Annotated in this window: 51 protein-coding genes, 3 tRNA genes and 1 pseudogene (1 of these 55 running past the window's edge); 42 read left to right on the top strand and 13 right to left on the bottom strand. The window is 39.6% G+C overall.

Annotation, left to right across the window (positions count from 1 at the left end; translation table 11 throughout):
- Nucleotides 1-582: 582 nt before the first annotated feature.
- Both UMU13_RS07730 and UMU13_RS07725 read left to right on the top strand, forming a co-directional pair.
- Nucleotides 583-825 carry a hypothetical protein gene (locus UMU13_RS07730; RefSeq protein ID WP_013886970.1) on the top strand — a complete coding sequence of 81 codons (243 nt, stop codon included), beginning with the start codon at nt 583-585 and terminating at the stop codon, nt 823-825.
- Nucleotides 822-1,028, top strand: coding sequence for a DUF2283 domain-containing protein (locus tag UMU13_RS07725; protein ID WP_328218248.1), 207 nt, complete (start codon nt 822-824; stop codon nt 1,026-1,028). The genes UMU13_RS07730 and UMU13_RS07725 overlap by 4 nt, the downstream gene beginning before the upstream one ends.
- Before the next feature lie 507 nt (nt 1,029-1,535).
- Here the strand turns inward: UMU13_RS07725 and UMU13_RS07720 are convergent.
- Nucleotides 1,536-1,625, bottom strand: a tRNA-Ser gene (locus UMU13_RS07720).
- Between the two features lie 147 nt (nt 1,626-1,772).
- Between UMU13_RS07720 and UMU13_RS07715 the strand changes: the two genes are divergently transcribed.
- The 3 genes from UMU13_RS07715 to UMU13_RS07705 are packed head-to-tail and all read left to right on the top strand — an operon-like array spanning nt 1,773 to nt 2,854.
- Nucleotides 1,773-2,282, top strand: a complete 510-nt coding sequence (locus UMU13_RS07715) for a SprT family zinc-dependent metalloprotease (RefSeq protein ID WP_328218247.1) — start codon at nt 1,773-1,775, stop codon at nt 2,280-2,282.
- Nucleotides 2,275-2,622 (top strand): hypothetical protein, encoded by a 348-nt coding sequence (locus UMU13_RS07710; RefSeq protein WP_013886967.1) that lies wholly within the window; start codon nt 2,275-2,277, stop codon nt 2,620-2,622. Before UMU13_RS07715 ends, UMU13_RS07710 begins: the two co-directional genes overlap by 8 nt.
- 16 nt (nt 2,623-2,638) lie before the next feature.
- Nucleotides 2,639-2,854 (top strand): transcriptional coactivator p15/PC4 family protein, encoded by a 216-nt coding sequence (locus tag UMU13_RS07705; RefSeq protein ID WP_303701687.1) that lies wholly within the window; start codon nt 2,639-2,641, stop codon nt 2,852-2,854.
- A 161-nt stretch (nt 2,855-3,015) separates the two neighbouring features.
- On the opposite strand, the gene UMU13_RS07700 is transcribed toward UMU13_RS07705, so the two are convergent.
- From UMU13_RS07700 to UMU13_RS07670, 7 genes are all read right to left on the bottom strand, one after another.
- Complete coding sequence (locus UMU13_RS07700) at nt 3,016-3,669, bottom strand: YkgJ family cysteine cluster protein (RefSeq protein ID WP_328218246.1); 654 nt, start codon at nt 3,667-3,669, stop codon at nt 3,016-3,018.
- Between the two features lie 527 nt (nt 3,670-4,196).
- Nucleotides 4,197-4,270, bottom strand: a tRNA-Met gene (locus tag UMU13_RS07695).
- Between the two features lie 47 nt (nt 4,271-4,317).
- Nucleotides 4,318-4,394, bottom strand: a tRNA-Met gene (locus UMU13_RS07690).
- 30 nt (nt 4,395-4,424) lie between these two features.
- Nucleotides 4,425-5,399 (bottom strand): 2-hydroxyacid dehydrogenase, encoded by a 975-nt coding sequence (locus tag UMU13_RS07685; protein WP_328218245.1) that lies wholly within the window; start codon nt 5,397-5,399, stop codon nt 4,425-4,427.
- Entirely contained in the window at nt 5,396-5,899 is a 504-nt protein-coding gene (def, locus tag UMU13_RS07680) for a peptide deformylase (protein ID WP_328218244.1), read from the bottom strand. The genes UMU13_RS07685 and def overlap by 4 nt, the downstream gene beginning before the upstream one ends.
- Before the next feature lie 2 nt (nt 5,900-5,901).
- Complete coding sequence (locus tag UMU13_RS07675) at nt 5,902-6,444, bottom strand: glycine cleavage system protein R (protein ID WP_328218243.1); 543 nt, start codon at nt 6,442-6,444, stop codon at nt 5,902-5,904.
- Nucleotides 6,445-6,473: 29 nt separating this feature from the next.
- A complete protein-coding gene (locus tag UMU13_RS07670; RefSeq protein ID WP_328218242.1) occupies nt 6,474-6,611 on the bottom strand; it encodes a hypothetical protein in 138 nt (45 codons plus the stop codon).
- A 27-nt stretch (nt 6,612-6,638) separates the two neighbouring features.
- Here UMU13_RS07670 and UMU13_RS07665 point away from each other — a divergent pair, with 27 nt between their 5' ends.
- Nucleotides 6,639-9,038 (top strand): ATP-dependent Clp protease ATP-binding subunit, encoded by a 2,400-nt coding sequence (locus UMU13_RS07665; RefSeq protein ID WP_328218241.1) that lies wholly within the window; start codon nt 6,639-6,641, stop codon nt 9,036-9,038.
- Entirely contained in the window at nt 9,016-10,356 is a 1,341-nt protein-coding gene (locus UMU13_RS07660) for a 2-dehydropantoate 2-reductase (RefSeq protein WP_328218240.1), read from the top strand. The genes UMU13_RS07665 and UMU13_RS07660 overlap by 23 nt, the downstream gene beginning before the upstream one ends.
- Nucleotides 10,357-10,581: 225 nt before the next feature.
- Here UMU13_RS07660 and UMU13_RS07655 read toward each other — a convergent pair whose 3' ends face one another.
- From UMU13_RS07655 to phoU, 3 genes are read right to left on the bottom strand one after another with little or no spacing between them, the layout of a single operon-like run.
- The gene (locus UMU13_RS07655; RefSeq protein ID WP_328218238.1) at nt 10,582-12,303 is read right to left on the bottom strand and encodes a sensor histidine kinase; all 1,722 of its coding nucleotides are present in this window, start codon (nt 12,301-12,303) and stop codon (nt 10,582-10,584) included.
- A 3-nt stretch (nt 12,304-12,306) separates the two neighbouring features.
- Nucleotides 12,307-12,978 carry a response regulator gene (locus UMU13_RS07650; RefSeq protein WP_328218236.1) on the bottom strand — a complete coding sequence of 224 codons (672 nt, stop codon included), beginning with the start codon at nt 12,976-12,978 and terminating at the stop codon, nt 12,307-12,309.
- Nucleotides 12,971-13,666, bottom strand: a complete 696-nt coding sequence (phoU, locus tag UMU13_RS07645; RefSeq protein ID WP_013886955.1) for a phosphate signaling complex protein PhoU — start codon at nt 13,664-13,666, stop codon at nt 12,971-12,973. Before phoU ends, UMU13_RS07650 begins: the two co-directional genes overlap by 8 nt.
- 247 nt (nt 13,667-13,913) lie before the next feature.
- Here phoU and UMU13_RS07640 point away from each other — a divergent pair, with 247 nt between their 5' ends.
- Nucleotides 13,914-14,873 (top strand): peptidylprolyl isomerase, encoded by a 960-nt coding sequence (locus UMU13_RS07640; protein WP_328218235.1) that lies wholly within the window; start codon nt 13,914-13,916, stop codon nt 14,871-14,873.
- 145 nt (nt 14,874-15,018) lie between these two features.
- On the opposite strand, the gene rbr is transcribed toward UMU13_RS07640, so the two are convergent.
- Entirely contained in the window at nt 15,019-15,615 is a 597-nt protein-coding gene (gene rbr, locus UMU13_RS07635) for a rubrerythrin (protein ID WP_328218234.1), read from the bottom strand.
- 153 nt (nt 15,616-15,768) lie between these two features.
- Here rbr and wrbA point away from each other — a divergent pair, with 153 nt between their 5' ends.
- Nucleotides 15,769-16,383 carry an NAD(P)H:quinone oxidoreductase gene (gene wrbA, locus UMU13_RS07630; protein WP_328218233.1) on the top strand — a complete coding sequence of 205 codons (615 nt, stop codon included), beginning with the start codon at nt 15,769-15,771 and terminating at the stop codon, nt 16,381-16,383.
- Nucleotides 16,384-16,421: 38 nt separating this feature from the next.
- Here the strand turns inward: wrbA and UMU13_RS07625 are convergent, their stop codons facing one another.
- Nucleotides 16,422-16,922, bottom strand: a complete 501-nt coding sequence (locus tag UMU13_RS07625) for a GerMN domain-containing protein (RefSeq protein WP_328218232.1) — start codon at nt 16,920-16,922, stop codon at nt 16,422-16,424.
- Between the two features lie 375 nt (nt 16,923-17,297).
- On the opposite strand from UMU13_RS07625, the gene pheA reads away from it, so the two are divergent.
- From pheA to UMU13_RS07460, 33 genes and pseudogenes are all read left to right on the top strand, one after another.
- Nucleotides 17,298-18,368, top strand: coding sequence for a prephenate dehydratase (pheA, locus tag UMU13_RS07620; RefSeq protein ID WP_328218231.1), 1,071 nt, complete (start codon nt 17,298-17,300; stop codon nt 18,366-18,368).
- Nucleotides 18,365-19,462, top strand: coding sequence for a histidinol-phosphate transaminase (gene hisC, locus UMU13_RS07615; protein WP_328218230.1), 1,098 nt, complete (start codon nt 18,365-18,367; stop codon nt 19,460-19,462). Before pheA ends, hisC begins: the two co-directional genes overlap by 4 nt.
- A gap of 2 nt (nt 19,463-19,464) precedes the next feature.
- On the top strand, nt 19,465-20,484 hold the full coding sequence (aroF, locus tag UMU13_RS07610; protein WP_013886948.1) for a 3-deoxy-7-phosphoheptulonate synthase: 1,020 nt from the start codon (nt 19,465-19,467) through the stop codon (nt 20,482-20,484).
- Nucleotides 20,484-21,314, top strand: a complete 831-nt coding sequence (locus UMU13_RS07605) for a prephenate dehydrogenase (protein WP_328218228.1) — start codon at nt 20,484-20,486, stop codon at nt 21,312-21,314. Before aroF ends, UMU13_RS07605 begins: the two co-directional genes overlap by 1 nt.
- Nucleotides 21,301-22,590, top strand: a complete 1,290-nt coding sequence (aroA, locus tag UMU13_RS07600) for a 3-phosphoshikimate 1-carboxyvinyltransferase (RefSeq protein WP_328218226.1) — start codon at nt 21,301-21,303, stop codon at nt 22,588-22,590. Before UMU13_RS07605 ends, aroA begins: the two co-directional genes overlap by 14 nt.
- The gene (cmk, locus tag UMU13_RS07595) at nt 22,587-23,270 is read left to right on the top strand and encodes a (d)CMP kinase (RefSeq protein WP_442902142.1); all 684 of its coding nucleotides are present in this window, start codon (nt 22,587-22,589) and stop codon (nt 23,268-23,270) included. The genes aroA and cmk overlap by 4 nt, the downstream gene beginning before the upstream one ends.
- A complete protein-coding gene (ispH, locus tag UMU13_RS07590) occupies nt 23,267-24,121 on the top strand; it encodes a 4-hydroxy-3-methylbut-2-enyl diphosphate reductase (RefSeq protein WP_328218223.1) in 855 nt (284 codons plus the stop codon). Before cmk ends, ispH begins: the two co-directional genes overlap by 4 nt.
- Nucleotides 24,099-25,823, top strand: a complete 1,725-nt coding sequence (locus tag UMU13_RS07585; protein ID WP_328218222.1) for a S1 RNA-binding domain-containing protein — start codon at nt 24,099-24,101, stop codon at nt 25,821-25,823. Before ispH ends, UMU13_RS07585 begins: the two co-directional genes overlap by 23 nt.
- A 6-nt stretch (nt 25,824-25,829) precedes the next feature.
- On the top strand, nt 25,830-26,804 hold the full coding sequence (locus tag UMU13_RS07580) for a sodium:calcium antiporter (protein ID WP_328218220.1): 975 nt from the start codon (nt 25,830-25,832) through the stop codon (nt 26,802-26,804).
- A 12-nt stretch (nt 26,805-26,816) separates the two neighbouring features.
- On the top strand, nt 26,817-27,689 hold the full coding sequence (sppA, locus tag UMU13_RS07575) for a signal peptide peptidase SppA (RefSeq protein ID WP_328218218.1): 873 nt from the start codon (nt 26,817-26,819) through the stop codon (nt 27,687-27,689).
- 73 nt (nt 27,690-27,762) lie between these two features.
- The gene (locus UMU13_RS07570) at nt 27,763-29,286 is read left to right on the top strand and encodes a YifB family Mg chelatase-like AAA ATPase (protein ID WP_328218217.1); all 1,524 of its coding nucleotides are present in this window, start codon (nt 27,763-27,765) and stop codon (nt 29,284-29,286) included.
- 726 nt (nt 29,287-30,012) lie between these two features.
- Entirely contained in the window at nt 30,013-31,776 is a 1,764-nt protein-coding gene (locus UMU13_RS07565; protein WP_328218216.1) for an Lcl domain-containing protein, read from the top strand.
- 603 nt (nt 31,777-32,379) lie between these two features.
- Nucleotides 32,380-32,655: a type II toxin-antitoxin system Phd/YefM family antitoxin gene (locus UMU13_RS07560; RefSeq protein ID WP_328218214.1), complete on the top strand. Its 276-nt coding sequence runs from the start codon at nt 32,380-32,382 to the stop codon at nt 32,653-32,655.
- A complete protein-coding gene (locus UMU13_RS07555) occupies nt 32,655-32,978 on the top strand; it encodes a type II toxin-antitoxin system RelE/ParE family toxin (protein ID WP_328218213.1) in 324 nt (107 codons plus the stop codon). Before UMU13_RS07560 ends, UMU13_RS07555 begins: the two co-directional genes overlap by 1 nt.
- A 247-nt stretch (nt 32,979-33,225) precedes the next feature.
- Nucleotides 33,226-33,414 (top strand): annotated as a pseudogene (locus UMU13_RS07550) (type II toxin-antitoxin system YoeB family toxin); the annotation flags it as partial.
- A 689-nt stretch (nt 33,415-34,103) separates the two neighbouring features.
- A complete protein-coding gene (gene rph / locus UMU13_RS07545; RefSeq protein ID WP_328218211.1) occupies nt 34,104-34,820 on the top strand; it encodes a ribonuclease PH in 717 nt (238 codons plus the stop codon).
- Between the two features lies 1 nt (nt 34,821).
- Nucleotides 34,822-35,424 carry an XTP/dITP diphosphatase gene (locus tag UMU13_RS07540; RefSeq protein WP_328218209.1) on the top strand — a complete coding sequence of 201 codons (603 nt, stop codon included), beginning with the start codon at nt 34,822-34,824 and terminating at the stop codon, nt 35,422-35,424.
- The gene (locus UMU13_RS07535; RefSeq protein WP_328218208.1) at nt 35,414-37,126 is read left to right on the top strand and encodes a transglycosylase domain-containing protein; all 1,713 of its coding nucleotides are present in this window, start codon (nt 35,414-35,416) and stop codon (nt 37,124-37,126) included. Before UMU13_RS07540 ends, UMU13_RS07535 begins: the two co-directional genes overlap by 11 nt.
- A gap of 20 nt (nt 37,127-37,146) precedes the next feature.
- Nucleotides 37,147-37,650, top strand: a complete 504-nt coding sequence (locus tag UMU13_RS07530) for a shikimate kinase (RefSeq protein ID WP_328218207.1) — start codon at nt 37,147-37,149, stop codon at nt 37,648-37,650.
- Complete coding sequence (gene aroB, locus UMU13_RS07525) at nt 37,643-38,689, top strand: 3-dehydroquinate synthase (protein ID WP_328218206.1); 1,047 nt, start codon at nt 37,643-37,645, stop codon at nt 38,687-38,689. Before UMU13_RS07530 ends, aroB begins: the two co-directional genes overlap by 8 nt.
- 55 nt (nt 38,690-38,744) lie before the next feature.
- On the top strand, nt 38,745-39,740 hold the full coding sequence (locus tag UMU13_RS07520) for a tetratricopeptide repeat protein (RefSeq protein ID WP_328218205.1): 996 nt from the start codon (nt 38,745-38,747) through the stop codon (nt 39,738-39,740).
- On the top strand, nt 39,733-40,089 hold the full coding sequence (locus UMU13_RS07515; RefSeq protein WP_273266382.1) for a roadblock/LC7 domain-containing protein: 357 nt from the start codon (nt 39,733-39,735) through the stop codon (nt 40,087-40,089). The genes UMU13_RS07520 and UMU13_RS07515 overlap by 8 nt, the downstream gene beginning before the upstream one ends.
- Nucleotides 40,090-40,521, top strand: a complete 432-nt coding sequence (aroQ, locus tag UMU13_RS07510; protein WP_328218203.1) for a type II 3-dehydroquinate dehydratase — start codon at nt 40,090-40,092, stop codon at nt 40,519-40,521.
- 19 nt (nt 40,522-40,540) lie between these two features.
- Entirely contained in the window at nt 40,541-41,593 is a 1,053-nt protein-coding gene (locus UMU13_RS07505; RefSeq protein ID WP_328218202.1) for a M24 family metallopeptidase, read from the top strand.
- 8 nt (nt 41,594-41,601) lie between these two features.
- Nucleotides 41,602-42,174 carry an elongation factor P gene (efp, locus tag UMU13_RS07500; RefSeq protein ID WP_328218201.1) on the top strand — a complete coding sequence of 191 codons (573 nt, stop codon included), beginning with the start codon at nt 41,602-41,604 and terminating at the stop codon, nt 42,172-42,174.
- A gap of 9 nt (nt 42,175-42,183) precedes the next feature.
- Complete coding sequence (accB, locus tag UMU13_RS07495; RefSeq protein ID WP_328218200.1) at nt 42,184-42,648, top strand: acetyl-CoA carboxylase biotin carboxyl carrier protein; 465 nt, start codon at nt 42,184-42,186, stop codon at nt 42,646-42,648.
- 19 nt (nt 42,649-42,667) lie between these two features.
- The gene (accC, locus tag UMU13_RS07490; protein ID WP_328218198.1) at nt 42,668-44,008 is read left to right on the top strand and encodes an acetyl-CoA carboxylase biotin carboxylase subunit; all 1,341 of its coding nucleotides are present in this window, start codon (nt 42,668-42,670) and stop codon (nt 44,006-44,008) included.
- Nucleotides 44,009-44,015: 7 nt separating this feature from the next.
- Nucleotides 44,016-45,650, top strand: coding sequence for a tetratricopeptide repeat protein (locus tag UMU13_RS07485; protein WP_328218197.1), 1,635 nt, complete (start codon nt 44,016-44,018; stop codon nt 45,648-45,650).
- Entirely contained in the window at nt 45,628-46,245 is a 618-nt protein-coding gene (locus tag UMU13_RS07480; RefSeq protein ID WP_328218196.1) for a hypothetical protein, read from the top strand. The genes UMU13_RS07485 and UMU13_RS07480 overlap by 23 nt, the downstream gene beginning before the upstream one ends.
- A gap of 39 nt (nt 46,246-46,284) precedes the next feature.
- Nucleotides 46,285-47,130, top strand: coding sequence for a 4-(cytidine 5'-diphospho)-2-C-methyl-D-erythritol kinase (gene ispE / locus UMU13_RS07475; protein ID WP_328218195.1), 846 nt, complete (start codon nt 46,285-46,287; stop codon nt 47,128-47,130).
- A gap of 11 nt (nt 47,131-47,141) precedes the next feature.
- Entirely contained in the window at nt 47,142-48,098 is a 957-nt protein-coding gene (locus UMU13_RS07470; RefSeq protein ID WP_328218194.1) for a ribose-phosphate pyrophosphokinase, read from the top strand.
- The gene (gene pth / locus UMU13_RS07465) at nt 48,099-48,689 is read left to right on the top strand and encodes an aminoacyl-tRNA hydrolase (protein ID WP_328218193.1); all 591 of its coding nucleotides are present in this window, start codon (nt 48,099-48,101) and stop codon (nt 48,687-48,689) included.
- Between the two features lie 3 nt (nt 48,690-48,692).
- Nucleotides 48,693-50,632: the 5' portion of a sodium-translocating pyrophosphatase gene (locus UMU13_RS07460; RefSeq protein WP_328218191.1), read on the top strand. Its footprint extends 79 nt past the window's final position; only the first 1,940 of its 2,019 coding nucleotides appear in the window; its start codon is at nt 48,693-48,695; its stop codon lies beyond the right edge, outside the window.

Here is a 50,632-nt window from a genome sequence, read left to right as displayed (position 1 = left end):
ATAAAATAACGAAAAAGGAACGGAGAGCGCACAAAATTCCCATTGATCTGCCGCACAATTTATATTCCATCCGGCGGCTGAATAGTATTTGAGTTGTTTTATGTTTGATTGGCAGGAGATCGCTCGGCTTCGCTCGGGATGACAAAAATCTGTCATCTCGACCGGAACGGAGTGGAGCGGAGAGATCTCTATTGTTGTTTGACAATAAGTACCCCCTCTTGCATCTCCCCCTAAACCAGGGGGAGATATCTGTTAGGATGGAGTAAGAAAGCTAAGTTATTTTGCAAGAGAGACCTCTCCGCTTCGGTCGAGGTGACAAGAGTGTTGGTTACCGAAGTGGTGATAGCTGATGAGGAAAAATCTCGGATATCGGTTGTCAAAAGTACCCCCTCTGCATCTTCCCCTAAGTCAGGGGGAGAGACCATTTCCGAACACTTATAGATTTAAGTGCTCGGGCAGGATGGGGTAATTATGTTGGCTCAATTATTCAAAGCTCTATTGTAGCTGTTTGATGATTAGATCACTCTGCCCCAGTTGAGATGAATATTGCAAAAAAAACAAAATTAAAATAGAATTTGACAAATGAAAACTACAAAATATTTTAATTATACAAGGGAAAGAACCGATAGATCAAAGATCAAGATTGAGTGGATAGAACATGTTATTACCAATCCGGAGAAATCTGAAATCCAATCTGACGGTAGAATCCGCAAATGGGCAAAAATACCTGAGGTGAATAAATATTTGAGAGTTATCATTTTGGAAGATGGTGAAACAGTACATAATGCTTTTTTTGACAGGAACTATAAGGAGAATGAGAAATGAAAGTAAAATATTTTAATGATACGGATACTGCTCTCATAGAATTTGCTGACCGTGAAGTTTTTGAAACAAGGGAAATTAGCGAAAATATATACATTGATGTTGATGCTGAAGGGAATATAGTTAACATGACAATAGAGCATGCTAAATCAAATGCTGCTCTTTGGGAATTTTCATATGAAGAAATGAATAAACAAACTGCTTAAAATTGAAAATTTAAAAAAATAAAGCATCATTATTTTTCACTAAGTAGGCTTTCCAATATTGTGCACATTTTTTATACAATCTCTTTGAGAAACCATAAGATTTAGTAGATTTAACACCTTTTTTGCAGCTGTGATTTCAGATAAATAATTTTTATAATGTCGGACAAACACTTTTATTAAACACAGCGGACATCAAATTATAATGTGTTCCACTAGCATCGGTCAATGACCGATTGGCAGCTATGTAAATAGCTAAATTTGACGAAGTCAATCAATTTGTGTATACAATATATTTACCAGTCCTTTGGCTGGTGCTAGTGGCAAGACAGCTTGGTCACTCCAGCCATCAGATGATATTCAAGACATACGGCAGGATAATCAAACAGATTAACGGAGAGAAGAACGAACTGGACAAATTTATATACGCATAAAAAACCGTTTAGAACAATTTTAGAACAATGGATTTTGCCGAAAAACTAAGTTGTTGGTAATACAGAAGAAAGAAAACGGAGAGGGAGGGATTCGAACCCCCGGCCCGAGCAAGTCGGGCGCCGCATTTCGAGTGCGGTGCATTCGGCCGGACTCTGCCACCTCTCCATTTTGTGATGCGATAACCTATATTTATTACATTTCGTTGTCAAGTTTCTATCTATTTAGTCAAATGGAGCTTTTCCAGAATTGGATTGTGTTTTTTAATTTTCGGTGTTAAATTTTCGCTTTTAGAATTAATTTTTGGTATCGGATATGGATATACGAAAAAAGCTGTATCAGTTAGAAAACATAAGTGACGAATTTTTTGGCTTTCATCCGGATTGTAAGGTAATTGTGGATTTAAGAGGTCAGTCTGCGGGTAAAGCGGATGCTCAAAATAAAGTTATCCGGTTGAACAGAGATTTTCTTTATCATTACCCGGAGAAAATGGTTAATGAAGTTTTACCCCATGAATATGCACATATTTTATCCTATGAAATTGACAATAAATGTGGCATCAGAAATAAGCCGCATGGTTCCACCTGGAAAAAGGTTATGAGCGTTTTCGGTTTAGCACCAAAGAGAACCCACGACTTTGATATTAAAAAAACTTATGTTAGAAATATGAAATATTTTTTATATGTCTGCGGATGCAGCAAGCATCATCTTAGTGCCATAAGGCATAACAGAAGTGAAAGAAGCCGAGGAAAATTTTTTTACAGCTGCCGGATTTGCGGCAAAAGATTGAAATACGTTGAACCTTTGAGGACTGAAAATGAATGAGATTCTTATATTTCTGATTTTTATCGTTATTTTAATATTGTTTTTTCTTTTTCTGGCTTTCAGTCTTTTTTGGGGAGCTATTGTTATGGTTATCACTGCCGTTGTGGGTTTCTTTACTGCTCCATTTGACAAAGAGGATGATCTCAAGATTATCCGTCCTCAAAATAAGTCTGCTATAATATGTATTGATTCCGATACTAAAAATTTATACCGATTTGAACTGGGCGAATATATAATTGAAATGAACAAGTCCAGCGGTGATAAATATATCATTACCAATAATGACAAACGTTTTAAGATAAGTGAGTGTTTTTATGCCGATAATGAAAAATACTTGTGATTAATAAGGAGGAGTGATGTCTGTAATTGGTGAAGTTCAGAAAAATAATACGGAAAAGTTTGTGGTTGAGGCAAAGGAGTACAAGGGCAAGAACTTTGTTGATGTACGAATTTACTATCTCGACAAAGAGAGTGACGACTGGAAACCCACCAAAAAGGGGATAACACTTACGAAATACACCTATGAGCCTTTACTGAAACTAATTACGGAAGCTTATCAAAAAATTCAGTAAAGAGACTTCCATAAGTAAGGAAGCGCGGCTTCAGCTTGTGCGAAAATGGGTATACGTGCCAAAATTGTTTTGAAAAAACATTATTGTAGGCATGGCGTCGCTAAAGCGCCACTTCCAAAAGCGTAAAAAGAGATATTTTTTAAAGCTCTCACAAATAGGTATCAGATTTGTTCTGAATTCAGTGATTTCTTGACAGCCTGAGTGATTTCGACACTTTTGCCCGGAAGGTTTCTGGAAGAAAGAAAATCTGAAACAGCAAGAAAAAGATTTTTGTATAAATCTTTAATGAAACTGTTCATTAGTACGGTGTTTTCATCTCCCATGGCCACACTTTCCAAAGCCTGTTTACATTTTGAAGCGCTGGTGGAAGTGACTGAGCGGCATAATATCGGTCTTACAGGATAAATACTGCAGCTTTCTTCGTCAGACAGGAAGATACAGGGTTTCCTGCAAACAATTCTCTCTTCATCATCGAGATTTTTTATCTGAAATCCGTAGCTGTCTATCTTTTGCTTAATAATATTTAACTGCTGATCGCTGAAGTTGGATTTTATGAAATGGTAAATATTATCCGATTCAGGAGGCAAAACAGGTATGTTGAGTATACAGCAGTACCCACAGCCTTTTTTGCAGTCTATATTTTCAAGAAATGCCTCCTCCCTGTTTTCCATAATTATTTTTTCCGCTTCAGGCAGCAGGTGTTGAAATCTCACTTCGGAAGGGCTGGATATTGTCTTTGAGTTTTCCAGATTTAAAAGTTTCAAAAAATGATTGTACAGTTCCTTCTCATCAACAGGCATAACAAATAATATCACAAGTTTATTATTAAGTTAACAGAGAATTTTTTTGGCACCCTCCCATTTTTTAGAGCTATGACAATACGCAGATATTGTTAGTACATAGATAGAGATCCCTCGGCTTCGCTCGGGATGACATAAATTGTTGTCATTTCGAACAAAGTGAGAAATCTCTGCCATATAAAACGACATAACGAATAAATATACAACTGTGTTTAATATTGGGATATCTTTATGAGCGAAAACCCCGATATTAAGATAAAGTATTGTCAAATAGCATAAGTACAAAAATTTTGGGAGGTTGCTAAAGAATTTTTTTTTGATCTCTCAATTTAAGAGATATGGCAGATAGGGAAGTAGTGAGATAGTGAGGAAGGGAAGTGGAGAGGTAAAGGTTGAGGAAGTTGATGTAACGAACGTTTAAAGTCTCGATTTTGAAAAAACAATTATTAAACCTATAACATTCTTTTTTTAAATATGAAAAACTCACTAAGCCGCCACTTTTTTGAAATCAAAAATTTTGAGAATTTTAAGAGAAAAAAGAGTGGCGGCACAGGGAATTGAACCCCGGACGCTACGGATATGAGCCGTATGCTCTAACCAACTGAGCTATGCCGCCGTATTCTGCTATATTAAAAAACCGGCCTTGCAGCCGGATTATAGGCTTGGTTGCGGGGGCCGGAATCGAACCAGCGACCTTCGGGTTATGAGCCCGACGAGCTACCAGACTGCTCTACCCCGCGTCAGCGAGTGCTAAATATACCGAAAATAATTTATTTGTCAACAATAAAATTTTTATTAACAGCATTCCAGGGCACATTATTTTTTTCCAAAACTTCTTTTACGGATTGTACGCACAGTTTAGCCATTTCCTTACGTGCAGTTACTGTTGCGCTACCTATGTGAGGCAGTAAAATAACATTGTCCATACTGAGAAGTTTTTTGTTTACCGAGGGTTCGAATTCATACACATCAAGACCTGCGTATGTGATTTCGCCGTTTTCCAGTGCTTCGGCAAGGTCTGATTCTCTTACAATTTCACCTCTTCCAAGATTGATAAAGACGGATGAGCTTTTCATTTTTTCGAATTCGTTTTTTGTAAACCGGTGTTTTGTGGATGTATTCAGAGGAGCAGTCACAACGAGGAAATCGGATTTTTCCAGCAGATGTTCAAAAGTCACATATTGAGCATCAATCAGATTCTCTTCATGTCTTTTTCTGCTTCTTGAGTTGTATATTATATTCATTTTGAAATTTCGCGCAAAATTCCCCAAAGTCTGGCCGATTTTGCCGAATCCGTATATGCCAAGTGTTTTGTTTTGTAAACCGTGTCCCAAAAAAAGTGTCGGCTCCCATCCTTTAAATTTGCCCTGCCGGACAAATTTGTCAGCTTCAACAATTCTTCGTGCGGCGGAAATCATAAGGGCAAACCCCAACTCGGCAGTGGCTTCTGTTAAAACATGGGGAGTATTGCATACTACGATATTTTTCTCCGAACAGTAATCTGTGTCAATATTGTTAAAACCAACGGCGTAGTTCGCCACAACTTTTAGATTTCCTGCATTTTCAAGCACCCTGGCATCGATTTTGTCCGAAAGCATGGAAATAACTGCATCAGCATCGTATAATTCCCTTTGCAATTCATCTTCGCTTAGAGGCTCAGAGGATTTGTTGTAGATTAGGTCATAGTTTTTGAAAGAGTCCTCTATGTCGAAGGGGAGTTTTTTCGTAACGATTATTTTTTTCATCTGTACTTTTTCCTTCTGAAAAGATCGGTACGTTTGGAAATAATTCTGTCCACAAAAAGTATTCCGTCCAAATGGTCAATCTCATGCTGCAGCAGTACAGCTTCGAAGTCTTCGGTTTCGATAACCCTGTCTTCGAAATTTTCATCCTGATACTGCACCATAACTTTTCGTGCACGGTTGACATTGCCCGTATAGTCCGGAACGCTCATGCACCCTTCTCTGAACTGCATTATCCCTTCCCATTTGACCACTTCCGGATTTATTAAAACAAGTTTTCCGTGATTGTAGCTGCATTTTTTATTTTTTGATGCATCAATTGCAATTATACGGTGGAGCGCACCTATCTGAGGGGCTGCAATACCTACGGAATGAGATGTGGCATCCATAGTGTCCGTGAGATCTTTTATTACATTTCTGATTTCATCGGTCAGTTCGGTGACTTTTTCACTGAATTCTTTTAACCTTTCATCGGGATAGACCAAAATCTCTTTTACAGCCATCGTTAAAACTCGTATGTCTCAATTTGTCTTATGTGAATATCCGTGCCCATCTGATCCGACAACGCTTTTAAAGGCATAGTCCATTCCTCTTCCTGATAATTTTCAGGAACAAGAATCTCAAGTACCATTATATAGATAGGCTTATTTTCTTTGCCCGCAACCTTTGTCTGTAAATCTATTACATTAATATTTTTACTTCTCAAATAATCTGTTACCTTGTATACAATCCCGGGCTTGTCGGATCCGTAAACGGAAACTACATAAGATAATCCTTCTGCAATTGTGGCATCAGAGCCGTTCATTTTCCGCACGCTGATTGAAATATCCTTCAGTTTGTCGAACATGCCCTTTATCTCTTCCTCGGTATAATCCTGCCTTGTGGCTACAATGAGAATCATTGAAAAGAAGCCTCTGAGCAGTGTTGAGCTGGAGTCCTCAAGGTTAAACCCGTTATCATACAGTACTTTGGAAACATCTGCCACTATGCCGTATCTGTCTTTGCTTACAAATGTTAAAGCAAAGTATTTTTTTTCTTTATCCGTCATTTTAACACCCCGCATTATGCTTCTTTTATTTATGAAGCGGTACGATTAAGTACCACATCCAGTGCAAAATTCAATAACAAATTAAGCATCGATTTGAGCCTGTAAGTAAGATGAAGATTGATTTTTACTGTACTTGACATCGCTATATTATAGTTTATTATAATCATAAATGAACAAAATAAAAGGTATATAAAATGTTTGAACTTTTTACAGATAAGGCAAGACGTGTAATTTTGTATTCAAGAGAGGAAGCTGAAAAGCTTCTCCAGCCTTATATAGATACCGAACATCTTCTTATCGGGATTCTTAAGGAAAGTACCGGTGTGTCCGCTGAAATTTTTAACAGAAGGGGCATCAATGTGATGCTTCTTATTTCAGATATTAAAAATATGACCGAAGAAGGTAAAAACCTTATGATAAAGGGTAGCCTTCCGTTCAGCCCTAACGCCAAAAAGGTTTTGGAATATTCCATTGAGGAAGCCAGAATCCTCAAACATAAAAATATAAATCCTGAGCATATTCTGCTGGGTATTTTAAAATTGAAAAAAGGCAAAGCTTCTGTAGTGTTGAAAAAGCTGGGTTTTGATTTGATTTCCATGAGGGATGAGGTAAGGTATTTATCCAAAGAGGAAAATACATCTACGAAGGTTGCCACACCAACACTTGATGAATTCGGCAAGGATTTGACGATACTGGCTTCTCAGTATCAACTTGATCCCGTAATAGGAAGAAATAAGGAAATTGACAGGCTGATTCAAATTCTCTGCAGAAGGATAAAAAACAATGCCGTTTTACTTGGTGAACCGGGAGTTGGGAAAACCGCAATCGTTGAAGGTCTGGCCCAGCGTATGGTTTCTGAGTCTATCCCTGAGATTTTAAAAGATAAAAGGCTCATTTCACTGGATGTGGGGACATTGGTTGCCGGCACAAAATACCGCGGACAGTTTGAAGAACGGATGAAAAATATTCTAAAAGAGATTGAGAGTGCTGAAAATATAGTTGTTTTTATAGATGAGATTCACACAATAGTCGGAGCGGGTGCAGCAGAAGGTTCTGTTGATGCATCCAATATGCTTAAGCCGGCATTGGCAAGGGGCACGCTCCAATGCATAGGGGCAACAACACTTAGTGAATACAGAAAACATATGGAAAAAGACGGTGCTCTTGAGCGCCGTTTCCAATCGATTATTGTGGATCCGCCCGACAGCGGAGAAACTTTTGAAATCCTGAAAGGTTTGAAACGCCAATACGAAGATTTTCATAAGGTTTTTATACCGGACGATGTCCTAAAGGAAACGGTTTATCTGACTGACAGATATGTGACAGATAAATTTCAGCCGGATAAAAGTATTGATGTGATAGACGAAACGGCTTCAAGAGTAAAACTCGGGCACAGCTTAATGCCGGATGATTTGCAGGAGCTGAAAAGTCAGATTGATTCATTAAAGCAAAAGAGGAAAAAATATATTGATACTGACAATTTCAACCAGATAGAAAGGTATTCATCCGAGATCGAACGTTACGGAGAGCTTTATCAGATGAAAGTTGAGGAATGGGAACAGACGGTGGATGACAACTGGCCAAGCCTTACTGTTGATAATGTGGCTGAAGTGGTCTCAATGATGACTGGAATTCCTGTCCAGAAACTGACAGAAGAGGATACACGCAAAGCTACAAACATCGACAAGGAACTGAAAAATTATCTGATAGGCCAGGATGAGGCGGTGGATACCGTTTCCAGGTCGATAAAAAGAAGTTTTGCCGGAATAAATAATCCGGAGCAGCCGATCGGTTCCTTTATTTTTTTAGGTCCCACCGGCGTCGGCAAAACGGAATTGGCAAAACGGATAGCTGAATCACTTTTCGGCAGTTCCAACGCAATGATCAGAATAGATATGAGTGAGTTTATGGAAAAATTCAATGTTTCCAGACTAATCGGTGCCCCTCCGGGGTATATCGGCTACAATGAGGGGGGTAAACTTACGGAAGCGGTGAGACGTAAACCTTACTCTGTTGTGCTGTTTGACGAAATTGAAAAAGCACACCCTGATGTATTGAATATTCTTTTACAAATACTGGATGACGGTTTTATCAACGATAATCTCGGTCATATGGTAAATTTTAAAAATACGATTATTATAATGACATCGAATCTCGGAACCAAGTCCACGCTTACGGACAAAAGCCTTGGATTTACCAACAATGCTTCGCAGGATATTGACTATAAAACATTCAGGAATAATTCACTCAGAGAGCTCAAGGAAAGATTCCCGCCTGAATTTATAAACAGACTGGACGGGCTTGTTGTTTTTAAACCGCTCTCAAAAGACGTTCTTTACGAGATTATTGATCAGCAGGTTGAGGAAGTTAATGCGCGAATTGCTAAATTAGGAAAACAGATCGTAATAAATGACGATGTTAAAGATTATATTCTTTCCAATGAATACGATTATCATTTTGGTGCACGTCCTATAAAAAGGCTTATTCAGAAACATATCGAAGACAAATTGAGTGAAGTACTTCTTGAAGGAAAGTATGCAAAGAGAAAAAAAATCAAAGTGATAGTTAACAATGGCAGAATCTCGTTCAGATAAAAAGATAGCTGTACTGGGAGCCGGTGCTGTCGGAAGTTTTTACGGCGGTATGCTTGCAAAAAGCGGTTTCGATGTTACGCTTATTGCACGCGGGAAACATCTGGAAGCTCTGCAGTCAAAAGGTCTTAGAATTGAAAGCTATAGATACGGGAATCTTGATCTGCAGGTCAAAGCTGACAGTAAGCTTAAGGGTGTTTACGATGTCATTATAGTTTCCACTAAATCCGAAGATACAGCTGCTGCGTGTGAAAATATCGGCAATCATCTGAATAAAAACGGTTTTGTTGTTTCTCTGCAGAACGGTGTTGATAATACAAAAACAATCTCGCAGTTTTTGCCTGTTGAAAAAATTATTCCATCAAGGATTTATGTTGGTTTAAGTGTCACTGCTCCGGGTGTTGTCAAACATTCTGCAGAGGGTATTCTCGGTTTCGGGGCGGCGGATAAAACGGATAAATCTTATGTTGATGCTTTTGAGAGGATATTGTCCGAAACAGAGCTTGAGTATAAAGTGGAAGAGGACATACTTCAGGCACAGTGGAAAAAACTTTTATGGAATCTGGCATTTAACCCCCTTTCTGCACTTCTGGAAAGCACCTGCGGCAAACTTTCACACGATGAAGAGATCAATGACTTAATGCATAAAATTGTTGAAGAGGGCGTAAGGGCTGCCCGTTACAGGGGTGTTGACGTACCTGAATCATATGCCGTTAGTATACCGGATAGAATAAAAGGGCTGGAAAATTTTAAAACCAGTATGCTGCAGGATATAGAAAAGGGAAAAAACCCCGAAATAGACGGAATAATTCTCCCTGTAACTACAACATTGAACGAGCACGGACAAAATGCTCCATATTGTGAAACAATTTACAAATCTTTGAAATTCAAATACGGAAAAAAGTTTATTTATACACCTAAACTGACAGTGGATATGATAGTTGAAAATGAAGCGGGTGAAATATTGCTTATAAAAAGGAAAAATCCTCCGCACGGATGGGCTTTGCCGGGCGGATTTGTGGATTACGGTGAAAAAGCGGAAGATGCTGCTGTGAGAGAGCTTGCTGAGGAGACGGGCATATCAGTTTCGGTAAACAATATTAATTTGCTTGGGGTTTATTCCGATCCTTCAAGGGATCCCCGCGGTCATACAGCCAGCGTCGTATATTATGTGAAGGCAAATGCTATAGCTGAAGCTGCTGATGACGCTAAAGAAGCCTCGTTTTTTGCTAAAAATAATATCCCTGAAGATATAGCTTTTGATCATAGGAAGATACTTGATGACTATTTTGGCAAGTTTAGCGTAAGGCGTGAGATGTAAAGCGTGAAGCGGGGGTATTAAGGTTATTATAGCCAACTGAAGTAAATAGTTATTTTTTGTTATTCATGGTTATTCAAAGTCCCAACCACTCCACCAATATACTAATACACAAATTAACCAATTCACAAATATACCACTCCACCAATACACCAATAGATTGCTACACTACTTCATAAAACAATAAGTTACGTATGCGGAAATATAGAAATCATAGTATTCAAACTTCTAGTTTTTACTTTCGGTACTTTTTTCCTGTATTATTATATGAAATGAGTTTCCGCCCCATTCGTTTGTTTTCAGCTTTATAACACCTTCATACAGTTCAACAATATGTTTGACTATCGAGAGCCCGAGCCCTGTTCCTGATTTTTCCTTGTTTCTGGATTTAGAACAGGTGTAAAATCTTTCAAAAATCCGCTTTTTATCTCCTTCAGCGATTTTCGGTCCCTCGTCGTCAACCGTTATATGCAGCTGACCGTTCTTTTTATGAACAGTTACCCCGATTCTTTTACCGTCACTGTATTTGATTGCATTGTCAACGAGATTGGTGATGACACTTTGCAGGTGCTCATTGAAGAAGTTCACCTTTGTACTATCAAAATGAAAAGATATATCTTTGTTTTCAACATTTGCATAAAGCATCTGCATGTTTTCTTTAAGCTCGGACAAATCCACCGGTTCTGAAATTTCAAAGTTTTCACCTAAGGATTCAAGCTTATGAAGCTCCACGATGTCGTTGATCAGTTCATTTAACCTGTTGGTGGAAGAGTAAATTGTTTGGAGGAATTTTTTTCTGGTTTGATCATCAAGATCATCATTTAGCATAAGTGTTTCCGCATAATTCATAATCATTGATATAGGGGTTTTAAGCTCATGGGATATGTTTCCGGTAAGCTCCGCTTTAAAAAGCTGGTATTTGATTCGGTCGGTCACATCATGTAATACGGTTAGCTTCTGGTCATTCATCGTATTAACATAAACTTCAAAAATACGCTCCCGGAAAGGGAACTGAGCCCTATTTACCGTATCATTTTGAAGTATTTCATCGAAAAAGTCTATTAACTCGGCATCGTTAAGAGATTCCAGCAGATTGTCATCCTTTTTCACATCTGTGTCAAAAAGTGTCTTAAAGCTTTCATTAATATGTATTACTCTATTGTTGGTGTCTGTCAGAAGTATCCCTTCATCCATAATGGAGAAAATGTGTTCAAGTTTTTCCTGTTCCGCTTTGAGTGTGTTTTGTTTATTGAGCATTACATGAAATATTTTATATATAAGAGCAGCGATTTTTGCCATTTGAGGATCTCTGAATTTCGGAAAGTGAATGTTTGTTTTCCCTTTTTCAACATTTTCTGCAATATAATTCAGTCTCTGGATGGGAAGGGATAATTTTTGGGCTAGAAGTGCCACAATAATGACAATCGTTACCAACAGGACAGTAAAAACGGCAGTCATCTGCATCGTAATGCTTTCTTCGAGCATTTTAATATAAGAGAGAGGGTAGGCAATCCGTAAAACATTGCTGTTAGTGAGCTTCCCGGCGTAATAAAAGAGTTTTTCATTAAGCGTTTTGCTGTATCGAATTACGGTTCCGCTTCCTGTCTTTAATGCTTCTTTTATTTCCGGTCTGTCAGCATGATTATCAAGCTGGTCTATTTTTTCATATGCAACCGTTGACTCTAGAATAACTTTACCGTTTTTATCTATTAGTGTGAATCTAAGGTTTGTCTTATCGCTGATTTCCGCGTATTTGCTGTAGATTAAATAATTTTTCCCGGAAACTGAGGCGAAATCATCTTTTACGATAAGCCATTTTTGTTTTGTGTCCTTGACAAGCTGCTGTTTTGTTTCGCTGATAACATTCTTTTGGATTATCGTAAATCCCACTATCACTGCAATAAATATCGGTATGCTTATAAGCAGAAAAAATCTGATAAATGTTTTCATTTGCTATTCGACCTTATAACCAATTTTTGGAATAGATTTAATTAAATCTCCCTTTTCCCCCAGTTTCTTTCTCAGTGAAGAAATATGGGAGTCCACTGTTCTTGTAAAAACATCCGATTCGTAGCCCCACACCGTGCTTAGCAGCTGGTTTCTTGTAAAAACCCTTCGGGGATGTTTAAGAAAAAGTGTTAACAGTTCAAATTCCTTATGTGTCAATGTTATTTCGGAATTGTTACAGTATACCCTGTAATTGTTTTGGTCGACCAAAATATTATTATATTCAATAACTTTTTTATCTGTCATTGCCGGTGAGCGTTTCAACATTACCCTTATTTTTGCAAGCAGTACTTTTATACTGAACGGCTTTGTCAGATAATCGTCAGCCCCGGCTTCCAGCAGACGCACAATATCGTCTTCACTGCTTTTGGCGGAAATTATAATTACGGGAATATCGTGATATTTGGGATTGGAGCGTATTAGATTGAGAAACTGTCCGCCTTTAAGGCCGGGCAGCATTATATCCAGCAGGATTATTTCAGGGATAAAATCTTCAATAATAATCAATGCGTCATTGGCGTTATCAGTATCAACAACTTCATGACCGGCTTTTTTAAGATTAAATGTAATTATTTCTCTTAGAGAATGTTCGTCCTCTATGAGCAGTATGTTACTCATTTTCCTCCTCTAAAAGTTTCTCAATATCCTTATCGTCAAAGATAGTGTGTTTTATAATTTTTCCGGTAACCATGAAGTAAACCATTTCTGCAATGTTTGTTGCATGGTCAGCAATTCTTTCGAGACTTCTGGTGATGAACATCAAAGAGATGGCTCCCTTGGTTTTTCTTATATCTTCGGCAATATATGTTATCAACTCCCTTAATATCTGTCCGTGAAGGTCGTCTATATAGTCATCTTTTTTGATAACGTTAATGGCAAGTTTGATATCCTTCTCAAAGTAAGCTGTTACAGAATTCTTAACCATTGAAGATGCAGATTCTGCCATTTTTGGAAGATCGATGTAGGGCTTTACAGGTGGGATTTTATTAAGACGAATTACTTCTTTTGAAATTTCCACACAGTGATCGCCTATCCTTTCCAAATCGACAATTATTCTGAGAGCAGTTGTTATAAAGCGAAGGTCGACAGCTTTTGGCTCATACAAAGCCAGAGCTTTAAGACAGAACTCGTCAATTTCCGTATCATAAGCATCCACGTCATCGTCTCTTTTGATAATATCTTCAGCTAGCTCGGAGTTTCTTTCAACGAGGGATGAAATTGAGTCCTCTATCATTGATGTGGAAAGCTGACTCATTTTTGCAAGCATCTTTTTAAGTTCCAAGTATTCCATATCTATCTTTCTCATAAAACACCTCTGAATTCTTATGTTTATTATTATATCAGCTAAGTGTTCAATTCACAATGCACAATAGTAGCCTTATAATGCTTTTAAGGTATTATTGTTAAAAAAATGTCAAATAAATGTCAGCAAAATATAAAAAAATGTTATTACGGTATATTTATTATGTGAAATATGAAAAAATTGTTTCTCTATTGAACTCATCAGCGATATGTGTATCATAGTTTGAAAATTAATAAAGGAGAAGGTGAGTATGAAATTTTTTAAATTATCAGGAATAGTTATGCTGATAGCTGCTTTTGCGTTAACTGCTTTTGCAAAAGATGTGAAAGATGAGAAAGTGGCGGCGGTTGTGGAAGGAAAAAAGATTTATATGAGCGAAGTGAACAATGTACTGGAAAGTGTTATGGCAAGGCAGGGAATGCATTCTTCTCAAATAGATTTGAATTCGCCCAAGATGCAGCAGGTTAAAAAGTCCATTGTTGAAAATCTGGTTAACAGAGAATTGCTGATGCTGGCTTCTCTGAAAAACAAACCTGAGGATCTGGAGAAAAAAGTTGAAGAAGAGTACAATCGCGTTAAATCCCGCTTTAAAAATGATAAAGACTTTGAAAATGCGCTGGAAAAGAACCAAATGGATTCAGCTCAACTGAAAGAACAGCTTAGAAAAAATGTCCTTCTGGATTCGTATGTTAAGAACATTGAATCCGGCATAAAAATAAGTGACAAGGAAGCCAAAAAATATTATGAAAATAATAAAGACAAGTTTAAACAGCCTGAAAAAGCCAAAGTTTCACACATCATTTTGAGAACAGGCGAAAAAGCAAAATACGAAAAGCCTGAAAAAAAGATAAACGAAATTTATAAAGAAATTAAAAACGGCAAATCTTTTGAGGAAATGGCTAAAAAATATTCGGAAGACGGCAGTGCCAAGAAAGGCGGAAACTTGGGATATATTCAGAAAGGCAGAACTGTTCCCTCATTTGAAAAAGTGGCTTTTGATACGAAAGTAGGGAATATCAGCGAGCCATTTAAAACGAAATTCGGCTATCACATTCTTAAAGTAACGGATAAGCAGGAAGCCGGACAAAAAACTTTTGATGAAATGAAGAGCAGCATTAAAGAAGTGCTGAAAAATCAAAAAATGAAAGAAAAGTTAAATGCAAAACTCAAAGAGCTCAGAAGCAAATATGATGTGAAGATAAACTTATAAGCTATAAAGAAGCCTTTATGCGTGATAACGTGATGCGTAATGCGTTATGCGTAAGACGTGAGATGTGAAATGTAAAATGTAAAAGGTTATGTTGTTAAAAGTTTAATGATACAAAAAAACCCTCCGAACGGAGGGCTTTTTTATTTTAATAGTTTTCAGCAAGCAGTTCAAAGTGTTCTATAGGATGAGCGCAGGCGGGGCAAGTTTCAGGAGCTTCATCTCCTTCATGAATATAACCGCAGTTTCTGCATTTCCACAGCGTTTTGCTGTCTTTTTTAAATACTTTTCCGTTGTCTACATTCTCAGCCAGTTTAAGATATCTTTTTTCATGAGCCACTTCAACTTCTGCAATTTTTCTGAACTGATGGGCAATTTCAGGAAATCCTTCCTCATCTGCCACTTTGGCAAATGTCGGATAAAGATCCGAATGTTCTTCATTTTCACCTGCTGCAGCAGCTTTCAGGTTTTGGTATGTGTTACCCAGTGAGGCAGGATAATCTGCAGTTATCTCAACAGGGATGGGCTCTTCCAATCCAAGATTGTCCGTAACATGCTTGTAAAACCTTTTTGCATGTTCCTTTTCATTTTCCGCTGTTTCCAGGAAGATTGCCTCAATCTGTCTGTAACCTTCTTTTTTTGCAATGCCTGCAAAATAAGTGTAACGGTTCCTTGCCTGGGATTCTCCTGCGAAGGCTTTCATCAAGTTTTCCAGAGTTTTTGTGCCTTTAAGACTCTTAGCCATTACTTCCTCCATTAAAATTATTTATGTTAAATCATACCATACATATTGTATACAATCAACAATCTTTTTTAGAATGGCTCAAATTTAAAACCTATTGCTTTAATAGGATAAAGTATTAAATTAAATGTATCTAATATTTAAGTGGAGGTTTATATGACTACTGTTTATGTTGTTTTTTACAGTTTATACGGACATGTTTACAGGATGGCAGAAGAAGTTGTAAAAGGCGTAAAAGAAGTGGAAAATGTCGATGTGAAACTTTTCCAGGTTCCGGAACTGATGAGCAAAGAGCAGATTGAGGCAGCAGGTGCAAAAGAAGCCAAAGAATCTTTTGCTCATGTCCCTGTTATTGAGCCGGATATGCTTGCTGAAGCTGACGGTATAATTTTTGGTACACCCACCAGATATGGAAATATGGCTTCTCAAATGAAAAATTTTCTCGACCAGACCGGCGGCCTTTGGATGAATGGGGCACTTGTTGGAAAGGTGGGAAGTGTCTTTGCATCAACTGCTACCCAGCATGGCGGACAGGAGACAACGTTGACCAGCTTTCATACAGTTCTTTTTCACCACGGAATGATAGTTGCGGGTGTTCCTTACTCTTGTGGAGAACTGATGAATATGGACGAAATCACAGGCGGTGCACCCTACGGGGCCACAACCCTTGCAAATACTGACGGTTCAAGGCAGCCTACGGCAAATGAGCTTGCCATTGCCCGTTTTCAGGGTAAACATGTGGCGGGAATTACAAAAAAGCTGCATTCTTAAAATCTGTATCAGCTGCGGAACCCTCTCCCGGGTTCCGCTTATCTGTTTGTGATTGAGATATTGTTATCCTTTATTTTCATATAATATTTAGTACTTATATGTTTAAAGTTGCTTGTGCCGCCTTTGACGTTAAGTTTAAATTTTTCGGTTTCCGGCCTGAAATGTTTTATTGTTTTAAAAATGCTTAAAAGCATTCTGTCTTCGTGGTAGCTGCTGCTTTCGCCTGAATTTTTATCAAAAGTAATATCTATATAGCAGATATTGTTATCGAAACTTACAGAATTGAATACCACAGATGACGGGACTTCCGTAGAATAGCCCTTAAACTGCCGGGGAGACTTCAGGTGGTTGAGAGCTTTAATAATACGGTTTTCTTCACTGCTTACGGGATTGATAAAAAGAGATTTTGGAGCCGGATTAAAAGTTTCATCGTCGATAAAGTATACCTTTTCCAGTCCGCTTATATAGAAATATGTTACAGATAAAAAAACAAGTGCTATAAAAGAGATAATAATTGTAATTTTTCCAAACCTGCTCATATTATGAAAATAGCACAAATTGCCTGTAAAAAAAAGTATTTATATGACGGTTTTAATCTGCTAAATTCATCGGCATTAAAACGTTTGCAGTAATTTTTAATTCAAGTTTCGCACTTCGTTTTGTTATTGCGAAACCCTGTGGAAACAGGGTTGTGGCAATCTCAAAACAAGAAAAGCAGAGAGATTGCTTCGTCGTTTTCACTCCCTGCCCTGTTAAGTGCCACAGGCAATCAGCGAAGCTGATATTTAACAGGGTGAACAAAGACGTGAAAAAAGTGTAAGTGCGAAACTTGAGTTTTTAAGATAAAAACATGTAAAATCATAAAGGACAAAAGAAGTTGAATATTTTTTAACTTTCTGGTATTAGGTGCACCTATGAAAAGACTAGATGAGCTAAGAAAAAATATTGATGCAATAGATGATGAAATACTGCATCTGCTGAACAAACGTGCGGAATATGTGATAGAAGTGGGTAAGATTAAGCAGAAGTCAAACAGGCCGCTTTATGTCCCGTCCCGTGAAAAGGCAATATATGACAGACTTGTTAAAAAAAATCCGGGGCCTTTTCCCCCAAATGCTTTGAGAAGCGTTTTCAGGGAAATCATCTCGGCTTCACTTTCTCTGGAAGAGGTTCAGAAAATTTCCTATCTGGGCCCTGAAGGAACATTTACGCATCTGGCAGGGATTAAACATTTCGGACTTTCTTCCAAAATGATTTCGGCAAGAAGCATCCCGGAGGTTTTTGAGGATGTGGAGAAAAAAAGAGCGGATTACGGGGTTATACCCATTGAAAATTCACTGGAAGGTGTCGTGAATCATACCCTCGATATGTTCATGGATTCAGATTTGAATATATGCGGAGAAATCTTTATAGAGGTTAATCACAATCTTATGAATAAATCCGGGGTTTTCGAAGATATCAAGCGTATTTATTCCCACCCCCACGCTATTGCCCAATGCCGCAACTGGCTTAACAATAATGTCCCCCATATTCAGGTTTTTGAGGTGGAATCCACTGCAAAGGCGGCGGAGATGGCTGCAAAAGACTCTTCCGCAGCTGCAATCGGCTCTGAAATGGCTGAAATTGTATATTCTTTAAAGGTTGTGCATAGAGGAATAGAGGATTTTGCTAACAATTTTACCCGCTTTCTGATTATCGGCGATGTCAAGCCCGAAAAAACCGGCAATGACAAAACTTCCCTTGTCTTTTCAGTTACACATGAAGCGGGCTCACTTTATTCGGCTCTGAAGGCTTTTGCCGACTCTGATATCAATATGACGAAAATCGAATCCAGACCTTCAAAACTTAAAACGTGGGAATATGTTTTTTATGTGGATATAGATGGACATATAAGTGATCCGATGATAAAGAAGGCGATTGACAGTTTTGCCTGGAATGTATCTTTCTTTAAAATTCTGGGATCTTATCCGAAGGGGGAAAAATGACGGACTTTGAGAAATTAGCAGGTGAAAACATATCAAGCTTGATTCCTTATAAACCGGGCAAGCCGCTTAAAGAACTTGAGAGGGAGCTCGGAATTTCAGAAGCCATAAAACTTGCATCAAATGAAAATATGATGGGTGTGCCTGAGAAGGCTAAGCAAGCTGTGAAAGAGCACCTTGATGAAATGAATTTTTATCCTCTTGGCGATGCTTTCTATCTTAAGAAAAAACTGGCACGAATGCTGAGTGTTTCGCCGGAGCGTCTTATTTTCGGCACAGGCTCCAACGAAATTATAGAACTGCTTATCAGGACGTTTACCAAAGAGGGCGAATCTATATTGTCCTATTTTCCCAGTTTTTCTGTGTACGGAATTATCGCCAAAGCTGCCGGTATAGAATGCAAATGGGTACCGGTAAAAGACGATTTTTATGTGGATTTTGATAAAATCAAGGAAGCTATGGATGAATCTGTGAGAATTGTTTTTCTGGCCAATCCTAATAACCCGACAGGTACTTATATCTCAGCTGAGCAGCTGGAGGATTTTATCGAATATGTGGACGAGAATACACTCATAGCTCTTGACGAAGCTTACGTGGAATACGTGGATGCACCGGATTTTCCCAATACATTTAAACTGCTTGAAAAATATCCCAATCTGATTTCGATGCGTACATTCTCCAAAGCTTACGGACTGGCGGGATTTAGAATAGGCTATGCAATCGGTCACGAAAAATGTATTGATATGCTCAACAGGGTGAGACAGCCGTTCAATGTCAATATGGTAGCCCAAATCGCTGCAGAAGCTGCTCTGGATGATAAAGATTTCCTCAGAAGCTCTATAAAAAATAACCGTGAAGGTAAAAGATACCTTTACAAAGAATTTGAGCGGCTGGGTCTGAAGTATATTGAAACACAGTCAAATTTTATTCTGGTTAATGTAGGAGATGGTGAAGAGGTTTTTAATAAACTGCTTACCGAAGGTGTTATTGTGCGTTTTCTCGGACAGGCTCTAAAGGAATATGTCCGGGTCACCATAGGAACACCGGAGCAGAATAAAATCTTTATAGATAAGCTGAGTAAGGTCCTGGAGGGATAATTATGATTATTGTATTAAAACCTGAAGCCACCGCAGAAAACAGGGATTTTGTTGTAGACAGACTTAAATCTCTGGGCTTTCAGACACATATTTCCGAAGGTGAAGAGAGAACGATTATAGGAGCGATAGGTGATGAAAGGCAGCTGAGAGACAGACCGCTGTCATCACTTCCCGGCGTGGAGAAGGTTGTACCTATCCTTAAACCTTATAAACTTGTGAGCAAGGATTTTAAGAAAACCAATTCTGAAATATCGATTAACGGTATTAAGATTGGGGGTAAACATACGACTGTTATGGCGGGACCGTGTTCCGTTGAAAACAGGGAGATGCTGTTTGAAATAGTGGATAAAATTTATGATGCCGGAGCAAGAGTGCTCAGAGGCGGCGCTTTTAAACCGAGAACTTCTCCTTACTCTTTCCAGGGACTTGGTGAGGAAGGACTGAAATATCTGAGAGAAGCTGCGGATTCAAAAGGCATGTTGGTTGTTACGGAACTTATGGATCCCCGGGATATAGATTTGATCTGTAAATATGCAGATATCATTCAGATTGGTGCGCGAAACATGCAGAATTTCAGACTTTTGAAGGAAGTCGGTAAATCAGGTCATCCGGTACTTCTTAAAAGAGGGATGTCGGCTACAATAAAAGAGTTTCTTATGGCTGCCGAATATATTGCATCTGAAGGCAATCTGGATATAATTCTGTGTGAGAGGGGTATAAGAACATTTGAAACAGAAACGAGAAATACGCTGGATCTTTCAGCAATCCCGGTAATTAAAAATGCGTCCCATTTGCCTGTTGTCGTAGACCCCAGCCACGGCACCGGGAGGAGAGATTGTATCCTGCCTATGGCACAGGCTGCAATTGCGGCGGGAGCCGACGGTCTTATTATCGAGGTACACCCCAATCCGGCTGAAGCAATGAGTGACGGAGACCAGTCGATTACTCCGGATGAATTTGCAACACTGATGAAGAGGATTAAGATAATTTCTGCCACTTTAGAGAGGCATCTGGAAGAATAATGCCTGAAAAGATAGGAATAATTGGTCTCGGCCTGATAGGCGGTTCTCTGGCGAAAGCTTTTAATAAGGCAGGTATAAAAGTTTACGGTTACGATAAATCCATTGATTCAATCTCTTCGGCAGTTGAATGTGGTATTTTTGAAGGACTTACCGATGATATGGATGAGTTTCTGAGCTTTGAGCCCGCTATTATTTACATCGCCGTGCCGGTTAATGCCGGGATAGAAGTTTTACACGAGCTTGGGAGCAAAAATGTAAAAACGTTAATAACCGATGCCTGCAGCACGAAAACTACTATCTGCTCTGAAGCACGAAAACTTGGTCTCAATTTCTGCGGCGGACATCCGATCGCGGGAAAAGAGGTTTCCGGATTTGCCAATTCTGAAGCGGAGCTTTTGAAAGGTGCACTTCATATCTTAACAGATGGTGATGAGATAACTGTGGATGTTCTTAAAAGACTGCATGAAAAAATCGGAATGAGTGTAAAAGTGATGAATGCAGAATACCATGACGAAATATTCGGTGTAGTCAGCCATTTTCCCCATCTTATCTCTTTTGCTCTGATGGAACTTATTCTTAAAAAAGATAAAAATCTCCTTGAATATACAGGCGGAGGGTTTAAGGATTTCACCCGGATTGCCGCCAGCGACCCTGTAATGTGGAGCGATATTTTCAGTGATAATAGTGAACATATAAATAATGTTATCGATGAATACATAGCTATTCTTAATGACTGGAAACAGCAGATTAATAAAAAAGAAAAATCGGTTTTGATGAAGAAAATCCGTCATGTAAGCTCGGCAAGGCAGTGTTTATATGAAAACATTTAAGAAAATTGACTCCCTGAAAGGAGAAATAACAGTTCCCCCTGATAAGTCAGTAACGCACAGGGCTTTTCTTTTATCCCTGATGGCGGAAGGTGTGAGTTATGTATCAAATCCCCTCTTATCCAGAGATACACTGAGTACAATGTCTGCTGTGGAAATGCTGGGCGGGGAAGTGACAAAAAATGAAAACGGCTTTAAGATACAATCACCCGGATTCAAGTGCTTTAAAGAACCTTCTGATATTATAGATTGCGGCAACTCGGGTACAACAGCCCGCCTGATTACAGGAGTGCTTGCTCCTCAGGGTAAGTTATTTATTTTAACGGGTGACGATTCACTCAAAAAAAGGCCTATGGACAGGGTAGTTGCACCATTAAGCCGGATGGGTGCGAAAATTTACGGCAGACAGGATAACAGGCTGCTCCCCTTAGCGGTTACTCCTGCAAGAATGTTTTCATCTGATATAAAAGCCGCCGTTAAAAGTGCTCAGGTTAAAAGTGCTGTTCTGCTTGCCGCTTCTCAGGTTGATGGAAAAAGTTCGTATACGGAAACAACACCCACACGCAACCACTCTGAAATTATGCTGCGTCAATTCGGATGTGATTTGACCGTAGATAAAAATATTATAACGGTAAACGGCGGAGGAAAACTCTTGCCCTCCGAAGTAAAGGTACCAGGGGACTTTTCATCTTCAGCTTTTTTTCTTTCAGCTGCGCTGATGTTTGAAAACAGTGAAGTTGTTATTAAAAATGTTGGTTTGAATAAAACACGCACAGGTCTGCTGGATGTACTGGAAAGCTTCGGTGTGAAATTTGATGTGGATTTGAAAAACGGCGAAGACGGGGAGCCTTTTGGTGATATAAGTATCAAATCCCAAAATGTGCAGGGCGGTAAAATTTCCGGAGATATTATAGCAAATGTTATTGATGAAATTCCGGCTATTGCTGCTTTAGGGCTTTTTGCGGATAAACCGGTGGAGATAAGGGATGCCGGTGAGTTGAGGGTTAAGGAGTCCGACAGAATCAGTGCTTTGGTCTGTAATCTAAGCTCCCTCGGTGCTAAGGTGGAAGAGTTTGATGACGGATTAAAAATTTATCCTTTAGAATCTGTCAACATGAAAGCTGAACTTAAATCTTTTGATGATCACAGGATAGCAATGGTTAATATCCTTCTGTCCAAGCGTTTTGGTAACCTCCCTATTGACGATATAGCTTGTGTTGATGTATCTTTTCCTGAATTTCTCCAAAATATTGAAAAACTAGAGGTTACTTCTTGTTGAGAATTGCCATTGACGGTCCTGCCGGCAGCGGCAAGAGCACAATCTCGAAAATACTGGCTAAAAAATTAGGGCTGATATATATTGACACTGGAGCAATGTACAGAGCCTGTGCATATATATCTCTGGAATTCCATGTGAATGGAGATGCATTGGAAGAACTTGTCAGAGATACAGAGATTGACTTCTTGCAGAATGATGATACACAGAGAGTAATCCTGCTGCTTCAGGAGTCTGAATATGATGTAACCGAAGCTGTGAGAACACCTGAGGTTTCTGCAAAAGTCAGCGAAGTGGCTGCGGACAAAAAAATAAGAGAGATTCTGACAAAAAAGCAGAAAAAACTTGCTTCAAGAAAGAATGTTATTATGGACGGCAGAGATATCGGTACCGTAGTTATACCTGATGCGGAAGTGAAAATTTTTCTTAATGCCTCCGTTGATGAGCGATCCCACAGACGCTATGCTGAGCTTAAGGAAAAATACCCGGAGATAAGCTTTGATGAAGTAAAAGATGATCTTGTGAAAAGGGATGAAACCGACACCAAAAGACAGACTGCACCCCTTCTTAAAGCTGAGGATGCTGTAGAAGTCGATACCACCGGTTTGACTGTGGATGAAGTTGTGCAGGAAATAATGAAAATCGTAAATAAAAAAAGAGAGGCCGGGGAGAGCATTCAATGAAAATTTATCTGGCCGATTATGCCGGATTTTGTTTCGGTGTGGAAAGGGCTATAAATATCGTAAAAGAGCAGTCGCATATAAAAGATAATGTCAGGACATTGGGACCTATTATTCATAATCCCCAGGTTGTCAAACAGTTTGAAGACAACGGCGTTCTGGTGGAAAGAGATGCAGAGAAACTGGACTGCTCCCACTCTGTGGTTCTGAGATCTCACGGGATTACAAAAAGCACATATGAAAAACTGAAAAAAAATAATGTCGATATAATTGATGCCACATGCCCTTTTGTGAACAAAGCTCACGAAGAGGCTGCAAAACTTTCCGGAGACGGTTATGATGTAGTAGTACTGGGAGAGGCAGACCATCCGGAAGTAAAGGGGATTGTCAGTTATATAAAAGGAAAGTATCATATTATTTCCGATGAGAAGGATATAGAAAATATTGACCTTGATTCGAAAGTCGGGCTCATTGCTCAGACTACTCAGGACAGAGAGGTTTTTAACCGGGTGAGAAAGCTTCTGGAGACCCGTGCTAAAGAGCTTAAAGTGGTAAATACAATTTGCAATGCCACAAATCTCAGACAGCATGCTGCAAAAAAGCTTGCAAAGTCAGTTGACTTAATGTTAGTTATTGGTGGCAAAAACAGTGGAAATACAACTCGGTTATTCAAAATTTGCCGGGAACTCTGTACAAACACTTATCACATTGAAACGGCAGGCGAATTGACAAAAGATATGTTTGACAATGTTGAAAATATAGGTATAACAGCCGGAGCCAGTACTCCCGATTTTTTGATAGAAGAGGTCTTAGAATATATAAATGAGGTTAATGATGCAGGAGAACAATCTTAACAACGAAAACAATGACAACATCGAAAATTCCGAAATGGACATGAGCAATTTCGAGTCTATGCTTGAAGAATCTCTTACCACACCTGCCAGAGGGAACATTGTAAGGGGAAATATTGTTCAGATAAACGGCGATGATGTTCTGGTCAATATCGGTTTTAAAACCGAAGGAATTATCGATTTGTCCGAATTTAAGCAGGACGGTGAAGCAAACATAAATGTCGGCGATGAAGTGGAAGCTATGATTGTGGCGGAATCGGGCGGAGGCGGTCATGTCAGACTGTCAAAAAAGATGCTGCAATTCCAGGAAGACTGGCAGAACCTTCTTACATCCTACGAAAAGGAGAAGCCTGTTGCTGTTAAAATTGTCAATTTTAACGATAAGGGTTTTCAGGGAAAATTTGGCGAAGTTAATGTTTTCATTTTGAATAATCATATAGATACGAGAAACAGGGTGAAAAAATCTGACTTTTATCTGAATAAAGTGTTTAACTGCAAAATATTGAAAATCGACAGACGTAATAAAACTGCCCTTGCATCCAGAAAGCTGTACCTTATTGAATCCCACCAGGAGGAAAAGGAGAAGTTTTTTAAAGATGTGCAGGAAGGGGACAAACTGAAAGGTACTGTTAAAACCATCAAAAATTACGGAGCATTTGTTAATTTAGGACCTGTGGACGGCTTCCTTCATAAAAATAATATAAGCTGGGGAGTGGTAAAGCACCCAGGCAAACTTCTGGAAGTGGACGATCCTGTTGAAGTTAAGGTGTTGAATGTAGATCATGAAAATAACAAGATTGAAGTGGGCATAAAACAGCTTTCAGACGATCCCTGGAACAGCGTCAGGGAAAAATACCCGGAAGAGAGTGTTGTTTCCGGAAATGTTGTGACAAGGAAGCGTAAAGGCTATGTGATTGAAGTGGAGCCCGGTGTGGATGCTATTATCCCCGATGAAGAGCTTTCATGGGTTAAATCAGAAAAGGTTCAGCTGAACAGCGGCGACAGAGTGGAAGGTAAGGTACTGGGATATGATGATGAGCGTAAAAAAATAAAAATATCCCCGAAACTTCTCACAGACAACCCCTGGAATACACTCAAAGACAAACATCCCGAAGGCTCTGTAGTAAAAGGAAAAGTGGTTAATATTACAGATTTTGGAGTTTTCGTGGATTTTGGCGCTATGATAGACGGGCTTGTCAGAAAGAGCGATATTTCATGGACAAAGGACATTGATGATTTGAACAGCCTCTACAGTGTGGGTGATGAAATAGAAGCTAAAATTCTTAAAATTGACCCGAAACGGGAAAGAATCAGTCTCGGCGTTAAGCAGCTGGAGAAGGATCCATGGAGAGAAGCAGATAAAATTTTACCATCCGGCAAAGTAGTTGAAGCAGAAATTTCTGAAGTTAACAAAGACGGGGTTGAGGTTAAGCTGCCCAGAGAACTGAAAGGCTTTATTCCTGTAAAAGAGCTGGATGTGGAAAAAGTCAATCCTGAAGAGAAATTTAAAGCAGGAGAGACAATCAAAGCGGTTGTACTCAGAGTTGACAAAAGAAAGAGAAATGTTCTGCTGTCAGTAAAAAAATACAAAATGGATTCGGAAAAGAGAGAAGTGAAAGAATATATGAAGCAGTTTGACGCGGAGGATTCATCATTTAATCTTGGTAATCTTATAAAAGATCAGATAAAAGATATAGACAGTTGATTTAAAATGGTATATTTCCTGCTGTTTTTTATTTCGGCAGTTCTGGTTATTGTTTCAGGGATAAAACTGTCGGAATACGGCGATGTAATTGCTTTGAAAACCAAGCTGGGGCATAGCTTTGTCGGAATTACAATGCTTGCTCTTTTCACCAGCCTCCCTGAACTTATTTCTTCAATTGGTGCAGTAACTATTGTGGATGCTCCGGATCTGGCATTCGGTAATGTTTACGGCTCCAACGTTTTTAACATTTTTGTAATTTTTATTTTAGACTTTGTTTTCAGAAAGGGATCATTTTTTAAAGATGTAAGTATGTCCAATACAATTTCAGGTATTTATGGGCTGCTTATCATGGTCGTTACGTTTACCGGATTTGTTATAGGTTTCCCCGTAATCGGCTGGATTAGCCTTTTAAGTATTTTGACAGTATTTGTTTTCTTTATTTCCCTTTACAATGCCTATAAATCTTCGGCAATAGAACTTCTTCCCGAAGAAGGGAGTGTTCCCGAGATTCCTCTTAATAAAGCGCTATATATGTTTTTGTTGAATGCTACTATTATTGTTTTTGCCGGCCTTCTTCTGAGCAAAAGTGCAGATCAGGTTGCAATTATAACAGGTCTCGGACAATCTGTGGTGGGCGCTCTACTGCTTGCACTGGTGACGAGTCTGCCCGAACTGGCTTCCTGTTATGGTGCAGTAAAAGTAGGCGCTACAAATATGGCAATCGGTAATCTGTTCGGATCAAATGTTTTTAATATGTTTATCATTCCTGTTATTGACATTTTTTACTTCAAAGGCAGTGTATTTGAATTTGTTGAGCCCGCCCATCTGTTTACCGGCTTGATTGCATGTATAATGTCATTAATAGCTTTACTGGGGATTAAACAGGATAAGTTTTCAAAATTTCGTGTGGGTCACTTATCTGTTTATTCTGTTTACATTTTAGCTGTATATATAGTATACTTGTTTGTTACTTTGAATTAAAAAGGGGAACAGGTGTCAAAAAAGAGGGTACTTTCAAAAGTATTTAGTGCTGTATTGGTTTTACTGGTAATTATTTTTTTCATTAACGCTATTGTAAGCTATACCGGTATAGACACCAAAAATCTGACAAATCCCAAAATCGTAGTTATAAAACTTGAAGGTATTATCCTTAACTCGGATAAGTTCCTTAATGCCTATAAAAAGTTTCATGATAATCCGAATGTGAAAGGTTTTTTGATCAGAATTAACTCACCAGGCGGTGCCGTTGCCCCCAGTCAGGAAATATACCGTATTTTGAGAAAAATTGACAAGCCTGTTTATGTTAGCATGAGCACACTTGCTGCCTCAGGCGGTTACTATGTTGCTGCTGCCTCTGATAAGATTTTTGCTCTTGATGGCACTTTAACAGGGAGTATCGGTGTTATAATGAAGTTCACCAACTTAAGCGGTCTTTATGAAAAAATAGGTGTGCAAATAGAAACGATAAAGAGCGGCAAATTCAAGGATATCGGAGCTTCCAACAGGAGTTTGACGGAGGCTGAGCGCAAAATTCTGCAGAATACCATTGATCAGGTGTACGAAAGTTTTATCCACGATATTTTAAAAGCCAGGAAAATCAAGGAAGAGAAGCTGAGAACGTATGCTGACGGAAGGGTAATAACGGGTAAAAAAGCTCTGGAAATAGGTTTGGTGGATGAAATAGGCGGCTTTTATGATACCGTGGAAAGTTTGAAGAAGCAGATAGGGGTGAAAGATATAGATTTGTACTATTACAATGAGAAAGAAAATGTTCTGGATAATCTCTTAAATGGAATGACGGAAATAAAAAACCTCTTTACGGCAGATAAAGGCTACAAACTCTATTATTTGAACGACAATCTTTAATAAATTAATGTATATTACTTTTTGAAAAATTCCATATAAGAGCCGTTATTGGTTTAATTTATCAGGGAAAGTTATGTTTACAAAAATCAGCAGTTCACACCTTGTGGGAATAGAATCCGTATGTGTTGATGTGGAAGTGGATATAAAAAGTATGGGTATGCCCTCTTTTACAGTGGTAGGGCTGGCTGAAGGAGCTGTACGCGAGAGCAGGGAAAGGGTGAAGTCTTCCCTTAAAAATCTCGGATTCAATCTATTTTCCAATGCCATTACGGTAAATCTGGCACCTGCCGATTTTAAAAAAGAGGGGACTCATTTTGATCTGCCTATGGCCATTGGGTTACTCAAAGCATTCGGAATAATAGATGCAAAACTTGACGATACCGTTTTTATCGGAGAATTATCTTTAGATGCCAAATTAAGAGGGGTTAACGGAGTTCTGCCGATGGTCATAGATGCAGCCGGTGCCGGCTTTAATAAGGTGATTCTGCCGGAGGAAAATGCAGAGGAAGCCAGTGTGGTAAGCGGAATGGAGGTGTTCGGATTCAGCACTTTTTCAGATGTACTGAGATTTTTGCAGGGGGAATTGGAAAAAGAACCTTTTGAAACCAATATAGATGATTATTTTGCTGAAGCCAGGAAATTCAGCCTGGATTTTGCAGATGTCAAGGGGCAGTTTTTTGCAAAAAGAGCAGCTGAAATTGCTGCGGCCGGTATGCATAATCTTCTTTTTATCGGTTCTCCCGGCAGCGGCAAAACAATGATAGCCAAAAGAATTCCTTCCATTCTGCCTGTAATGACTATTGACGAGGCGATACAAACGACAAAAATCCACTCGGTTGCCGGTTTGATAAGAGGAAAGGGAAATCTTGTGGTGGACAGACCTTTTGTTTCCCCTCACCATACCTCCAGTGATGTCTCTGTAATAGGGGGCACAAGAGAGGTCAGGCCGGGAGCTGTGAGTGTTGCCAACAATGGGATTTTGTTCCTCGATGAGATACTGGAGTTTAAGCGGAGTGTTCTGGAAGTGCTCAGGCAGCCTATGGAAGACGGGTATGTTACTGTATCCAGGGCTAACCGGTCGGTGGTCTATCCGGCAAACTTTATGCTTGTGGGCGCATGTAACCCCTGCCCCTGCGGCAACCTTGGCGATAAAGTAAAGCCGTGTACATGCACGCCTCATCAGATTCAGCGTTACCGGAGCAGACTTTCAGGTCCGCTTATGGACAGAATAGATCTGCAGGTTTCTGTAAATTCGATAGACTTTAAAGATTTGTCCGATATGAAACCGGGGGAAAGCTCCGAATCAATAAGGCGCCGGGTTGAGAAGGCTATAGATATCCAGAAAAAACGATTTCATGCAGAGGATATAAACTACAATTCACAAATGAGCGAGCGTATGTTGCGAAAATACTGTAATCTCAACGATGACGGACTTAAAATTCTCGAAAATATTAACAATAAATACGGCCTTTCCGCTAGAGCTTATTCAAAGCTTTTGAAGGTTTCCCGGACGATTGCCGATCTGGAAGGCTCAGATGAATTAAAGCCGGCACACGTTCTCGAAGCTGTCAGATACAGATTTTTAGAATACGAGTAGCTGTCTTCGTATTGTTTATTCAAGTTTCGCACTTGGTTCGGTTATTGCGAACCGAGCACTTAACGCCTTAAGTGCTTGGGAGGCAATTTCCCATACTGGATATGAGATCGCCGCGGGCTGCCGCCCTAGCGATGACGCCTGTTCGTCGTTAACACTCCCTGTCTTGTTAAATACCACAGGGTATCAGCGAAGCTGATATTTATCAGGCTGAACAAAGACTTGTGAAAAGTGTAAGTGAGAAATTTGAATCAATATTAAAAAAATCTATAAAAATAAATAATATTGTTGCAAATAATATTTGAATAATCTATAAGTTTATTATGAAGTAAATAAAATAAGACCTTTGAATAATTTGTTCTTCAATGTTTTAGGAAGTGGGACTTTAGTCCCGCAGGCCTGTGAATACTGAATTTCAAAAGAACGCTTTACCCGGCTAAAACCGCGCTTCCTGAGTTATTCAAAGGTCTTAAAATGAGAGCTTTGAATAATGTGTTTTTCCAAGTTCAAGTTTTCGGTCGAGTACTTAAAAATTGGTTGCTCGGTTATCCCCGCCTGGTTGGTAACACTATGTTTTAAAGCTAACTTTTCATGGTCGAAGCCGCAAATCCTGAGTTTTTTAAAACTTTTAAAAAATATCACTAAAATTGATCCATTGAAAACTGAATATTCCTTAATATAGCTCTGTTATTTTTTTGCTGTTTACTTATAAAATTTGTGGAGGGTGTTATGAGAGGAGTTTTGAGTTTTTTACTAATCGTATCAGTGTTTTTTTTGTACGGCTGCGGTTTTTTTAGCGATGATGATGCAGATATTGATCAACCACCTACAAATCAGGAGACAAAGACATATTACTTAGACTCAGACGGAGACGGTTACGGGGATGCTAATTATTCAATGACAGATACAAGCCTGCCGAGCGGTTATGTTTTGGACAATACGGATTTTGATGATACAAATGCAGACGTGTATCCTGGAGCGCCTGAGTTAGCAGATGGAATTGATAATGATGGTGATGGAGATATTGACGAAGACTTTTCAATTTATTATGAAGATTCAGACGGTGACGGCTACGGTAATCCAAGTAGTTTCACTTATGCTACAAGCCAGCCTACTGGATATGTGACAGACAATACTGACTGTGATGACAGCGACCCAGATATAAATCCCGGAGCTACAGAGATATATGACAGCAAAGATAACAACTGTGACGGGTCTACTGACGAAGGTTTTTCAATTTATTATGAAGACTCAGACGGTGACGGCTACGGTAATCCAAGTAGCTCCACTTATGCTACAAGCCAGCCTACTGGATATGTGACAGACAATACTGACTGTGATGACAGCGATGCAAATATAAATCCCGGAGCTACAGAGGTAGTGGATGGAGTAGATAATAATTGTGACGGAAGTATAGACGAAGGTGCCATTACATATTATTTCGATTCAGACGGTGACGGTTTTGGAGATCCTACTGATAATACTACTGTTATAGGAGACCCGCCTACAATAGACTTGGTTAGTAATAATACTGACTGTGATGATAATAGTTCAGATGTATATCCTGGAGCTGCTGAATTAGCTGATAATAAAGACAATGACTGTGATGGCGATATTGATGAAAACTTAACAATGTTAGTTGAGACCGGGCAGACGAAAAGCTATGATGCTGATGGCAATGTTGTAACAGACGGTAGTATAAAGGATGACGGATATTATCAGGCGGGTGCACCGAGAAGCTATTCAAGAGACAACTCTACTAATATTGTTACAGATGAGACTACTGGATTAATGTGGCAGGATGATACTGATGCTGAAAATGTGGATATAAATTGGCCTAAAGCCAAAACATACTGTCAGAACAAAACACATGGGGGTTACTCCGACTGGAGACTGCCTACAATAAAAGAGCTTGCCACAATTGTAGATTCAGGAAAATATTCTCCTTCAATAGATTCTGTGTTCGAAAATGTCTTATCAACCCGTTATTGGTCGTCTACCACATTTTCAAATGATAATAGTTCTGCGTGGGATATTGTTTTTATTAGTGGCCGTGACAGCGTAGATACTAAAACAGCTACTTATATTGTACGCTGTGTTCGTGGAAATAGTCTGCCAGAGAGCAGTTTTAGCAGAGACAGTACTGAAGAAATAGTAACTGATAATACTACAGGTCTTATATGGCAGGATAATGAAACTGTATCTATGAAATGGGAAAATGCAATTAATTATTGTGAAAGCCTTAACCTTGGTGGTGCCACCGACTGGCGACTGCCTAATATTAATGAGCTAAGAAGTATTGCGGATTACAATGAATACTATCCGGCAATAGATCCTGTGTTTGAAAATGTACAATCATATAGGTATTGGTCGTCTACTACTTATTCCCGTTATACTTACAAAGCCTTTAGTATTAACTTTATAAATAATGAATACTATTTCTACGATAAGAATGATGATTATAATGTTCGCTGTGTGCGTGCCGGACAGTGACGGGAAAGACCGTAATGAGTTATGCGTGAGAGAGTGAGATGGAGAAGTGGAGAAATACAGGTAAAGGAAAAGGTTAAGGTTAAGCAGTTGAAAAAGCTGAAGTGGTTGATATGGTTGAGCCGTCATTGCGAATGGAGTGAAGCAATCTCCCCTACGGGACATGAGATCGCCACGGGCTGTCGCCCTCGCGATGATGCAATAATTCGTCATTGCGAGGAGTGATAACGACGAAGCAATCTCACTTATGGGACACGAGATTACCACGTCGCCTCCGGCTCCTCGTAATGACGCCCAAAAAACGTCATTGCGAATGGAGTGAAGCAATCTCCCATACGGGACATAAGATTATTTCGAGACTTTGTTCCTTGTAATGACTTGAAGAACGTAGATTGCCGCGGGCTGCCGCCCTCGCGATGACGTTTGTTCGTCATTGCGAGGAGTGATAACGACGAAGCAATCTCACTTATGGGACACGAGATTACTACGTCGCCTCCGGCTCCTCGCAATGACGCAATGAGCGCCAATAGTGGTAAAATAATGGTTAAAATAAAACTGTTGAAACAGACTTAAATAGAGTCTATATTTAGGTCAAGAAAGGTGTCTATGAAATTATCATCGAAAATAAAACCTTTGAGTTATTTAAAAGTACATGCATCGGAAATAATCAGAAACATTAAGAAAGAAAAAGAACCATTAATAATTACTCAAAACGGTGAAGCCAAGGTTGTGCTGCAGGATATTGATAGTTATGAACGAACACAGGAAACTTTAAATCTTTTAAAAATATTAGCTTTGGGGAATAAACAAATTGAAGAAGACAAAATTAAACCGTCTTCTGATGTCTTTGATAAAATTTATAAGAGCAATGAGAATGCTTAATGAATTTTAACGTATATTTTACTGATGACGCTGCGGAAGATTTAAACGAGATATACAGGTATATCTCGCAAAATGATTCATCTGAAAATGCCTTGTATGTGATTAAAGAAATAGAAAAAATAATTAGAAGATTGGAGTCATTTCCTGAAAGGGTGACTGTTCCCAGTGAATTGTCGGAAATTGGTGTTAATGATTTTAGGGAGTTATTTTTTAAGCCCTACAGAATAATTTATAAACCGGATAAAGAGAATGTATATATAATGCTGATTGTTGACGGCAGACGCAGTTTACAGTCACTACTTGAAAGAAGGCTGTTGAAATAATTGAATTTACAAATAACGAAAACAATTACTCTTGAAAAAGCAAGTTCTGATTTGCGGACAGTGATAAATCAATCAATCTATAATTGTGAAGAGGTAAATATTTCATCTGAAAGCGGCTCTGTAATATTAATTCCTGAATAAGAATATGAAGCTATTAAAGAAACTCTGCGCATAATTTCAGACAAAAAATCTTTATCAGCACATTTAGAATCTCATAGAATAAGGGAGAAAGGAGAAGTACCAGTATGAAAAAATGTTTGATTTAGTCAGAGAAATTATGGTTTCTCCGAGAGAGGGGCGGGGAAAGCCGGAAAGGCTTAAGTATTTTGAAAAGGGAGTATACTCAAGGTGTATCAACCATAAAGACAGGTTAGTCTATACAATATATGAGGATTTGAAAGAAATTGATATTTCTTCATGCAAAGGTCATTATTGAGAAAATTCTTTGGTAGTCAGGGGAAAATCTATGCTAAAATTTGGACACGAAAAGGACTAAAAGACCTTGATTTTGTTTAGTAAAATTAGTTGACCAATCATTCATTCCCTCCTGTACCTGAGATTACCACGTCGCCCGCTATTGCGCGGACTCCTCGTAATGACGCCATAATCGGTCATTGCGAGCGTAGCGAAGCAATCTCCCACACGGGATATGAGATTACCACGTCGCCCGCTATTGCGCGGACTCCTCGTAATGAATTGAAGAACAGAGATCGCCGCGGGCTTCCGCCCTCGCGATGACGTTTGTTCGTCATTGCGAACGGAGTGAAGCAATCTCCCATACGGGATATGAGATTACTTCGGGACTCTGTCCCTCGTAATGACGTTTGTTCGTCATTGCGAGGAGTGATAACGACGAAGCAATCTCGTATCTGAGATTACCACGTCGTCCGCTATTTAGCGGACTCCTCGTAATGACTTGAAGTGTAAATCAGTGCAAGCTTTTGATCCTGCCCACTTGAATGATGCCGGCAAATGACAAAGATATTTATCAGAGAGAGTAAGGGTTGAAATTGTTGAATTATGAGGTTACTAAGTAATATGCTTTTTTGAGTGCTCACATGCACATTGTTGTACAAGCTGTAAAAGCGGTTTTGGAATTGTTGAAAATTTATAATAGGAGGATTCATGAGGACAGATAAAAGAGCGAACGATGAAATGAGACTGATAAAAATTACGGATGATTTTGTGAAATATCCGGAAGGATCTGTTTTAATTGAGTTTGGAGAAACAAAAGTAATATGCAATGCCACTGTAAATGAAAGTGTTCCCCCTTTTTTAAAAGGTACCGATACAGGGTGGGTTACAGCTGAATATTCAATGCTTCCCAGATCAACTCACTCCAGGAATGTAAGAGAGGCTCAGAGGGGAAAGCTGAGCGGCAGGACGCATGAAATATCCCGATTAATCGGCAGGAGTCTCCGTTCCGCTGTGAATCTGGAAATGCTGGGGGAAAGGAGTATTATACTGGACTGCGATGTGATACAGGCGGACGGCGGCACGCGAACCGCCTCCATATCGGGTGCTTTTATTGCACTGAATAAAGCGGTTAAGAAGATGATTGAAAGAGGAGATATTGAACAAAGTCCTGTAACCGAGGGCGTTGCAGCTGTCAGCCTTGGACTGGTTAACGATGAGCTTCTGCTTGATTTGAACTATGAAGAGGATTCCAGCGCTCAGGTTGATATGAACCTGGTGGGCACTGAGAGCGGTAAAATTATAGAAATTCAGGGTACTGCCGAAGAGTCGCCTTTTGAACGTGGTAAAGTTGGAGATATGCTCGAGCTGGGATTCAAAGGACTGGAAGTAATTTTTGCTGCCCAGAGAAAAATATCGGATTTTTGATGTGAAAAGACTGTTGGTTGCTTCAAAAAATAAAAACAAATTGAATGAAATCCGCAAAATACTAGGCAGTTTAAATGTTGAAGTAAATTCAGCTTATGATTTTTGCAGCATAAGCGGTGATATTGCCGAGACGGGATCGAGCTTTGAAGAGAATGCTTCAATAAAGGCTCTTGCTTTTTCAAAACTGGTGGAAGATTTCGTAATAGCTGATGATTCTGGTCTCTGTGTGGACTATCTGAACGGAGCACCCGGTATTTTTTCAGCGAGATTTGCTGGAAAAGATGCTGATGATAATCTGAACAATAAAAAATTGCTTGAAAAGCTGCATAGAGTTGATCCGGAGCAGAGAAAAGCTAAATTTGTATGTGTTATTGCCCTTGCTAAGAAGGGACGGATTGTGGAAACATTCCATGGTGAATGTCACGGAAATATCGCCGAAAAACCGAGAGGGGAAGGCGGTTTCGGTTATGACCCTTTGTTTTTGCTTGAAAATGGCGGTACAATGGCAGAAATTAGTGCTGAAGAAAAAAACAGCATTAGTCACAGAGCCCGTGCTTTGGTGAAACTGAAAAAATTTATCGGAAATTATCAATGTGAAGACTAAGCTGCTTTTTGCTTTTATTCTTTCGTCATTTCTAATTTTGGCCGTGTATCTGCTGCATGAAAGTCTGCATTCCTATTACGTATATAAAGCTAAACCCCTAAAACAGATAGTATACAATGAGAAGAGGGAAAACAGCCGGCTTCAGATAAGGCTATACGGCGGTCAGTTGATTTATGTAAAACAGTTTGCTTTTGTGAATGAACTAAGGCCTGATGATATTGATACAGATTTGATACACGCTCTTAACATTGTTTTTTCAGAAAATGGATATAAAAATATCTTTGCATATTATGTGGATAACTATTTCCCCTCTTTATCAGCCGGGTGGGAAAACGATTATCTGAAGAAGGCGGCATTATACTATCTGAATAAAAGCTATGCAAAAAAGGATTTGTGCCTGTATTATCTCAACAGGATAAAATTTAGTGATAATATCAGAGGCATTGGCGGTCTCTCCCTGTATCTTTTTAATAAAAAATTCGGAGCCCTTGATTTAAAAAGCAAGGTATATCTTCTGGCTTACGCCGTTAATTTTACTGAAAATGGGGCAAGGGCTTTTGCCGGTCTGTCAAGACAGGCTGATAGTGTTTTGTGGCAGATGTTTACCAACCATATAATTGATTACGGGGTTTATCGAAAGGCTGTGGAGACTGTCATAAACTTTAACGTATACCGGGATTTTAAAAATGAACGGTACCTGCCTTTGGTCAGAAAAGTTGAAAAGGAACTTGAAAGAAAATCGGTTAATTATAAATCAGGTATGTACAAAGTAAAGCTTACACTGAAGCAAGATTTGAATATAGCTTTGGCTGACAAACTTAATAAATATTTAGAAGGAAAACAGGCCGGATTAGAAGCTGCATATGTTTTGATAAATTATGAAAAGGGAAGTATTGAAGCATTATACGGGACAGAAAGTTTCAGTTATAAATACGGGCTTTCAAGAGCCTGGAAAATGAAACGGCAGACTGGGTCGATATTTAAGCCGCTCGTCTATGTTACGGCTTTTGAAACAGGTGTTAAACCCTATGATTATATAGTTGATAAACAGAGAGAGTATAAAATTCCATCGGGGATTTATTCTCCCGATAACTATGCAGATTATTATATGGGTAAAACGTATGTACGAAACGGGCTGGTATTTTCTCTCAACAATGCAACCGTTAAACTGGCATTGGATACGGGATTAAACAATGTGGCTGAAACAGCCGAAAGGTTCGGTTTGGCACCTGTAAAACCTTATCTCTCTATGCCGCTTGGTTCAAATCCATTTAGTGTACTTGACATGGCTGAAACTTATACAGCATTTGCCAATAAAGGAATTAAAAAGGATGTTTCACTAATAGCATCAATAACTGAGAACGGAAGAAGAATTGATTTAAGGAAAAATGACATTAGGGTAGCATCCAAAAAAAGTGTCAGCCTGACATTACAATGTATGAAGGATGTCGTCCGGTTCGGTACAGCCAGAAAAAGCGGCGTTTTGGCAGGAACAGCCGGAAAAACGGGAACGACGAACGACTATAAAGATGCCTGGTTTGTAGGTATTCTTGAACCTTATGTGCTTATGGTCTGGATGGGGTTTGACGATATGCACAGTATGGGGGAGAAGGGTACCGGTGGCGATATGGCTGCACCTGCTGTTGCAAAATTGCAAAAATATCTCTATTCTGAAAAACAATATACGATGAAGAAGCAATAAACAAAAGCGAGGGTTAAATAATGAAAAACATATATCTACTTGGATTTATGGGCAGCGGCAAAACGTCGGTGGGAAAGAGATTGGCCGAAAAGAAAAACATGACTTTTATTGATCTTGATGAGAAAATTGAGGAATCAGAAGGGATGAGTATTGCAGAAATATTTGCAGGAAAAGGTGAGGAATACTTCAGGGATGTTGAAAAGAAGGTATTAAAGGAACTCTCAGCGATGGATTCATGTATTGTAGCCACAGGAGGTGGAGCGGTAATGGATCCGGAAAACCTGCAGACAATGAAAGACAGTGGAGTTACCGTTTCTCTTCTTGCTTCTCCCGAGATTGTCCATGAAAGGGTTAAAAACAGTAATTTAAGACCTCTTCTGAATGTAGAAAATCCCATTGATGAAATTAAAAAGCTGATGTTCGAACGGGCAGCCTTTTATATAAAAAGTGATATCATTATAGATACCAGTGACTTGAGTGTGGATGAGGCTGCTGATGAAATCATCGGGGAGTTAAATGGATAAAGTTTTAGTAGATTTGAAAAAAGAAGTTGACTATTCATATGAAATATTAATTGGAACGGGATTTATAGAGCGGGAGATAAACTGTTTTGAAGATACCGGCACGGCTCTCTTCCTGGTGGATGAAAATGTTTATAACCTTTATCCGAAGTTTTTCAGCCGGGTTTGCTGTTTTGTTTACAGAGCTGAAGAGAAGAGAAAAAATTTTGATTCTGTAAAAGACGTTTTGTCGTTTTTCAAGAAGAACAGAGCACACAGAAAAAATGTTTTGGTTTCTGTGGGCGGAGGAATAACCGGCGATGTGGGAGGTTTTGCAGCTTCTGTTTATATGAGAGGGATTCCTTTTGTGAATGTTCCGACCACCTTTCTTTCGATGGTTGACAGCAGTGTAGGAGGCAAAACAGGTATTAATTTTGACGGTGTCAAAAATCTGGTGGGGGCTTTCTATCAGCCGCAGAAGGTTCTAATTGATACAGGTTTTCTCGATACCCTTTCTGGTGAAGAATTTATGAGCGGATTTGCAGAAGTGATTAAATATGCCGCCGTTTTTGACAGGGATTTTTTTGATGAGCTGAAAAAATCTGAAAATTTGAAAAGCAGCGATTTTCTAAGATATACTGTCCGTAAATGCTGTGAAATAAAAGCTGAAATTGTAAGACTTGACGAGCGGGAAAGCGGTTTGAGAAGACTGTTGAATTTCGGACATACTGTTGGGCATGCTGTTGAAATAGACAGCGGACATACAGTAAAACACGGTCATGCCGTGGCAATAGGTATGTATTATGAAACGCTCTTTGCCTTCAGGAAGGGGGACGCTGATAAAAAAGTGCTTGAAGAACTTCGTGGCGTTTTGTCTGTGCATGAATATGATATAGATTATAAAATCAATAACGAGACTTTGTTTCTGGACGCTTTAAAAAGTGACAAAAAGGCAGCGGATTCTAAGCTTGTGCTGGCGGTTGCCCCCCATATCGGCGAAGGCAGCATAATTGAGGATGTTTCTGCAGAAGAGCTTATGGAGTGTGTGAAAGAATCGGTTTGAATTTAAACTTTTTGAGTGTATAATTAAAACTATAAATTATAAGCAGGGTGGCATTATGGATGAAGCTACGAGAAGCAAATATCAGAAAGATGTGGAGTATTTTTCAGGGAAGCTAAAAGAAAATCCATCTTCAAAAGTTTTTATGCCCCTTTCACTGGCTTATCTTAAACTTGAGCAATATGATAAGGTTATAGAGGTATGCTCCCTCGGTTTGGATATGCATCCGGAATATATATCGGCAAAAACAATACTGGCACAGGCTTACCTGGGCAAAGGGATGATTGAAGAAGCTAAGCCGCTTTTACATGAGGTTGCCGAAGTTAATAAAGATAATTACAGAGCATATAAACTTCTGGGTGACATTTACAGGGCTGAAGAAGATACGGGAAAAGCCCTTTATTATTACAGAACTGCTCTGGAAAGTTCGCCTGAGGATATTCAGCTGCGTACTTTAACCAATGAGCTTGCGGAAAGGATAGATGCGGGGCCTTTTGAATACACAAGCCGGACTGAAAAGACGGAAAAGGTTGCGGAAACAGCTGATGAAGAGATGGCAGCAGAGAGTGAGGAAAAACCGTATTATGCTGAAAGTGATGAAAAGATTTCAGCCGGTTCGATATCGGAGGATGAGGGTGTTGAGCGGACGGAGGAAGCGGAATTTACCGATTTGCCGGGTGATCACGAATTTGAGCCGGAGGAAATTATCCCTGATGAATTAGAAAAAGAGCAGAAAGAAGGAATTGTCCGGGATGATGTCTTTTTCTCCAATGATGATATATCGGAAATTTTAGAAGGTTCAGAAAAGGGGGCATATAAGGATGAGGATACCTCAGGCTCAGATGTTTCCGGGAGATCGGATGAGAAAGAGAGTGAACAAACGGATTTCGGAGCCTGGGAGGGTATGCAGGATATCAGCGGGGGGCTGGGAGAGTTTTTCGGAGATGACGAATCTGAAAGTGAAGATGTTTCAGAAGAAGCCGGGAAACAAATTGAAAGGCTTGAGAAGTGGCTGGATAATGTGAGAAAAGTAAAAGAGAAAAGGGATGTTTAAACGTATACTTGATACCACACTGGATTATGTTCAGGGCGTGAAACTCCTGGCGCTCTTTGACAAGGACGGTTTTATTGTCGAGAAAACGAAAGACACATCGAACAAGTCCGAAGAGATAGCTGCAGAGTTTTCATCTGTTTTGAGATACATAGATAAAGTTACCACATTTTTGGTTACAGGCAAAATGAACAGAATGGTGATCGAGTGTGACAATGATATTTTTTATCTTTATAAAATAAACAAATATTATTATATCATTGGCGTGTTGGAAAAAAATACAATTATCGGCAAACTTAATTATGTTTTAATGATGCTTGAGCCTGAATTAAGAAAGGAGCTGGATATCTAAATGAATATTACAATTATTAACGGCCCCAACCTAAATATGCTGGGACAAAGGGAAAAAGAACATTACGGTGATTTTTCTTACAAAAAACTGGTGGATACCGTTAAAGAACATGCTGCTTACAAATCCGTGGAATTGGATGTTTTTCAAAGCAACCATGAAGGAGAAATCGTATCCAAAATTCAAACTTCAGAATCGGATTGTTTTATTGTAAATGCCGGAGCTTATACACATACAAGTATAGCTGTAAGGGATGCACTGGCAGCAGTCAGCAAGCCTTTTTTGGAAGTACACATATCCAATGTATATGCCAGGGACCGTTTCAGGCACAGCTCATATCTGTCAGATATCGCTGAAGGTGTTATCTGTGGTCTGGGGATTTATTCTTACATTGCGGCTATCGACTATTTTGTTCACAAATATTCTTCTGTTTGACAATAAAAAAGGGGTAACAATGAACAGACTGGAAAAATTTCAGGCGGAACTTTCCGCCCGGGGCATGGAATGTTATATTGTAACGGATAATTCACATGTTTACTATCTGTCCGGATTTACCGGTACAGCCGGGTATATCGTTTTTGATAACGCTACTTTTATTTTCGTGACAGACGGTCGCTATGAAAATCAGGTGAAAAATGAAATTTCAGGTGATTTCAAAACCGAAATAGTAACGTCTTATATTAATTATTTTAAAGATTTAGCAGAAAGGAAAAAGAAGATTGCTGTGGATGCAAACTGTACCCTTGACTTATATTTAACATTATCCGATGAGACCACTGTTAATGTGGACAGGGATGATGTTATTTCTTCAATGCGCCTTATAAAAGACGAAAACGAAATTGAGCTGATAAGACAATCCTATAAAATCGCCGGAGATGCTTTTCTTGGCATGCTGGAAAATGTTGAATATAACATGACTGAATCGGTTTGGGCGGCAACGCTGGAATATAATATGAAAATCCGCGGTGCAGACTCGTTAAGTTTTGACACCATGGTGGCTTCCGGGGATCGTTCCGCTCTGCCGCACGGGCGTGCATCGGAAAAGAAGGTTAAAAAAGGTGAGCCGGTTATGGTGGATTACGGCTGTAAAAAATACTACTGCAGCGATATTACAAGAATAATTTACGATGCTGATAATAGTGCAGTCAATGAATTAATAGATATAGTGTATTCGGCTCTGCAAAAAGCGGTTGAGGTTGTAAAGCCGGGAATACTCTGCAGCGATGTTGATAAAACGGCGAGGGAATATATTAGTGATAAGGGTTACGGCAAATATTTCAACCATGGTCTGGGGCATGGTGTCGGTATAGACGTGCATGAAAGCCCGGCGTTCAGAAAAGATAATAATACAAAACTGAAGCCCGGGATGGTGCTTACCGTAGAACCGGGCATATATCTGCCTGATAATTTCGGCATACGACTTGAGGACACGGTTTTGGTGAATGAAACGGGTTGTGAAATTCTGAGTGGTGTGTTAGATAAATACGTTTATAAAATAATTAATTGAGGTGATAGATGGTGTTAACTCCGAATCAGTTTAAAAAGGGAAAGAAAGTGGAAATTGAAGGTGAACCATATTCTGTTGTCGAGTATCTTCATGTGAAGATGGGAAGAGGCGGTGCAAATGTCAGGACTAAGCTGAAAAGTTTGTTGAGCGGTAATGTTATAGAAAGGACATTTAAATCGGATGAGAAGATAAAGCAGCCGGATTTTGAAGAGAAAAGCATGCAGTATTTGTACAACGATGTGGAAAACTATTATTTTATGGATAACGAAAGTTTTGAGCAGATAGCTATTAGTGCCGAAGATCTCGGTGATATTGTCAATTATATGCCTGAAAACCTTAGTGTCGAGGTTCAGCTGTTTAACCAGAATCCGGTGGGTGTGGAACTGCCGAATTTTGTGGAACTTGAAATTGTCGAAACTGAACCGGGCATCAAAGGCGACACTGTTACGGGGGGAACCAAACCGGCAAAATTGTCAACAGGCGGAAGCATAAGTGTGCCGCTTTTTATTTCCGAGGGGGACGTGGTTAAGGTTGACACGAGAGACGGCAGCTACATAGAAAGGGTAAAAACAACCAAATAGGAGTGCAGTATGGATGTAAAAGAAATTAAAGAATTGGTAAGGTTTATTGAAAAAACATCTCTTACGGAATTCGAATATGAAAGTGAAACCGAACGTATATATGTTAATCGTGTTTCACAGATACCTTCAACCCCTGTTCAGCAGCAGGTTGAGACTGTGGTTAAGGAAGAGCGTAAAGCTGCTGAGCCTTCTGAAAAAAGAGAAAGTGAAGAAAAAACCAAAGAGGAAACTGAAGGGGTGCAAGTGAAAACACCCATTGTGGGAACATTTTATGAAGCTCCCTCTCCCGGTGCGGAACCTTTTGTGAAGGAGGGAGACACAGTAAGGAAGGGTCAGACGCTCTGTATTGTGGAGGCAATGAAAATTATGAACGAGATTGAGGCGGAGTTCGATTGTAAAATACTCAAAAAACTTGGTGTAAACGGCGAACCGGTTGAGTACGGTGAAGCCATATTTCTTGTGGAGCCGCTCTAATAAAAGTTGTGGGGTAGTCATGTTTAAAAAAGTATTGATAGCCAACAGAGGGGAAATAGCACTTAGAATTATACGGGCCTGCAAAGAACTCGGTATAGAAACCGTCGCTGTATATTCGGATGCCGATATTGAATCTCTGCACGTTGCCTTTGCTGATGAATCGGTTTGTATCGGTCCCAGGCAGGCTTCGGAAAGTTATCTCAACATAAAAAATATTATCTCCGCAGCTGAGATTGCTGATGTTGATGCCATTCATCCCGGATATGGATTTTTAGCGGAGAATCCTCACTTTGCAAAGGTTTGTGAAGAGTGCGGTTTTGAATTTATCGGCCCCTCTTTTGAACATATCTCCCTTATGGGCAACAAATCCAAGGCGAAGGAAACGATGAAGAATCTTGGTGTTCCTGTTGTTCCCGGCAGTGAAGGTGCCGTCAAGGATAAGGACGAAGGCTTAAAGATTGCCGAGGAGATAGGTTTTCCCGTAATAATAAAAGCTTCTGCCGGTGGCGGAGGCAAGGGTATGCGGGTTGCTCATTCGGAATTGAGTTTTCTGAAAAATTTTGAAACGGCAAAGAATGAAGCCAAAAGTGCATTTGGGAATGATGAGGTATATATAGAAAAATTTATTGAGGAACCCAGACATATTGAAATACAGGTTTTCGGAGACGGAGCAGGTGATGCCCTGCACTTTTTCGAAAGGGAATGCTCTATTCAGCGCAGGCATCAGAAGCTGCTCGAGGAAGGACCAAGCCCTTTTCTGACAGAAAGAATGAGAGAAAAAATGGGGAAGGTTTCTGTAGATGCTGTTAAAGGACTGGGTTATAAAAATGCCGGAACAATAGAATATTTGGTTGATAAATACGGTAATTTTTATTTTATGGAGATGAATACGAGGATTCAGGTGGAGCACCCTGTTACTGAGATGATAACGGGTGTGGATCTTGTTCAGCTGCAGCTGAAAATAGCAGCCGGTGAGCCTTTCGATATCTCTCAGAAGGACATTAAAATTATCGGTCATGCCATTGAGTGCAGGATTAATGCAGAGGATCCGGATACGTTTGCACCTTCTCCGGGCAAAATCGAAGCCTATTATGCCCCCGGCGGTTTTGGTGTGAGGGTTGATTCGGCAACCTATCAGGATTATATCGTTTTACCCTACTATGATTCCATGATAGCAAAAATGATTGTTTTCGGTAAAAACCGCGAGGAAGCTGTTAACAGGACAAAAAGAAGTTTGGACGAATTTATTGTTGAAGGAATCAAAACAACTGTTTCTCTGCATAAGCGGATACTTGTCAACCACGCTTTTATAAAAGGTGATGTCACAACCGATTTTATAGACAGATATATGAGAGAATAAAAAAGATATGTTGAATGTGTTTTCTGTATTCAGAAAAGTTGCCGGAAGATTTATTGTATTACTAAGCATCCTTACTTTCGGGTGCGCTCCTGCACATGTTTCTCTGAACACCTATGCTGAAAATACTTACGACTATAAATTTCTTAAAGCTGAGATGCTTTTGAATTCAGGAGAATTCGAAAGGGCGGTTGATATCTATGAGGAGCTGGCGGAAAAAACAGGGGATGCTTATCTTTACACCAAGGCAGCAAAAGTTTATATACATCAGCAGGAATATAAAAAAGCTGTGGAAATTTTAAAGAATGGTATAGATAGTGGCAGTATTGGTAATCCGGCAGAATTATATTACCAGCTTGCAAAAGTTTACTATGAAAATCTGCAGGAATTCCAAAGTGCCGGAAAATATATCGAAAAAGCGGTGTCAATAGAGAAAAGTAACAAATATTTTGAGCTTCAGGCGGATATTTATAAAAATATGAATGATTTTTCATCCGCTATCGGGGTTTACGACAAGCTTATCAAAAAAAATGAAGACGTTTCCTATTTCCTGCAGCGGGGAAAGTTGTATATGTATCTCGATCTGACTAAAAGGGCTGAAGAGGATTTTATAAAAGCTGTCAATATGGAAAAGAATCTTGAGGCCGCTCTTCTGCTTGCTGATATATATCTGAGAGAAAATCAAAACCAAAAAGCTATGAAATATCTGAAAATAGCTCAGGAAAAGCACCCCGGCTTAATACTTCCTGAATTGAAATTAGCAGAACTTTATATGGAATCAAATCGTTATGAGGAAGCATTAAAATATTATTCTCAAATTGTGGACAAACTTTCCGGAGAGCGAAAAATTTATGTCCTGAAACAGATGGGAAAAATATATCTCAAACAGAATAAATACAAAAAAGTAATCGAAGTTCTGGAGCAAGCCTATAATTTAGACAGCGACGACACCCAGTCAGCCTTTTACATTGCAGTGGCATATGAAGCTCTGAAAGAGTATGATAAAGCTGAAAAATATTACAAAGAAACGTTAAGGATAAGAAGTGATTACACTCAGGCCAAAAAGAGACTGGCTTTTGTTTACCTTTCCCAGGGAGCTTATGATAAAGCACTGGATGTTTTGGCGGATGTTTCGGAGGTTTACAAAGACGTTGATTTTTACAGAATAAAATCGGCTGTTTATGAAAGAAAGGGAAATTTGAAAAAGGCTGTTGATATTTTGAATAAAGGACTTAAATCCAACCCGGACAGTGAAACCCTTCTTATGAACAAAGCTTTTGTAACTGAAAAAAAAGGTGATTTGAATGAAACCATCGATATTATAAAGAAGGTTTTGAAGATAAATAATAACAATGATTCAGCGTTAAATTTTCTCGCATATCTGTATGCTGAAAATGATATGAAACTGACAAAAGCCCTGGAACTTGTCAACAGAGCTCTGGAAATTGACGGAAATAATCCGGCTTATCTGGATACAAAAGCCTGGATACTTTATAAACAAAAACGATATGAGCTGGCCAAAGAATATCAAAAAAAGGCTTTAAACCTGGCGCCTGAGGAAAAAGAATTAAGGGAGCACATGAGGTCTATTCTGGATGCCATGGGGATAAACAAGGGTGTTGATGAATATATTAAGGGTGATTAGTGCAATTGTTGTTTTATTTTTCACGGTAAATTGCGCCGTTAAGACACCCCAACTGGATAAAACGCAAAAAATTTCCAAAGAAGAAGCAGTCAGCAATGTAAGAAAACTCACTCCTGAGTTCTGCAGACTGAAGTCCAAGGGTGTATTCAGTTACGAAGACCGATTCAGCAAAGTAAAATTCAAAGGCACTATTGTCAAAACATGTGAAGGAAAATTAAAAATGAATGTTTTGGGGATGTTCGGGCAGGTATATCTGGAGGCGATATATGATGGAAATACTCTGGAGATAATTAAAGAAGGGGAAGATATAAGCAGCCGTTACGACAGTTTTTTCAGTGAAGAAAAGGTTGCACATTTGGTGAAATTGCTTTATGTGCCGCTGCTGATGCCTGATGAGGATTTTCGTTTTGATATATTTGCAAACCATTATGTTTTTTCCAAAAACGATACGGTGATTTATGCCGATGCTGATTTTGATATTGTCCGGATTAGGCGCGGCACAGAAGCCGTGGAATATAAATATGATGAGGATAAGCTTAAGATGCTGGAGTATAACGGAGCAGAGCAAATGTTTAAAATGCAACTGTACAATTAATCAGGACATTTTTTAATAATATAAACATCCGGTGGTCCAATGCTGATAAGAGCTTATGCTAAAGTCAATCTGTTTTTGAAAATTCTGAACAAAAGACAGGACGGTTTTCACAATATTGAATCGTTGATGAGCCCTGTTAATCTTTTCGACCTGCTTAAAGTCCAAAAAAGCAGGCAGTTTCGGATAACCTGTAATGATAAAACTATTCCGGTTGATGAAAACAACATAATTTCAAAGACGTTCGCTCTGGTACAAAAAGAATATAATCTCAAACATCAGGTTGATGTCTGTTTATACAAAAACATTCCTTCAGGAGCAGGTCTGGGGGGGGGGAGCAGCAATGCAGCTGCTTTTTTGCAAATACTTAATGAGATTTTCAGTCTTAAAATGAGTTTTGATGATAAGGTTGACATTATGTCAAAGGTGGGTTCGGATACCGTTTTTTTCCTGTACAATCAGCCGGCTTTTGTCAGAGGCAGAGGCGAAATAGTGGATAAAACAGCAGTGCTTCCATCCTTTTACGTCTTGCTGGTGAAACCCCCTGTAACTATTTCCACATCCAGTGTTTATTCGGATAAAAATTTAACGTTGACACCTTATAATACCGTCAGTAATATGCATCCCGTTTTAAATTACACAGATGTTCTGGACTCCGTTGATAACGGTTTGCAAAATGTTGTGTTTAAAAGATATCCTGAGACGTATCTGATAAAAGAAAAGATGCTGGCTCTTGATGCTGACGCTGCGCTGCTTTCCGGAAGCGGTGCTACGGTGTTTGGAATTTACTCGTCAAAGAAATATTTGAATAAAGCGTATGATTATTTTAAAATATTTAATAAAAGCTATTTTGTTTATAAAACTGAGAATATAAATAACGTAATTTAAAGGAGATCCGAATGGACTTTTTGGTATTTTCAGGTAATTCAAATCAAAAGCTTGCCCAGGATGTTGTCAAGAAACTCGGGATGAGACTTGGGGATGCTACAGTTACCAAGTTTGGTGACGGGGAGATTTTTGTCAAGATTAACGAAAGTGTCAGAGGCAGGGATGTCTTTGTCATCCAATCCACGAATCAACCGGCTGAAGCTCATCTTATGGAGCTTATGATTATGGTGGATGCCCTGAAAAGGGCATCGGCCAGCAGTATAACGGCAGTTATCCCTTATTTCGGATATGCAAGGCAGGACAGGACAGTGGAGCCCAGGGTGCCGATTACTGCAAAACTGATTGCAGATCTACTTACAACCTCAGGCATCGACAGACTTGTTACTATGGATCTGCATGCCGGCCAGATACAGGGATTTTTTGATATCCCGGTGGATAACCTTTATGCAACCCCCATCCTTTCCGAATATTTCATTAACAAGAATATGTACGGAAAAGACTATGTGGTTGTCTCTCCCGATGCAGGCGGAGTGCCGAGAGCGCGCATATATGCCAAGACGCTGGAAAGTTCCTTAGCTATTATAGATAAAAGGCGAACGGGACCCAATGTAGCCAAAGCAATGCATGTGATCGGGGATGTTAATGACAAGCATGTGATAATTATTGATGATATGATAGATACTGCAGGTACACTTTCACAGGCTGCCTCTACAGTTATGGAGCACGGAGCCAAATCTGTCAGGGCTGCAGCTACGCACGGTGTACTGAGCGGACCTGCAGTGGAGCGTATTCTTTCAAGCCCTTTAGAAGAAGTGATTTTATGTGATACTATAGAGCTGTCCAAAGAGAAAAGCACCATTTCAAAGTTTAAGGTTTTAAAAACCGGTGAGTTGTTTGCAGAGTCGATACTTCGAATTTTCAATAAGGAAAGTATCAGCTCTCTTTTTAAATATAAAACAGAACAGTAAATGGACAAAATTCTCGTAGTAGGGCTGGGTAATCCCGGTATGAAATACAGGACCACCCGCCATAATATTGGCTTTATGGCGGCAGACGCCCTTATCTCTCATTACAATGCTGATATCAGGGGCGGTTTTTATTCGGATTACGGTGATTTTGTTGTTGACGGGAAAAAAGTTTTCATTCAAAAACCACAGACATATATGAATCTCAGCGGCAAAGCTGTGGCTGCACTTGCTTTTTACTATGACATTGAGCTGGAGAATATTCTTGTGATTTACGACGATGTTGATCTTCCGTTCGGCAAACTTAAAATTAAAAGGGGCGGCTCTTCCGCCGGTCACAAAGGACTGATTTCTATAATTGCATGTCTAGGCGGTGAGGATTTTATCAGAGCCAAAATGGGTATTGGCAGACCTGAAAACCCCAATATTGCTGTTTCTGATTATGTTTTGGGAAAATTTACCCGGACAGAGAGTAAAAATATTGAAGAATTTGTGGATTTGTGCAAAAATGCCGTCTCTTGCTTTATAAAGGAGGGTGTTGTTTCCGCTATGACGAAGTTTAATAACAAAAATATAACAAAAAAGGAGGACTAAAAAATGGCTTCAGCATTGAGTATTTTTGCTCCGATACTGGGGGCGGCAGGCCTGATAGTGGCCGTGGTGATTTATAATTATATTAAAAGGCAGCCGGAAGGCACTAATCTTATGAAAGAGATTGCTGGTATGATTCATGAGGGTGCTATGACTTTTCTCTCAAGAGAGTATAAGATTCTGGCTGTATTTGTAGCTGTAGTGTTTGTTCTGATGCTGTTTGCTGACGGACTCGGATTCAGCACCGGTATAGCTTTTATTAGTGGTGCTGTTTGTTCGGCTTTAGCCGGTTTTATAGGTATGAAAGCAGCAACAAAAGCTAATGTAAGAACGAGTGAAGCTGCCAGATCAGAAGGTATGGCATCAGCCCTGTTCATATCATATAACGGTGGAGCTGTTATGGGGCTGGCTGTTGCAAGTTTGGGTCTTCTTGGTGTGGGAATTTTCTTTCTAATTTATGGTGATCCCGAAACAGCGAAGAATATAAACGGGTTTGCAATGGGTGCATCCTCTATAGCTCTTTTTGCAAGAATAGGCGGCGGTATTTACACGAAAGCCGCGGACGTGGGTGCCGACCTTGTTGGTAAGGTTGAAGCCGGTATCCCTGAAGATGATCCCAGGAATCCAGGTGTAATTGCTGATAATGTAGGTGATAATGTAGGTGATATTGCCGGAATGGGTGCTGATATTTTCGAATCATATGTCGGTTCCATGATTGCCACAATTGCTATTGCGGCAACAGCAAGTCCGGCCCTTCTGGCAAAACTCGGCGGTGCAGGTCTGACAATGAACCTTATGTTTCTTCCTGTACTTTTCGCAATTATAGGTCTTATAGCTTCACTGATCGGTGTTTTTTCCATGAAAGCACTGAGCGGTTCGGCACCGGCGTCTGCGCTCAGGTACTCTACGTTTATAGGTGCCGGTGTGTTTTTAGTTGGAGCTTTCTTCGCTATTACAGCTTTTCAGATTAGTATTGGTGTATTCTGGGCTGTGCTGTTTGGAACAGTAGCCGGTATTGTGATTGGTCTTATCACCGAGTACTACACTTCATCCAAGCCTGTTTTTAAAATAGCAAATGCATCCAAGACCGGTCCTGCCACAAACATTATACAGGGTTTTGCAGTGGGGCTTGAGAGTGTTGTTCTGCCCCTTGCCATGATATGTCTTGCAATATTTGTGGCCAATGCACAGGCTGGGCTCTACGGTATAGGTATTGCAGCAGTCGGTATGCTGGCGACTGTTGGTGTTACAATGACTGTTGATGCTTACGGACCGGTGGCTGATAATGCAGGGGGTATCTCTGAAATGGCCGGATTGGGCAAAGATGTTAGAGATATTACTGACAATCTTGACTCCATAGGTAATACAACTGCAGCAGTTGGTAAAGGTTTTGCTATCGGTTCTGCTGCTTTGACCGCTTTGGCTCTCTTTGCAGCTTACAGCAGCAGTGCAGGATTGACGGAAATAAACCTTATTCAGCCAAAAGTTGTTATAGGTCTTTTTGTGGGTGGTTTTATCCCATTCCTTGTGGCTTCTCTGACGATGACTTCTGTTGGTAAAGCTGCAGGTCAAATGGTGGAGGAAATCAGAAGACAGTTTAAAGATATTCCGGGGCTACTGGAAGGAAAAGAGGGTGTGAAGCCGGATCCTAAAACATGTGTGGATATATCGACAACAGCTGCTCTGAAGGAAATGGTTCTTCCCGGTTTGGTGGCAGTTATTTCTCCTATTATTATAGGCTTCGGAATAGGCAAAGAAGCTTTGGGCGGTATGCTTGCAGGAGCTACATTGGCCGGTGTCCTTCTGGCTTTGCTTATGGCTAATGCCGGCGGTGCCTGGGACAATGCCAAGAAGTTTATAGAAGCCGGAGAAGTGGAAGGAGAGGCAAAAGGCGGAGAAGCTCATAAAGCTGCTGTTACCGGCGACACTGTTGGTGATCCGTTCAA

Source organism: Flexistipes sp., from assembly GCF_036172515.1.
GTDB lineage: Bacteria > Chrysiogenota > Deferribacteres > Deferribacterales > Flexistipitaceae > Flexistipes.
Note: the sequence above shows the minus strand (reverse complement) of the source record. Positions and strands in the feature narration are given on the sequence as shown.

Coding starts and splice junctions, on each gene's coding strand:
- UMU13_RS07730 (WP_013886970.1), top strand. CDS start 583: ATGAAAACTACAAAATATTTTAATTATACAAGGGAAAGAACCGATAGA.
- UMU13_RS07725 (WP_328218248.1), top strand. CDS start 822: ATGAAAGTAAAATATTTTAATGATACGGATACTGCTCTCATAGAATTT.
- UMU13_RS07715 (WP_328218247.1), top strand. CDS start 1,773: ATGGATATACGAAAAAAGCTGTATCAGTTAGAAAACATAAGTGACGAA.
- UMU13_RS07710 (WP_013886967.1), top strand. CDS start 2,275: ATGAATGAGATTCTTATATTTCTGATTTTTATCGTTATTTTAATATTG.
- UMU13_RS07705 (WP_303701687.1), top strand. CDS start 2,639: ATGTCTGTAATTGGTGAAGTTCAGAAAAATAATACGGAAAAGTTTGTG.
- UMU13_RS07685 (WP_328218245.1), bottom strand. CDS start 5,399: ATGAAAAAAATAATCGTTACGAAAAAACTCCCCTTCGACATAGAGGAC.
- def (WP_328218244.1), bottom strand. CDS start 5,899: ATGGCTGTAAAAGAGATTTTGGTCTATCCCGATGAAAGGTTAAAAGAA.
- UMU13_RS07675 (WP_328218243.1), bottom strand. CDS start 6,444: ATGACGGATAAAGAAAAAAAATACTTTGCTTTAACATTTGTAAGCAAA.
- UMU13_RS07670 (WP_328218242.1), bottom strand. CDS start 6,611: ATGATTATAATAAACTATAATATAGCGATGTCAAGTACAGTAAAAATC.
- UMU13_RS07665 (WP_328218241.1), top strand. CDS start 6,639: ATGTTTGAACTTTTTACAGATAAGGCAAGACGTGTAATTTTGTATTCA.
- UMU13_RS07660 (WP_328218240.1), top strand. CDS start 9,016: ATGGCAGAATCTCGTTCAGATAAAAAGATAGCTGTACTGGGAGCCGGT.
- UMU13_RS07655 (WP_328218238.1), bottom strand. CDS start 12,303: ATGAAAACATTTATCAGATTTTTTCTGCTTATAAGCATACCGATATTT.
- UMU13_RS07650 (WP_328218236.1), bottom strand. CDS start 12,978: ATGAGTAACATACTGCTCATAGAGGACGAACATTCTCTAAGAGAAATA.
- phoU (WP_013886955.1), bottom strand. CDS start 13,666: ATGAGAAAGATAGATATGGAATACTTGGAACTTAAAAAGATGCTTGCA.
- UMU13_RS07640 (WP_328218235.1), top strand. CDS start 13,914: ATGAAATTTTTTAAATTATCAGGAATAGTTATGCTGATAGCTGCTTTT.
- rbr (WP_328218234.1), bottom strand. CDS start 15,615: ATGGCTAAGAGTCTTAAAGGCACAAAAACTCTGGAAAACTTGATGAAA.
- wrbA (WP_328218233.1), top strand. CDS start 15,769: ATGACTACTGTTTATGTTGTTTTTTACAGTTTATACGGACATGTTTAC.
- UMU13_RS07625 (WP_328218232.1), bottom strand. CDS start 16,922: ATGAGCAGGTTTGGAAAAATTACAATTATTATCTCTTTTATAGCACTT.
- pheA (WP_328218231.1), top strand. CDS start 17,298: ATGAAAAGACTAGATGAGCTAAGAAAAAATATTGATGCAATAGATGAT.
- hisC (WP_328218230.1), top strand. CDS start 18,365: ATGACGGACTTTGAGAAATTAGCAGGTGAAAACATATCAAGCTTGATT.
- aroF (WP_013886948.1), top strand. CDS start 19,465: ATGATTATTGTATTAAAACCTGAAGCCACCGCAGAAAACAGGGATTTT.
- UMU13_RS07605 (WP_328218228.1), top strand. CDS start 20,484: ATGCCTGAAAAGATAGGAATAATTGGTCTCGGCCTGATAGGCGGTTCT.
- aroA (WP_328218226.1), top strand. CDS start 21,301: ATGAAAACATTTAAGAAAATTGACTCCCTGAAAGGAGAAATAACAGTT.
- ispH (WP_328218223.1), top strand. CDS start 23,267: ATGAAAATTTATCTGGCCGATTATGCCGGATTTTGTTTCGGTGTGGAA.
- UMU13_RS07585 (WP_328218222.1), top strand. CDS start 24,099: ATGATGCAGGAGAACAATCTTAACAACGAAAACAATGACAACATCGAA.
- UMU13_RS07580 (WP_328218220.1), top strand. CDS start 25,830: ATGGTATATTTCCTGCTGTTTTTTATTTCGGCAGTTCTGGTTATTGTT.
- UMU13_RS07570 (WP_328218217.1), top strand. CDS start 27,763: ATGTTTACAAAAATCAGCAGTTCACACCTTGTGGGAATAGAATCCGTA.
- UMU13_RS07565 (WP_328218216.1), top strand. CDS start 30,013: ATGAGAGGAGTTTTGAGTTTTTTACTAATCGTATCAGTGTTTTTTTTG.
- UMU13_RS07560 (WP_328218214.1), top strand. CDS start 32,380: ATGAAATTATCATCGAAAATAAAACCTTTGAGTTATTTAAAAGTACAT.
- UMU13_RS07555 (WP_328218213.1), top strand. CDS start 32,655: ATGAATTTTAACGTATATTTTACTGATGACGCTGCGGAAGATTTAAAC.
- rph (WP_328218211.1), top strand. CDS start 34,104: ATGAGGACAGATAAAAGAGCGAACGATGAAATGAGACTGATAAAAATT.
- UMU13_RS07530 (WP_328218207.1), top strand. CDS start 37,147: ATGAAAAACATATATCTACTTGGATTTATGGGCAGCGGCAAAACGTCG.
- aroB (WP_328218206.1), top strand. CDS start 37,643: ATGGATAAAGTTTTAGTAGATTTGAAAAAAGAAGTTGACTATTCATAT.
- UMU13_RS07520 (WP_328218205.1), top strand. CDS start 38,745: ATGGATGAAGCTACGAGAAGCAAATATCAGAAAGATGTGGAGTATTTT.
- UMU13_RS07515 (WP_273266382.1), top strand. CDS start 39,733: ATGTTTAAACGTATACTTGATACCACACTGGATTATGTTCAGGGCGTG.
- aroQ (WP_328218203.1), top strand. CDS start 40,090: ATGAATATTACAATTATTAACGGCCCCAACCTAAATATGCTGGGACAA.
- UMU13_RS07505 (WP_328218202.1), top strand. CDS start 40,541: ATGAACAGACTGGAAAAATTTCAGGCGGAACTTTCCGCCCGGGGCATG.
- efp (WP_328218201.1), top strand. CDS start 41,602: ATGGTGTTAACTCCGAATCAGTTTAAAAAGGGAAAGAAAGTGGAAATT.
- accB (WP_328218200.1), top strand. CDS start 42,184: ATGGATGTAAAAGAAATTAAAGAATTGGTAAGGTTTATTGAAAAAACA.
- accC (WP_328218198.1), top strand. CDS start 42,668: ATGTTTAAAAAAGTATTGATAGCCAACAGAGGGGAAATAGCACTTAGA.
- UMU13_RS07485 (WP_328218197.1), top strand. CDS start 44,016: ATGTTGAATGTGTTTTCTGTATTCAGAAAAGTTGCCGGAAGATTTATT.
- UMU13_RS07480 (WP_328218196.1), top strand. CDS start 45,628: ATGAATATATTAAGGGTGATTAGTGCAATTGTTGTTTTATTTTTCACG.
- ispE (WP_328218195.1), top strand. CDS start 46,285: ATGCTGATAAGAGCTTATGCTAAAGTCAATCTGTTTTTGAAAATTCTG.
- UMU13_RS07470 (WP_328218194.1), top strand. CDS start 47,142: ATGGACTTTTTGGTATTTTCAGGTAATTCAAATCAAAAGCTTGCCCAG.
- pth (WP_328218193.1), top strand. CDS start 48,099: ATGGACAAAATTCTCGTAGTAGGGCTGGGTAATCCCGGTATGAAATAC.